Below are 57,313 nucleotides of genomic sequence, written 5' to 3'. Positions count from 1 at the left end.
GCAATGCGCTGCATGCCCTCGACGTACTGAGCCCTCCCTTTGGCGAAGCCAAGGGGAGGGTTGGGAGGGGTGCTTTTGACCTTCGCGCAGAATCCGCCGCGTTCGAAGCGCCAGCGCTACAGCGAAAAGCCCCCCTCCCCAGCCCTCCCCTGCACCTGCGGTGCAAGGGAGGGAGCAAAGCTGCATGCCCTCGACGTACTGAGCCCTCCCTTTGGCGAAGCCAAGGGGAGGGTTGGGAGGGGTGCTTTTGAACTCTGCGCAGAATCCGCCGCGTTCGAAGCGCCAGCGCTACAGCGAAAAGCACCCCTTCCCAACCCTCCCCTGCACCTGCGGTGCAAGGGAGGGAGCAGAACCGTGCTTCAGCCTGCGGCCACCGACGCCGGGCCCTTCAACTCGATGGTGTTTCCATCGGGGTCGCGGAAATACAGCGACAGTCCATCGCCTTCCGCGCCAAAATTGACCTCGGCTGCTGCCGATGGCGTTGCGCCATGCTGGGACAGATACGCAAGCAAGGCCGCTTCATCGAAGGGCTCGATGCGCAGGCATAGATGATCAACGTTGCGCGCTTCCAGCCCCGGCCCGGCACCACCGCGCGCGCCCAAGCTGCCATCAAGGCTGATCAGGTCGATCATCGACGCGCCCGCACGCAGATGCACCAGGCCAAGATGGTCGCGTCGCCGCACCACCTCGCAGCCCAGCACCGTTGAATAGAAAGCTACGCTGCGCTCCAGGTCACGGACCCGGAACACCACATGATCGATACGCTCAACCTCAAACGGTCTTTTCATCCTCACCTCGCAGCATCCATGGACACCATCCTGCCGTCCTCGGCGAGGACGGCAGGTGAAGCAAGGCGTAGACCGTCAGAACAGGCTCAGGCGTCCAGTTCCTGCCAGCGTGCGTAGGCAGCATCCAGCTCGGCCTGCACCTTGGTCAGCTTCTGCGTATGCGCAGTGACTTCGGCACTGGTACGCGTATAGAACGAGGGATCGTTCATTGCCGCGGTCAGGCCTTCCACGTCCAGCTCCAGCTGTTCGATCTTGGCCGGCAGCTGCTCCAGCTCGCGCGCGTCCTTGAAGCTGAGCTTGCGCTTGGGTGCGGCCTCGGCAACCGGAGCGGCCGGTGCGGCAGCAGGTGCCGCCGTCGCCGAAGCCTTGGCCACCGCCATTGCGGTCTGGGTCGGTGCCGGGCGCTGGCGCAGCGAGTCGCTGTAGCCGCCGATGTAATCGCCCACCTTGCCCTCGCCTTCCAGCACCAGCGTGGAGGTCACCACGTTGTCGAGGAAGTCACGGTCATGGCTGACCAACAACAAGGTGCCGGTGTAGTCGCCCAGCAGCTCTTCCAGCAGCTCCAGGGTTTCCACGTCCAGGTCGTTGGTCGGTTCATCCATCACCAGCAGGTTGGACGGCTGGGCGAACAGCTTGGCCAGCAGCAGGCGGTTGCGCTCACCACCGGACAGGCGGGTGATCGGCGCGCGCGCGCGTTCCGGGGTGAACAGGAAGTCCTGCAGGTAAGCGTGCACGTGCTTGCGCTTGCCATTGATGTCGATGAAGTCCGCGCCTTCGGCCACGTTCTCGATCGCACTCCAGTCTTCGCGCAGGGTGGCGCGGTACTGGTCGAAGTAGGCAATCTGCAGGTTGGTGCCCTGCCGCACTTCGCCGCTGTCCGGCTGCAGTTCGCCCAACAGCAGTTTGAGCAAGGTGGTCTTGCCGCTGCCGTTGGGGCCGATCAGGCCGATGCGGTCGCCGCGCAGAATGACGGTCTCGAAATCCTTGATCATCACCCGCTCGCCAAAGGCGAAGTTGATGTTCTTGATGTCGATGACCTTCTTGCCGGAGTTCTCCGCACCGGAGGCTTCCAGCTTGACGTTGCCGCTCAGCTCACGGCGCTGTACGCGCTCGTTGCGCATCGCCTTGAGGCGGCGCACGCGGCCTTCGTCGCGGGTACGGCGGGCCTTGATGCCCTGCCGGATCCACACTTCTTCCTGTGCCAGCAGCTTGTCGAAACGGGCGTTTTCCTGCGCCTGCGCGTTGAGGCGTTCTTCGCGGCGGCGCTCGTAGTTTTCCCAGTCGCCCGGCCAGCTGGTGACCTGGCCGCGATCGATTTCAACAATGCGGGTAGCCAGCGCACGCAGGAAACGGCGGTCATGGGTGACGAACACCACGCAGCCGTTCCAGCCCTTGAGGAAGGTTTCCAGCCAATCGATGGCTTCGATATCCAGGTGGTTGGTCGGCTCGTCGAGCAGCAGCACGTCCGGGCCGGCGACCAGCGCACGCGCCAGCAGCACGCGGCGCTTCATGCCGCCGGACAGGCGGCCGAATTCGGCATCGCCATCCAGGTCGAGCTTGGTCAGGGTTTCCTCGACGCGCTGGTCCAGGCCCCAGCCATCGGCGGCATCGATCTTGGCCTGCACATTGCCCATTGCCTCGCCATCGAAGACTTCGGCGTGGCTCAGGCGATGGAATTCGGCCAGCCAATGGCCGAGTTCGCCCAGGCCATCGGCGACCACGTCGAACACGCTGCCGGCAGCGCCATGCGGCACCTCCTGCTCGAGCCGGGTGACGCGCACGCCCTGCTGCACGCGCACCTCGCCGTCATCGGGCTTGAGCTCGCCGGCCATCAGCTTCATGAGAGTGGATTTGCCGGCGCCGTTGCGGCCGATCAGGGCGATACGCTCGCCAGTCTCGATCGACAGTTCGGCTTTTTCCAGCAACAACGGGCCGCCGACGCTGTAGTCGACGTTCTGCAAGGTAATCAAAGGCATGGGCGTATTGTACGGGCTATGACGGTGGCCGCGCTCAATCGTCGCTAAACACATCCGCCGGCAGCCCCAGCAGCTGGCGCAGACTGGCCGGAATCCGCTTGCCCGGATGGCGTACCACCCACAGCTGGCGCTGCAGCGGCGGCAATGGCGTTGCCAGCACGCGCAGCTTGCCCAGGGTCACCAGATCGGCCACCGCATGCCGCGACAGGCAGGCCAAGCCGAGCCCGGCGACCGCGCCCTGCTTGATCGCCTCGGTGCCGCCCAGCTGCAGCACCTCGGCAAACCCATGCAGATGCGGCAGCAGGGCCTGCTCGGCGGCTTCGCGGGTACCTGAGCCCGGCTCGCGCAACAGCCAGCGGGCCTGCCGCAGCATCGCAAGATCGGCGCCGTTGCTGAACTGTGATGCCAGCGGGTGGCGCTGGCCAAACACGATCACCAGTTCATCCTGCCGCCACTGCGCAACCTCCAGGCCCGGCTCGTGACTGGGCCCTTCGATCAGGCCCACATCCACCTCCAGCCGTTGCACCGCAGTGGTGACCTCGCGGGTGTTGCCGATGACCAGTTCGACCTGGGCGTGCGGATTCAGGTCCTGCAGGTCGGCAATCCGCGCTGGCATCAGGTAATTGCCGATGGTGGTACTGGCGCCCACCTGCCAGCGCACCGCCGCGCCGGTCTGGCTGTCGGCACGGAACCGGCGCTCAATGTCATTCACTCCCGCCAACAAGGCTCGGGCCTGCGGCAGCAGGGCACGGCCATGGCCGTTGAGTACCAGGCGGCGGCCGATACGGTCGAACAGCGCCAACCCCAGCAGGCTTTCCAGCTCGCCCAGCGCCGCACTCACCGCCGATTGCGACAAACCCAGCAGCTCGCCCGCTGCGGTGGTGGTCCCGGCCTCGGCGATCCCCGAGAAGATCTGCAGTTGGCGCAGCGAGAGATGCATGACCTATCCAATAAACTGGTTGATTCAACCAATATTATCCGTTTTACAGGTAATAACCGCGGGTGCAGCATGGGCTATCTTCTGATAACCCAACGTTATGAATACCTCGACTCAACGGCTGACGCCCATGCCTCTCGCCCGCCTCCCCGGCCTGCTGCTGACGGCCACCATCGCCGGCCTGGCAATCTGGCTGGGCACCCTGCCGTGGATGCAGGAGCACGGCATCAGCGCACTGACCCTGGCCATCGTCATCGGTATCGTGCTGGGCAATACCGTTTACCGCAGCATGGCCGCACATGCCGATGCCGGCGTCGGATTTTCCAAGGCCACGCTGCTGCGTGCGGGCATCATTCTCTATGGCCTGCGCCTGACCTTGCAGGATATCGGCCAGGTCGGCCTTGCCGGCGTGCTGATTGATGCCCTGGTGCTGTGCTCGACGTTTGGCCTGGCCTGGTGGCTGGGCACCCGGCTGCTGGGCATGGACCGCAACGCGGCGCTATTGATCGGCGCAGGCAGTTCGATCTGCGGCGCCGCTGCGGTGATGGCCGCCGAGCCGGTGATCAAGGGCCGCGCCGAGCAGGTTGCGGTCGCCGTGGCCACGGTGGTCGTATTCGGCACGGTTGCGATGTTCCTGTATCCCCTGCTTTACCAGTGGGGCGTGTCCGCCGGCTGGATGCCACTGGATGAGACGGCGTTCGGCGTTTTCACCGGCTCCACCGTGCATGAAGTCGCGCAGGTGGTGGCTGCCGGCCGTGCAGTCAGTGAACCTGCCGCCGATGCCGCCGTCATCACCAAGATGGTGCGGGTGATGATGCTGGCGCCGTTCCTGGTGGGTCTGTCAGCACTGCTGGCGCGCGGCCAGAACAGCGGCAGTGGCGAGCGTTCGAAGATCACTATTCCGTGGTTCGCGTTTGGCTTCATTGCCATGGTGGGTTTCAACTCGCTGCAGTTGCTGCCGGCTGAGATGGTGAAGGTGCTGGTGGACCTGGACACTGTGCTGCTGGCGATGGCGATGGCGGCGCTGGGCCTGACCACGCATGCCTCGGCGCTGCGGCAGGCCGGTGCCAAGCCGATGTTGTTGGCCTTGCTGTTGTTTGTCTGGCTGGTGGCTGGCGGCATGTTGATCAATCTGGGGGTGCGGGCTGTGCTGTAGTTGAGTGCAGCCGTGTAGGGCTGAGGCATTAGCGGGAGGGCCTCTGCCGAGCATGGCTCGGCACTACGCTTTCCGCGCGGAAGGGGCAGGTTGCTTCGATTTGTGGCGTTTTAGCCCCTCTCCCGTATGCGGGAGAGGGGTTGGGGTGAGGGCAGCTTTTCGCTGGTAAAGCCCCTGCCGAGCATGGCTCGGCACTACAGGGCCCTTGCCGAGCATGGCTCGGCACTACATTGCACAAAGCAAAAGGCCTTCCCGGTTAGGGGAAGGCCTTTGTTCTTTCAGTTCGCAGCCGAACAGCGCGGGATCAGGCTTCCGGGCGCATGTACGGGAACAGCAGCACGTCGCGGATCGAGGCGCGGCCGGTCAGCATCATCACCAGACGGTCGATGCCAATGCCCAGGCCGCCAGTCGGCGCCATGCCGTATTCCAGCGCGCGGATGTAGTCGGCGTCGTAATGCATGGCTTCGTCGTCGCCACCGTCCTTGGCCTCTACCTGGGCCTGGAAGCGTGCGGCCTGGTCTTCCGGGTCGTTCAACTCGGAGAAGCCGTTGGCCAGCTCCTTACCGTTGACGAACAGCTCGAAGCGATCGGTGTAACCAGCGTCGTTGTCGCTGGCGCGGGCCAGCGGCGAGACTTCGACCGGGTGATCGGTGATGAAGGTCGGCTGGATCAAGGTGTGCTCGACCGTGGCCTCGAAGATTTCCAGCAGCAGCTTGCCCCAGCCGTAACTCGGCTTGACGCGGATCTTCAGGCGCTCGCAATGGCGCAGCAGCGCATCACGATCGGTGCAGTCAGCCGCACTGATTTCCGGGTTGTGGTGACGCACGGCTTCGTCCATGCGCCAGCGACGGAATGCTGGAGCCAGGTCGATCTGCACGCCGTCCCATTCAACGACGGTAGTGCCCAGCACGTTCTGCGCGACATCGCGGATCACGCCTTCGGTCAGGTCCATCACTTCGTTGTACGTGGCGTAGGCCTCGTACAGCTCCATCATGGTGAATTCCGGGTTGTGGCGGGTGCTGACGCCTTCGTTGCGGAAGTTGCGGTTGATTTCGTAGACGCGCTCCAGGCCGCCAACCACCAGGCGCTTCAGGTAAAGCTCCGGTGCCACGCGCAGGTACAGCTGCATGTCCAGCGCGTTGTGGTGGGTGGTGAACGGCTTGGCCGTGGCGCCGCCGGGGATGTAATGCATCATCGGCGTTTCAACTTCGAGGAAGTCGCGGTTGTCCAGCCATGCACGCATCGCGCGGATGATCTTGGAGCGCTTGATGAAGACCTCGCGCGACTCCGGGGTGACAATCAGGTCGACGTAGCGCTGGCGGTAACGCTGCTCCACGTCAGCCAGACCATGCCACTTGTCCGGCAGCGGGCGCAGCGACTTGGTCAACAGGCGGATGCTGCTGGCCTTGACCGACAGTTCGCCGGTCTTGGTGCGGGTCAGGCCGCCTTCGACAGCGATGATGTCGCCCACGTCCCAGCCCTTGAACGCGGCATAGATGTCGCCCAGCGCGGTGGCCTGCAGGAACAGCTGGATGCGGCCGCTCTCGTCCTGGATCTGGGCGAAGCTGGCCTTGCCCATGATGCGCTTGGCCATCAGCCGGCCGGCCATCTTCACCGTGCGGCCGGTGGCTTCCAGCGCTTCGCTGGTCCAGGTCTCGGCATCGGCGTATTCGGCCTGCAGCTTGCCGGCGAAATCCTCGCGGCGGAAATCATTCGGGTAGGCAATACCCTGCCCGCGCAGCGCCGTGAGTTTCGCGCGGCGCTCGGCGATGAGGCTGTTCTCGTCGACGGGGAGCTGCTGCGTTTCAGGGGTCTGGTCGGTCATGGCTTTCATTCAATTTGGGGGAGATGACAAGGTGCGGCCGCAGTGGCCTGCAACCGCACCGTACAACAAGGGAATGGCCCGTGCAGGGCCATTCCGGATCAAGCGTCGATGCGCTTGGCGCCGGCCTGCAGGCCGGACTTGAGGCTGGCCTCGATGAACTCGTCGAGGTCGCCGTCCAGCACCTTCTGCGTGTCGGTCCGTTCAACGCCGGTGCGCAGGTCCTTGATACGGCTCTGGTCGAGCACGTAATTGCGGATCTGGCTGCCCCAGCCGATGTCGGACTTGGTCGCTTCCAGCGCGTCACGCTCGGTGTTGCGCTTCTGCACTTCCAGCTCATAGAGCTTGGCGGCCAGCATCTTCATCGCGGTGTCGCGGTTCTGGTGCTGGCTGCGGCCGATCTGGCAGGCAACCACGGTGTTGGTCGGGATGTGGGTGATACGCACCGCCGACTCGGTCTTGTTGACGTGCTGACCACCGGCACCGGAGGAACGGTACACGTCGGTGCGCAGGTCGGCCGGGTTGATGTCGATTTCGATGTTGTCATCGACTTCCGGCGACACGAATACCGAGGTGAAGCTGGTGTGGCGGCGGTTGTCCGAATCGAACGGCGACTTGCGCACCAGCCGGTGCACGCCGATTTCGGTCTTCAGCCAGCCATAGGCGAACTCGCCCTCGACACGGAAGGTGGCCGACTTGATGCCGGCAACGTCGCCGCCGGACACTTCCATCAGCTCGGTCTTCCAGCCACGCGCTTCACACCAGCGCAGGTACATGCGCAGCATGATTTCCGCCCAATCCTGGGCTTCGGTACCACCGGCACCGGCCTGGATGTCGACGAAGGCGTTGCAGCTGTCCATCTCGCCGGAGAACATGCGCTGGAACTCGAGCTTCTCGATGTGCGCCTGGAACTTGTCCAGGTCGGCCACCACCGCCAGCGCGGTGTCTTCGTCCTGCTCGCTTTCGGCAAGCTCAAGCAATTCGGTGGCTTCGGACAGGCCGTCCAGTACATCGGCAATGCCGGTGACGGTCTTGTCCAGCATCGAGCGTTCACGGCCCAGCGTCTGGGCGTACTCGGGCTTGTTCCAGATATCCGGGTTTTCGAGTTCGCGGGTTACTTCTTCCAGACGTTCTTTCTTGACGTCGTAGTCAAAGATACCCCCTGAGCGATACCACGCGATCAGTCAGATCGGTGATTCGCTGGCGGATGGGATTGAGTTCGATCATGGTCGGTCTAATAAGGCAGACAAGCCGCCAATTCTAGCATCCAGCTGGCCCGGCATCGCCCAGCCGGCAGCGGAATCTGTTCTCGCTGAATAGACACAACTTAACGTTAGAATCTCACCCTGACCCGCCAGGGCGGGAAAAGGAGACATTTCTCACTATGAAGGACCTAAGCTTGAACGCTAGCCACGCCCGCTTGTTTGCTGCTATCGCCATGACCTTGGCACTCACCGCCTGCCAGAAGCTGGGGGGCATTACGGCCGCCGGCGGCGACAAGGCCCAGAACCTGACGGTGGGTGAAACGGTCTCCGGTGAAATCACCTCGTCCAGCACCCTGAATTACAACGACGGCAGCCGTCACCAGGGTTACAAAGTAACCATGAAGAGCGGCGAAGCCGTCTCGCTGGAACTGGGCGGCTCGCTCAGCGGCCAGCTGGCGGTATTCGACGGCCAGAACATGATTGCCAATGCTTCCTCCAGCTCCTCGGGTGAAGGCGACTCCGCCGGCTCGGTCAATCTGGCCTTCCGCGCGCCCAAGGACGGCAGCTACCTGATCGCGGTCAACAGCGCCAGCGCCGATGCCTTCGGCCCGTTCAAGCTCAAGGCCGCCAAGGTGGTGCCGTACGACGGCAAGCCGCTGGGCGCCGACAGCGAGGCAACCGACTGGTTGATGGGTGACAAGCAGGAATACAAGCTCAAGATCGACAAGGCCGGGCTGTACGCCATCACCTTGGAATCCAGTGCATTCGACGCCTACCTGCACCTGAACGGCCGCAACGTCGAGCTGGAAGACGATGACAACGGCGGCAACCTCAATGCCCGCATCCGCACCTACCTGGAGCCGGGTGAGTACACCATCGCGGCCTCCTCGGTGAACGGCAATACCGGCTCGTTCAAGCTCAACGTCAAGTTGACCCCGACCGAAAACGGCCTGGTCACCCGCGACGGCACCGCCCTGACCATTGGCCAGACCGCGCAGTCGATGATGGATTCGCGCGGCCGCCGCACCTTCGTGCTCAACCTGGATGCACCCAAGCACATCCAGTTCGACGCCATCGCCGACGGCTTTGACTCGGTGCTGAAGATCACCGGCCCGGGCGTTGACGAAGAGAACGACGATGGCGGCAACGGCACCAATGCCCAGCTGACCCTGGACCTGCGCGCTGGCCGCTACATTGTTGCGGTCACCAGCCTGGGCAGCCAGCAGGGCGTGTTCGAGCTGGAAACCACCGACCTGGGTGGTGGCGATGTCGCCGCGCCGGCCAACAGCAACCGCAAGGATGCTGCCGAAGAAGCCGCCGCTGACGCTGCTGCTGCCGTCATCAACTAAGCCACACCGCCTATCGCGCCAGCCGGCGTGATGGGTCCACGGCCACGATGCCCGCCCCCGCAGGCGTCGTGGCCGCTTTTTACCCCTGCTTCCAACATCAAGGAGTTCAAGTGAAGCGATTTGCAGCCGGACTGCTGTCCCTTGCCATTGCCGCCGCCGTTCATGCCCCCGCGCATGCCGCCGGCCCTGCCCGCGCACTCGCCATCGATGGCGATGTCACTGGCGAAATCACCTCTTCCAGCCCGGTCAACTACAGCGACGGCACCCGCAGCCAGCTGTTCTCGTTGCAGCTTGGCGCCGGCCAGGCGGTCTCGCTGACCCTGGACGGCGCGCTCAATGGCGCGCTGGCCGTGTTCAACCGTGACGTGCTGGTATCGCGCACCGAAGGCAACCGCGAAGGCAGCACCACGCTGAGCATGCGCGCCGACAAGCCCGGCCAGTACCTGGTGGCCGTCAGCGGCGCCGACGCCCGCGCCTTCGGCCCGTTCCAGCTCTCGGTCGAACCCATCGTCGCCTATGACGGCAAGCCGCTGACCGCTGGCCGCCGCGTCACCGATTGGCTGCGCAACGGCGACAAGACCTTCGTCCTGCAGGTCGACAAGCCGGGCCTGTACACCATCAACCTGGAATCGACCGAGTTCGATGCCCGCCTGGAACTGAGCGGCAACGGCCTCAACCTGGAAGACGATGACGGCGGCAGCAACCTCAACTCGCGCCTGGTCGCCCCGCTGCAGCCGGGCCGCTACACGCTGACGGCCGGTGGCCTGGGCGAGGCCTCCGGGGCGTTCTACCTGGGCGTGGAACAGTCCGACTTCCCCGAAGGCCTGGTCTTCAACGACGGCACCACCCTGCCGCTGGAAGGCACGGTCAGCGGCTTCATCGGCGCCGACGATACCCGCAGCTTCGTGCTGAAGCTGCCGGAACGCCGCCGCGTGCAGTTCGATGCCAGTGGCAAGGACATGGACACCATGCTTACCGTGCAGGGCGGCGACATCACCCTGAGCGATGATGATGGCGGTGGTGGGGTCAACTCGCGCATCAGCCAGGTGCTGGATGCGGGCGAGTACAACGTATCGGTGCGTTCGGTGAACAGCCGTGGCGGCGTGTTCCAGCTGGTCACCGCCACCGCAGCCGCGCCTGATGGCCCGACCCGTCCCGAGCTCAAACTCGGCCGCGAAGTCAGCGGCCAGCTGCGCCCCGGCAACCGCGACCTGTACACCCTTGAGATTCCGCGCAAGGGCAAGTACGTGATCAGCATGACCGCCGGTTCGTCCAGCCTGGACGGCATGATCACGGTGATGCGCAACGGTGAAGAAGTCGCCCAGCAGGATGACAGCGACGACAGCCTGGATCCGAACCTGGAAATCGAGCTGGATGCCGGCCGCTACATCGTGCTCGCGCACAGCTTCGACTCCAACGCCAGCGGCAGCTACCGCCTGCTTGCCCGCCGCAAGTAAGCAGCCGTAACCAAAAGCCCGGTGCCAGAGATCTGGCATCGGGCTTTTTTTGTGGGAGCGGCGTCAGCCGCGAAGTCGGCGCAGTTCCAAATCATGTTGACTGTGCTTTGGCGGTATCTGTGGGCTTCGCGGCTGCCGCCGCTCCTACAAACAGACGGCAGACCGGTTCGCAATCCTCGCAGCGCTGTCCCAGACCCGATGCCAGATCCCTGGCATCGGGCTTTTTTTGTGGGAGCGGCGTCAGCCGCGAAGCTGACGTTGCCAATCCCTCGTGCTGATGCCTTGTTTGCTTCGCGGCTTACGCCGCTCCCACAAACAACAAACAGCGGATTGCTACAAACAGCCTCAGCGCACTTCGAACTCGCCTACCAACACGGTGTCGGTGGCATCGTGCAGGCGCATGGTTACCGCCTTGTCCTGCTGCTGCGGCGTGCCCCAATGGGTACTCAGGCGCAGCATCAACGTTGCCGGGCCGGTGACCAGCTGCTGACGGCTGCCGAAGTAATTGGCCTCCACCTTGTAGATGCCGGGCTTGGCATCGCGCAGCGAGAACTGCTCCGGGCCGTAGCCGCCGGTGAAATCCTGCGACATCTGCCCACCTTGATAAGTCAGGCGATTGGCGTAGTAGGCGCGCTCACCATCGGGATCGGTGACCCACAGGTCCATGTCGCTGTTGTCGACATCCCAGGCCAGCACCACCCGCAGATCCAGCGGCATCGCCTTGCGCAGGCGCGGATCAACCTGCTTCGCATCCAGCGCCGAGCCACCGCGCGCCAGCAGATTGGTCAGCTCGTCGAGCGCGATCAAGGCAACGCCATCGAAGCGCCCATCCCATTGCCGCTGCACCACCTGATAGAGCGGATCAATCGCCTGCTGCGGGCGCCCTGCCGCCTCCAGCGCCAAGCCAAGGTCGCGGAAGCTCTGCGGCTCGTCATCGGCCATCGCCAGTACCTGCTCGAACACCGGCACCGCCAGCCCCGGCTGATCGGCCTGCATCAGGCGATAACCGAGCACCCGCAACAGATGGCGGTTGTCCAGTTCCATTTCGGCCAGGTTGGACAGCACCCGCAGCGCCAGTTCGCGCTGGCCGGCAGCCAGCAGCATATCGGCCACATCCAGGAAGAACGCACTGCTGTCGGCATTGGCGTCACGTTCGTCCAGATACCAGGCGTACAACTCGCCGGCAGGTGCCTTGCGCAGGCGCTGGGCTATTGGCGAGTCCGGCTCCCATGCGGCCAGCTTGATCTGTACCGCACCGGAGTTGACCGGCTCGTCGACGCCCGCCGCCGCAACAGCGCTATCGGCGACCCTGAACTGATCGGAGACCGCTGCCTCAGCCACCATTGCAGCCGCCGGGGCGGGTGCCGGTGGTGGCGCCATCGCCATTACCGGCGACGGGGGCGGCGCACTTGCACGCCGCGCCGTCTGGTTCGTCGTCTTTGCAACTTTCAACGCCGAGTCCTTCGGCCAACGCTTCGACCACCAGCTCTGCCGCTGCTGCCACTGTTCGGCCACCTGATCCAGATGGGTCCGTCGCGCCTCATCGCGGTCGGCGACCTGACGGGCGAAACGACGGTCATATTCAGCACGCAACCCAGCCGGCGGCCGGATCGCGTAACGCAGGTAATCCTCGATCGTATCCAGCACAAGCAGCGAACTGCCTTCACTGACCATGCCGAACTGCTGCGACAGCAACTGCATGGCCTCGCGATTGCCGCGCGGGTCCGCCGCCAGCTGCTGCAAGCGCGCCTGCGCCCACAGCCCTGCGACCAAACCGCCATCGGTATTGGCGGGACCGACACTCAGCTCCTGCCATTGCCCGCCATTGACGCGTACCCGCAACGCCGCTGGCGCAGCGTCAGTCCGCGCAGACAACCACAGCCAGCCCTGTTCCAGACTGCGACGATCAACCACCACATCGTGCAGGCCCGGGGCGGGTGCAACGTCCACCGTCGGCGGCACGGCCAACAAGCGACGAGCCGCCGCGCCCACCTCATCGGATTCCAGCTGCACCAGCGCGCCGCCACTGGCCTCGCTCCAGCCACGCAGGCGTGCCGTGTCGGCACCGGCCACGGCGCTGCTGATGGCAAACAGGCGCTGATCTGCCGCCAATGCCGGCAGCGTTGCTGGCCCCCAATTGCTCAAGCCATCACTGAACAACAGGTACTCGCCAAGCTCCGCCCTGGGCATCCACGCCGCCAGCGCGCTGGCGCCATCGTTGGGTGCCTGTTCCAGCACACGCCGCAAGGCGCTCCAATCACCCTTGCGAATGCTGAAACGACGCTCCGCTTCCGCTTTGTCGCGCAGAACCGTCAGCACCACGCTGCCCTCGCCCATCGCTGCGAAATAACGGTCCAGCAGCGCGAACTCACGTGCACGGTTGCGCGTGCCCGCCGAGCCGGAGGCGTCCCACAGCAGGCCGATCCGTGACGGCAGGCGGCGCAGAGCAGGCGCTGCCACCGGCAGCTGCGCCAGCAGATAGTGTTGGCCGTCGTAACGGGCAGCCTGCAAAGACGACTGCAACCGGGCAGGCAGCTGCCATTGCAGCTGTGCCGGCAATTGCCGGCCACTACCCTGCCAATCCAGGCCACCGGCCATCAAGCGGAAAGGCGCCTGGCCCAGCTTGTCGGCACCGGCCGCACGCAGTCGCAGGCTTACCTCGCCTGCCGTAGATGCGAACTGCAAGGGCAGCCGCCACTGCCAGCCCTGGCCGGTAAGCGGCATCGCTTCACGGATGGTCAGCTGTACCCGCCGGCTGCCACCTGCCGGCAAGGGATAGATGCGCAGCCGGAATTGGTTGCCGGCGGTCTGTTCCAGCAGCGCCGGGTCCTGGCCCTGCCGGGTGATCGCCTCGAACACCTGCCGGCCGCGTTCCTTCGGCACCGGCACCGCGTCCCGCAGTTGCCCGTCGATATCCAGGGCGAAGCCGCTGATCTGTTGGCCATCGGCCAGCGGAAACTGCAGCTCCCCCTCCATCACCCGCCGGTTGGGATTGTGGAAAACCAGCTCTATCCGGGTCTGGGCAATACCCGCCTGTACCTCGCCATCGATGCTCGCCTGTCGCAGCTCGATTGGCTGCTCGGCCTCGGAGACCGCAATAAGTACCGGCGGCCGGAGGATCTGCCTGCCCTGCTGCGCAACCGCTGGCGCCATTGCGCCCAGCAACATGCCCACCATCCAACACCGCCGCCAGTCAACCAGGCTCATCGCAGTACTCCGTCCAAGGGTTGGGACATCAAACGCGCCACCAGCCAAAACTGGGTTGGCGGTACGGCCCAGCAGCCAACCCGCCCCTGTGGTGGCAGTCCGCCTGGCACAAGCCCCTTCCCCTTGCCCGGCGCATTGTGCCGGGTTTCGACGACGGACAACCCCAGCCGCGCCGGCGCCCGCTCAGGCCTGGAGCGAGAGCTCCCCGTCCTCGCTCAGGCGCGACTTGAGCAGCGGCAGATAGCGCCGACTGCAGGCAACCGTCTTGCCGTCGGCCATATGCAGCAAGGCCTCGCCACCCTCAAGCGGTTCGATCGATACCAGATGCGCGAGGTTGATCAGCCAACTGCGGTGGACACGGATGAAGCAGGTGGCATCCAGCTTCAGCTCCAGCGCGGCCATGGTGATGCGCAGCGGATAGTCGTGGCCGCGCAAATGCAGATTGACGTAGTTGCCGGCGGCCTGCGCCCATTCGATGTCTGCCGTTGCGATCAGGAAGTCGCGGCCCAGCTTGCGTACCAGCAACCGCTCTGGGTGCTCGATCGGCTCCACCGGCGGGCCGGCGTCAGGCGCGGCCAGCAATTGCGCTTCGCCCTGCAGGCGCCTGCGCAGGAAACGGTAGCCGTCGATGCAGAACAGGATCGCCGCGTAGGTCCGCACATCCTTGAGGTATTCGTACACCAGCTCATCAAGCCAGGAGCCGATGTGATAACGCTCCCCTACAGCGGCATAGGCAAGCATTCTCAGTGCAAACATGGCCAGCACATGCAGCAGCGAGATCGGCACACTGGCCAATAGATACCAGGGCAGGCGCCGCCGCCAGTTGTCCAGATGCAGGGGCCAGCGACGGCTGAACCAGACGATCGCCGGTACCAGCAACAACAACCACACCAGCCCGCTGGAGAACTCCCAGACCCACGGCTCCCACCATTGCATGGAGGCGGCACCGGAGCGGTTGGCATCCATCCATGTGGTGATCGCGTTGCCACTGCAGTTGATCAACACCAGCAGCAACCAGAACAGCAACTCCAGGCTCCGCCGCCAGGCAGCGGAGCGAATCAACAGCGTGGGCGATGTGGCTTGGCTCATCGGCGCATTCTAGACGGCCTCGCCGCTGCAGCCCTCGCTCGCCATCCCCTGATCGCCTCCATTCGTCCCTGGACACCCGCAGGCCGGCCCTTCCGCTCCACGCCAGCTGCCCATCCCGGCTTGAATGGCGGTCTTCTCCATGCCTTGGACACGTAATGCACAGGCGCCACGATCTGGATTGGCTGCGGGTAATCGCCTTTGGTCTGTTGGTGCTCTACCACGTGGGCATGTACTACGTGAGCTGGGACTGGCACGTCAAAAGCCCGGCAGCGAGCATCACCCTGGAACCACTGATGCTGCTGACCTCGCCGTGGCGGATGTCATTGCTGTTTCTGATTTCCGGCGTCGCCACCGCTTTCATGTTTGAACACCGGCCTGACGGCCTGCTGCGACGCCGTTCCCGGCAGCTGTTGCTGCCCCTGCTGTTCGGAATGGCGGTGATCGTGCCACCGCAGGCCTATTACCAGGTGGTCGAACAACTGCCCGGCGGTTACAACGAATCGTACTGGGCGTTTTACGGCAAGTACCTCAGCGGCTACCACGGCTTCTGCGACAGCGATGGTTGCCTGCGCCTGCCCACCTGGAACCATCTCTGGTTCCTGCCGTATCTCTGGGCCTATACCGTACTGGCGTGGCTGCTGTGGCGGCTGCTGCCGGCAACTGCCCTGCACCGCCTGCGGCAGTGGGCCAGCACGGCCCTGCACGGCCGGGGCGCACTGCTTGTGCCGGTGCTGGTTCTGGCGGCCGCGCGCCTGCTGCTGGTCAACCGCTTCGAGCAGACCCATGCCCTGGTCGACGACTGGTACAACCACGCCCAGTACGGCAGCGTCTTTCTGATCGGGTTCCTGGCCGCGTTCAGCACTGGATTCTGGGCATCGCTGCAGCGCCTGCGCTGGCTGTCACTGGCCTTGGCCGGGCTTGGTTACGCCGCACTGATCCATGTCTGGTACTTCTCCGGCTACAACGATGCGCAACCGCCGCCGCTGGAGTTGCGGCTGGCACTGCGCATTGTCTGGGCGGTGGACCAATGGTGCGCGATCGCAGCACTGTTGGGCTTTGCCTACCGTTGGCGCAGCGCCGACAGCCCGCTGCTGCGCTACCTCACCCTGGCGGTGTTCCCGCTCTACATCCTGCACCAGAGCGTGATCGTGGTGCTGGCACACAAGCTCAAGCCCTTGCAGCTCGAACCCGGCATCGAGGCGCTGATACTGATCACCGCGACGTTTGCCTTGTGTCTGGCTGCCTATGCATTGATACGGCGCTGCGCGCCATTGCGGCCGCTGTTCGGATTGCCAGCGGCGGCACAGCCCGCCCGCACGGCAGCACGCCCGGTCAGCGACTAGCGACTAGTGCTGGGGCTGGCCTTGCTGCAGATGTGAACCGCAACCGGAACTTCCGGCTGCGGCGTACTGGCCGCGCTCAGCCGGCTTCGGCTTGCTGCTGGGCTACCAGCGGCCGCTCTGGCGCCGGCTTGCTGGGGAAGGCATGGCGCAGGATGCGCCACATCACCTGGCCGAACTGGCGCGGCAGCGAACCGGTGTTGTAGTGCTGGCCGTAGCGCGCGCAGATACCCTTCACCTCCACCGCCATCGCCGCATAGCGGTTGGCCGGGATATCCGGATAGAAGTGGTGCTCGATCTGATGGCTGAGGTTGCCGGTCATCACGTCCATCCACTTGCCGCCGGTCAGGTTGGACGAGCCACGCAGCTGGCGCAGATACCAATGGCCACGGCCTTCGTTGCGAATGGATTCTTTGGGGAAAGTCTCGGCATCGGCGGTGAAGTGACCGCAGAAGATCACTACATACGTCCACACATTGCGGATGATGTTGGCTGCCACATTGCCCAGCAGCACCGGCAGGAAGAACGGGCCAGCCAATGCCGGGAACAGCACGTAGTCCTTGAGAATCTGCAGCATTGCCTTTCGGCCGACCGGCCGCGCCTGCTTCCACAGCTGCTTGAGGGTCATCTTGCCAACCAGCACGCGGCCGATGCGCAGATCCTGTATGGCGATGCCCCACTCGAACAGCAGCGCGAACACCACCGCGACGAAGGGCTGGGCAAGGAAGAACGGGTGCCAGCGCTGCTCCGGGAAGATCCGCAACAGGCCGTAGCCGATGTCGTCATCCAGGCCGCGCACATTGGTATAGGTGTGGTGGCGGAAGTTGTGGGTCTTGCGCCAATTTTCAGAGGTGCCGGCAATATCCCATTCGTAGGTCTTGCCCTGCAGCTGCGGGTCGCCCATCCAGTCGTACTGGCCATGGATGATGTTGTGCGCCAGTTCCATGTTCTCCAGGATCTTGGACAGGCCAAGCAACAGCACGCCGGCAATCCATGCCGGCACCAGCACGCTGTGCACGAACGCCCCCAAGAACAGCAGTGCCCGCCCGGCAACACCGGTCCAGCGCACCGCAGCGACAATCCGCCGGATGTAGCGGGCATCACTGGCGCCTAGCAAGGCCTGGTGCCTTGCGCGCACGCCATCGAGTTCATCGCCAAAGGCCTGCAGTTCGGCAGGCGACAGCACGCGGTTGTGCACGGAGGACATGACTTACAACTCCAGGGTCAGATCGGTACTGGCGCTGTTGACGCACAGTTTGAGCGGAACGGAAGGCTCGCTGTCGTAATCGCCGGTCAGCGTATGCCGGGTGATGCCCGAGGTTTTCCCGCAGACGCAGGTATTGCAGATGCCCATGCGGCAGCCACTGGCCGGCTGGATGCCAGCCGCTTCCAGCGCCGGCAACAAGGCCACACCGCGCGCTACGGTCAGCGTGCGGCCGCTCTTGAGCAGCTGCACCTGCACACTGCCCTGCTCCACCTCGGCCAGTTGCGGGCTGCTGAATGCCTCGCTGTCGAATTGCGCAACCTGGGCCTGCAGGCGCGTACGCGCAGCATCGACAAAGCCGCCCGGGCCGCAGGCCAGCACATGCGCGCCGGCCAGCTCGCCGATATCGGAAAGATCGTAGTTGTCTATCCGCGCAGCCGGCGCAACGGCATCAGCGGTCACTGCCAGATGCAGGCGGAACGCAGGATGCTGCGCAGCGATGGCAAGGAACTCGTCGACAAAGCACAGCTGCTCGCGCTGACGCGCCCAGTAGATCAGGTCGACCGGCGTGCTCATGCCCTGACTGGCAAGCTGGCGCAGCAAGGCGCGCATCGGGGTAATGCCACTGCCTGCCGCCAGCAGCACCAGCCTTGGGAGCGGGCCTACCGGCAGCTGCATTTCGCCAAAGGCTTGGCCCAGCGTGAAGATGTCACCGATGGCCGCATCGTCAGCCAGATGCTGACTGAGCTTGCCACCGGCAATGCGCTTGACGGTGATTGCAAGGCGCCCGTTCTCCAGCAGGGTCGGGCTGTAACTGCGGGTAGTCAGGCGGCCGTCCAGCTCTACGGCCAGATTGACGTGCTGCCCCGCCTGCAGCCCACGGAAATGCCGGTTGGGCTGCAACTCAAGGGTTACCGCATCGGCGCTGGCACTGTGCCGCGCCAGCAGGCGCGCCAACGGCCGCCGCAGCGTCCACAGCGGATGCACCCGGGTAGCCCAGAAATCAAAGAAACCTTCACTCAGCCACGGGATCGGTGGTGGCGCGGTATTGCGGTAGACGGCACTCATGGCTGCACTATACGGCCGAGCATACAGCTGTGTATACACTTGTATATTCGCTGTACAGGCTATGATTCACGGACCTGACCGGCCAGAGCCTCATGACAGCACGCGACCAGCCCCTGCCCGCACACGATGACCTGCACCCCGCGCGCAAGGCCTCCATCTCGCGTGACGACCTGCTGGCCGCTGCGTTGTCGTTGATCGGCCCGCACCGCAGCGTGTCCACGCTCAGCCTGCGCGAGGTGGCGCGCGAAGCCGGCATCGCGCCCAATTCGTTCTATCGCCAGTTCCGTGACATGGACGAACTGACGGTGGCGCTGATCGATCTGGCCGGCCGTTCATTGCGCACCATCATCGGCCAGGCACGGCTGCGCGCAGCCGACAGCAACCGTGGCGTGATCCGGCTGTCGGTGGAAACCTTCATGGAGCAACTGCGCGCCGATGACCGTCTGATGCATGTGCTGCTGCGCGAAGGCACGGCCGGCTCGGATGCGTTCAAGCAGGCGGTGGACCGCGAGCTGGGCTATTTCGAAGAAGAACTGAAAGCCGACCTGGTGCGCTTGGCCGCGCTGGATGGCGCAACCCTGCATGAGCCGGCACTGGCCGCCAAGGCGATTACCCGCCTGGTGTTCGCCATGGGCGGCAGCGCGATCGACCTGCCCGAAGAGCGCGACCCGGAGTTGATCGAGGAAATGTCGCAGATGATCCGCATGATCATCACCGGCGCACGCGCGCTGGCACGGCATCCGGTCAGGGACTGAAGCTGCAGGCTGTTGTAGGAGCGGCGTGAGCCGCGAAGCTGGTGATCCGACCGATCACTCGGTATTCCTGCAACTTCATTGGCATTAGCTTCGCGGCTTACGCCGCTCCCACAATGGCCTATCGGTGACGGTTCTGCCGAGCATGGATCGGCACTACCGTTGCAGGCATTGGCGGTAGCGCGTGTCCACGCGGTTGGCGAACCATTCGGTGGTCAGTTCTCGGGTGATCTTGGGGCTGTCCAGGCGGATACCCGGTATAACCGCGCGTGGCAGCGCCGTGCCTGCACGCGCATCAGCCAACGCAAACACCTGCGAATGCAGGGCGCTGTCACTGAACTCCAAACGGTCGGCCTGCGCAAGCGCGCGGCGGATCTGACGCTCATCCAAGCCCAACTGCGGCGCGAGACTGCGCACCGCGCGCTCGGTCTGGCTTGGCTTGTCGATTGGCGCATCCGGCACCAGTAGATCGCCATCCAATGCCAGCGGCGCCCCGGTCAAGCGGACAACCGCGGCCTGGAATGCGGCGTTGCGGCTGGCATAGCGGCCTGCGTTGTAATCGGCGAAACGATGCACCTTCTGCGTGTACGGCGTCTGGTATCCGAGCAGGTGAGCGGTTCCGAAATACACACCACCGCGACGGGTAAAAACTTCATCACGAATGCTGCGCGTCACCGGATACGGGTAGTCCTGCGCGTTGGCCTGCGCAAACGCGATGCCGACCTGCATCGCGCCGCCGGTCTGCACGGGATTCTTGCCGGCAAACAGGCGTTGCCCCATCGGTACGCGGCCGATGATTTCCTCGTAAAGTTCACTGAGGTCACGCTCACTGCGTACCCGCGCCAGCCGCTCCGCATAACTGCGGCCATCGCTGGCTTTCATTTTCAAACCTGTGTCCACCAGCAGTTTGGGCACATGCAACGCGGCAGCGCGGCGGTCTATCTCGCCCCTGGCAATACGCGGCAGATCCGGCACCTCCGGATTGGCACGGTAACCGGATTCCTGCTCGATCACCGCCAGCACCGCGCAGATGTTTTCCGGGTTGGCGGGCAGGTGCTGCGCAGCCAGCGCCGTCTGGATATCGGCCGCCCAGCCGGCGCGCTCACCCACCCGGGTCGGAATGCGGCGCTCGATATCTGCCCGCACCACATCCGCAGCAGGGCCGACAGGTGCAGTGGGCACGCTGGCGCAGCCGACCAACAGCGCGAAACCTGCGCCAGCCATCAACAGACGCTGCCACACCATCATTCCTGTACCACCCATGCCCGTACCCCGCACCGTCTCACCGATGCGCGACCCTAGCGCGTCCGCGCTTGCCACGAAAGCACGACCGCCGTTCAGCGTGGCACACTGCGCGCACGAACTACCGGAGCTGCAACGGAATGCCAACGCCCCGCCCTCGCCGCCATCGGCTGCTGAGCTGCATCGTCGCCTGCCTGTTGTTGACGGCCTGCGGCGAGAAAACCGAACAACAACAGCTGGACGCTCTGCGCGACAGCTTCACCTACAAGCGCTACCGGCAGGTCTCGCACAAGGGATTGCCCGCCGCCTATGCTACCTGGGCGCTGAGCAGCCAATTGACCAATGGGAAGCCGGTACCGCCACTCACGCAGGGCAACGAATGCCTGGCGCACGTCCTGCTCGGCTACAGCGCACTGACCGCGAACCGCGGCACCCTGGCCATCGCCGAGGCCGACATCGTTGATGCCCTGCCGGCCTGCCGCGACCTGGATCAGGTCAGTGCGGCACTGCGCTCGGTAGCATTCCAGCGCCTTGAGTGGCCGCAACTGGCGCGCGGACAAAGTGAACTGGCAACCTACGGCGGCCCGCGCAGCAGTGCCGTCAATGCCGAGCAGGCGCTGGTGCAAGCCCTCGTCATCCATGCCGTGCTCGGCTACGCCGCGCTGGCGGACAAGGACGCGGCGCGCGCCCAGGTACACGTGGAAGCCATCGCGCTGATTTTGGAACTGCCGTGGCTGATCGAGCTAAGCAACGCCGGACTGGCAATCCAGCAGGGCGATCTGCGGCAGGGCCTGGTGGCACTGAAGCGGCTGTCCAATGATCCGCACGTCCCGGCCGAGGTGCGCGACTATCTGCAGCAGGTGATCGGCGAGATCGAAGCCGAGACCGGCAGCGTCGACTCTTCCCTTTGGGCTGCCCGCGTGTTCGCGATGATCGTGTGGCGCGAAGCACGCCTGCATGGCCCGCAGAGCATGCGCAGTCTTATCGGTTTCGTCGACCAGCAGAACGGCAAGCTTGGGCAGATGACCGAAGAGGGCAAGGGCATGCTCGCCGGTTGGTGGGACAGCGCCCGCAACCTGCTGCGCAGTGAAAATCCACCCGCCAGGGATTGAACCCAGCCACCCTTGCTATTGCACCACTTTCGACTGGAGCCTCGGTAGTGGCCTGCATGTCCGGCGCAGCCTGAGTGCACACGGAGAAAATCCGCCGCCGGCAACGGCTTGAACAACGCCGGCCGCCTGTCATCCGACCGGCGGGCCGTTGTACCGCGCCGACTGCGTTCTCAACTGCCAGCCGGCCCACGCCCCGGGCTCGGCTTTGGGTTAGGCTGGCCGCCCAGCCCAAACCGGTTCAATACACTTGAAAACGGTCCACGCCACCCGCTATATCACCCCGCTGCGAGAAGGTGGTTCACTGCCAGCAGTGATCGAGGCCGATGACGATGGCATGTATGTCATCAAGTTCCGTGGCGCAGGCCAAGGCCCCAAGGCCTTGATCGCCGAGCTGGTGGTCGGCCGGCTTGCTCAGGTGCTTGGGTTGCCAATGCCGGACATCGCACTAGTCGAACTGGACCGTGAGTTCGCCCGCACCGAACCGGATCCCGAGATCCAGGATCTGATCCGCGCCAGCGAAGGCATCAACCTTGGCAGTGACTACCTGCCAGGCGCGCTCAATTACGACCCGGCCGCGATGCAGCCCGATGCCGAGCTGGCCTCGCGCATCGCCTGGTTTGATGCCTACACCAGCAATGTGGACCGCACCGCGCGCAACCCGAACCTGATGGTCTGGCACCGCAAGCTCTACCTGATCGACCACGGCGCCGCGCTGTATTTCCACCACGATTGGGAGAGCGCCGGCGAAGCCTGTGGCAAACCCTTTGTGCTGATCCGTGATCACGTGCTGCTGCCATTCGCCAGCCGCATCGCCGAGGCTGACGCAGCCCTGGCCCCCTTGCTGACCGATGCGGTCATCGACGGTATCGTCGCGCAGATCCCTGAAAGCTGGCTGCAGAGCGAGCCCAGCTTCAGCGATGTCGATGCCTATCGTTCGGCGTATGCCAGCTATCTGAAGCGCCGCCTGCAGTTGCGCGATTCCTTCGTACAGGAGGCGGTCCGTGCCCACGCTGCATACCTATGACTACGCTGTCATCCGCGTTGTACCGCGGGTGGAGCGCGAGGAATTCATCAACGTTGGCGTGATCGTCTCCTGCCCCAGCGCCGCTTACCTGCAGGCTGCCATCGAAATCGATGCCGCACGCCTGCAGGCGTTTGCACCGCAACTGGACCAGGCCGCCGTGCAGCCATGGCTGGATGCCATCGTCGCGATCTGCCAGGGAGAGCCCGGCGCAGGCCCCATCGCACAGCTGCCACCACGCGCACGCTTCCACTTCCTCACCGCCAAGCGCAGCTCGGTGGTGCAGACCTCGGTCACCCACGTAGGCCGCACCAGCAACCCGGCCGGCCTGGTCGAGCACCTGCTCGAGCGCATGGTGCGCACGCCGCGCTGAGCCGTCGCCAGCCAATAGACGTCCGTAGAGCGGAGCCATGCTCCGCTGCGGCCTTACCGGCAGTGCCGAGCCATGCTCGGCAGAGGCTTGACTGGCAATGCCCTTGCCGAGCATGGCTCGGCACTACAGGGATGCACACGACAGAATAAAGCCGGGCAACTCTCGGCTTTGTTCATCCTTTCGGTGCGAGATCTAACGTGCCGGACTGTCCCAATGCGTTGACAACTGACTGCGAACCGGTTGCCGCGCTGAGTTGCTCTCGGTGGGATCAAAACGCATGGCCTTCACTGCATTGAGTGCCCATTCGGAGCTGGCTCCAGTCGGTTTCGCCTCTATCACCTCGACATCCTTGGTTCGACCACGTTTGGTTACCGTGTAGGCAACGGTAACTTCCTCCGCAAACGCTACCTTGCCATGGTTTGCCGGCATCCGGGGATGGAACTCCCCTCCACCGGGAGTCCAGAGCTTCAGGGCTTCGGAGGGAGCGAGCTGCAACGGCTCAGCATTCCCTGCAATGACCGACGGACTGACAGTAACCGCGACAACAAGCAGCATCAAACCCGTCATCTTTGAGAGCATGATCATTCCCTGAATGAGCCTAAGGTTGTTGCACTCTAGTAGCGGGCGCAGGCTGCTGCAAGTTGCACCGCCATATGCAGGCAGCAGCTTTCGTGGACAGCCAGAGTGGCTGCAGTATCAGTCCAGATCGGCCAGCTCCTTCGCCGCATCACGCAAGGTGAACTTCTGCACCTTGCCGGTGGCCGTGCGCGGCAAGGGGCCGAATACGAAGCGCCGCGGTACCTTGAAGCCCGCCAGATGCTGGCGGCAATGGGCGAGCGCATCTTCGCTGGCCAGTTCCAGGGTTTCCTTCAACTCGATGAAGGCACAAGGCGTTTCGCCCCACTTCGGATCCGGCTTGGCCACTACCGCCGCCGCCAGCACGGCGGGATGGCGGCACAGCACATCTTCCAGCTCAAGCGAGGAGATGTTTTCGCCGCCGGAAATGATCACATCCTTGGAGCGATCACGGATCTTGACCGCACCATTGGCATAGACCACCGCCAGATCACCGGTATGGAACCAGCCACCCGCAAATGCCTCGGCCGTGGCACGCGGATTCTTCAGGTAACCCTGCATGGTGATGTTGCCGCGGAACATGATCTCGCCAACGCTCTCGCCGTCCCAAGGCACCGGTTGCAGAGTCTCGGGATCCAGCACCTGCATGTCCTCCTGCAGCAGACAGGCCACGCCTTGGCGGCTGTTGAGTTCGGCGCGCTCGGCAATAGGCAGCTGCGCCCAATCGGGCTGCGGCTGGCAGATCGAGGCCGGGCCATACACTTCGGTCAGCCCATAGACGTGGGTGATTTCCACGCCCATACGCTCCATTTCTTCGAGCACCGCGGCCGGTGGCGCGGCACCGGCGACCTGGCCCTTGACGCCGACCAAGCCCTGCTTGCTGTCCTCTGGCGCGGCAGCAAGTGCCGCATGAATCACCGGCGCACCACAGTAATGGCTGACCGCGTGCTCACGCATCAACTCCAGCACCTGCTTGCGATCGAAGCGGCGCAGGCAGACTTGGGTGCCGGCTACTGCCGCCATCGTCCACGGGAAACACCAGCCGTTGCAGTGAAACATCGGCAGCGTCCACAGATACACGGGGTGTTGTGGCATGCCCCAGTCGATGATGTTGGCCACCGCATTCAAGTAGGCGCCGCGATGGTGATAAACCACGCCCTTCGGATCACCGGTGGTGCCCGAGGTGTAGTTCAGGGTGATCGCATCCCATTCGTCGGCCGGCAATTCGAATGCGAACTCCGGGTCGCCGGATGCAAGCAAGGCCTCGTACTCGATCTGGCCGAGAAACGCGCCTTCCTCGATCTCCACATCATCGACATCGATGACCTGTGGCGGGTGCGCGCACAGCGCCAGCGCCCGCTCCATCAAAGGCGCGAATTCCCGGTCACTGAATACGATTCTGGCTTCGCCGTGATCGAGCATGAAAGCCAGGGTCTGTGCATCCAACCGCGTGTTGAGCGTATTCAACACCGCGCCAAGCATCGCCGGGCCGTAGTGCAGCTCGATCATCGCCGGGGTATTTGGCAGCAGCGCCGCAACGGTATCGCCCTTGCCAATGCCCATGCGCTTTAACGCCGATGCCAACCGGCGGCAACGCTGGTAAACCTGCGCCCAATCCAGACGGCGTTCACCGTGGATGACAGCCAGCCGTTGCGGATGCACGGTGGCTGCTTTGCGCAGAAAACTCAGTGGCGACAATGCGGTGTAGTTGGCCTGGTTGCGACCAAGATCCTGGTACATCTGGGGCCTCTCCCTCTCCAAGGATGTTACCGGTAGAGAGTCGGTCAGCCGGGAGGGAATGTCGCTGCGACATTAGTCGCAGGGGCTTTATTTGGATTGGGTTGCTTGGGTTCGCTTGTTTGGGATCGCTAGTCAGGAGCTTCCCCTCACCCCAACCCCTCTCCTGCACGCGGGAGAGGGGCTCAGTCCGCTTCGTCGGGCGGTGTAACTAGCCCCTCTCCCGGAAGCGGGAGATGGGTTCGGATCGCTTCGTCTCGCGGTGCACTAGCCCCTCTCCCGCGTGCGGGAGAGGGGTTGGGGTGAGGGCAGGCTTTCAGCGCATGAACTCAAAACCCCAGACAAAAAAAGCGCCGGCATGCCGGCGCTTTTCCATAACTGAAACCCTGAGGAAATCAGGCCTCCGGAACTGCCGGGGTCTGCACTTCCACAGCAGCGGCGCCATCGCCCTCCAGTACCTCATCCTCCGCCTCAAGCGATGCATCCAGGCGTTCAACCGCCTGCAGCTTCTCGCCCTTGGACAGACGGATCAGGGTAACGCCCTGGGTGTTGCGGCCGACGCGGGAGATTTCCGAACCGCGCGTGCGCACCAGGGTGCCGCCGTCGGAGATCAACAACACCTCATCGCCAGTACCCAGCAATACCGCGCTGACCAGCTTGCCGTTGCGTTCGCTGGTCTGGATGCCGATCACGCCCTGCGTGCCACGCCCCTTGCGCGGATAGTCCGCCAGCGGTGTGCGCTTGCCGTAGCCGTTCTCGGTCGCGGTGAGGATGTACTGCACGCCAGCATCGTCGGCAACATCGATGATCTCGCCGCTGTCCGCTGCCACTTCCTCAACAACAGTGTTCTCGTCTTCGTTCTCGTCTTCGACGCCACCGGCACTTTCGGCAACGATCAGGCTGACAACCTGCTCACCCTTGGGCATCTTGATGCCGCGCACACCGGTAGCAGTACGGCCCATCGAGCGGACCTTGTCTTCACCGAAACGCACGGTCTTGCCGTTGGAGGCGAACAGCACGATGTCACGCTCACCATCGGTCAGGCCAACGCCGACCAGCGCGTCGCCGTCATCCAGGTTGATGGCGATCTTGCCGCGTGCCAGACGGAACGCGAACTCGCTGAGCGGGGTCTTCTTGACCGTGCCGTTGCGGGTGGCGAAGAACACGAAGTGGTTTTCGTCGTATTCGCGCACCGGCAGCACGGCCTGCACACGCTCGCCGTTTTCCAGCGCGATCCAGTTGATGATCGGCCGGCCGCGGGCATTGGACCCGGCTTCCGGCAGCTGATGCACCGGCAGCCAGAACACCTTGCCCGAGCTGGTGAAGGTCAACAACGTGTCATGCGTATTGACCAGCCACAACTGCTCGATGAAATCCTCGTCCTTGGTCGCAGCGGCACTGCGGCCACGGCCACCACGACGCTGTGCGCGGTAGGCACTGACCGGCTGGCGCTTGACGTAACCGGCGCGCGACAGCGTCACCACCACGTCTTCCGGCGCGATCAGGTCGAGGATGTCCAGATCTTCTTCGCTGTGGCGGATTTCAGTACGACGTGCATCGCCGAACTCGGCACGCACGCTTTCCAGTTCCTCGCGAATGACCTGCAGCAGCACATCCGGGTTTTCCAGAATGCGGATCAGGCCTGCGATGACTTCCAGCAGCTGCTTGTACTCTTCGGTCAGCCTGTCCTGCTCCAGCCCGGTCAGGCGGTGCAGGCGCATTTCCAGAATCTGCGTGGCCTGCACTTCGCTGAGCTGGTAATGGCCGTCGACCAGGCCAATAGCCTTGGGCAGGTCTTCCGGGCGCGACGCCTCGGCACCGGCGGCACCCAGCAGCGCACCCACCAGACCCGGCTCCCATACCTTGGAGAGCATGCGCTCCTTGGCTTCAGCCGGGTTGGCCGAGGTCTTGATCAACTCGATCATTTCATCGATGTTGGCCAAGGCAACCGTCAGGCCTTCCAACACGTGCGCACGCGCACGCGCCTTGCGCAGTTCAAAGATGGTGCGACGGGTGACAACCTCACGGCGGTGGCGGATGAACGCCTCCAGCATTTCCTTGAGGTTCAACAGCTTCGGCCGGCCATCGACCAGCGCCACCATGTTGATGCCGAACACCGACTCCATCTGGGTCTGCTGGTACAGGTTGTTGAGCACAACCTCGGCCGACTCGCCACGCTTGATTTCGATGTAGATGCGCATGCCGTCCTTGTCGGACTCATCGCGCAGCTCGCTGATGCCTTCGAGCTTCTTTTCCTTGACCAGCTCGGCGATCTTTTCGATCAACCGCGCCTTGTTCACCTGGTACGGAATCTCGGTGACGATGATCGATTCACGACCATTGTCAGCCACTTCGATATCAGCCTTGGCACGGATGCGCACACGGCCACGACCGGTGCGGTAGCCGGCGATGATGCCGGCGGTGCCATTGATGATGCCGGCGGTGGGGAAATCCGGGCCCGGGATGTACTCCATCAAGCCGTCGACGTCGATCGACGGATCGTCGATCAGCGCGATGCAGGCATTGATGGATTCAGTGAGATTGTGCGGCGGAATATTGGTCGCCATGCCCACCGCGATACCGGCCGAACCATTGACCAGCAGGTTCGGGAACCGGGTCGGCATGACCGTCGGCTCCAGTTCCTTTTCGTCGTAGTTGGGCTGGAAATCGACAGTTTCCTTGTCGATATCGGCCATCAGTTCATGCGTGAGGCGCGACATGCGTGCCTCGGTGTAACGCATTGCTGCTGCCGAGTCGCCGTCGACCGAACCGAAGTTACCTTGGCCGTCCACCAGCATGTAGCGCAGCGAGAATGGCTGCGCCAAACGCACCAGCGCGTCGTAGACCGACTGATCGCCGTGCGGGTGGTATTTACCGATCACGTCACCGACGATACGCGCCGACTTGAAGTACGCCTTGTTGCTGTGAGCGCCCAGCTCATTCATCGCAAACAGGACGCGGCGATGTACTGGCTTGAGGCCATCGCGAGCATCGGGGAGTGCGCGGCCAACGATCACGCTCATGGCGTAATCGAGATAGCTCTTGCGCATCTCGTCTTCCAGGTTGACCTGGATGATTTCCTTGGCGTTTTCTGCCATTCGGGTTCCGTTGTCAGGTAGCGATCCTGTCCGACGACAGCACCTTGACGGGCCACCTTGCCGGAAACTCGGATCAACCTGCGGAGTTTATCACAAAGGGCGGTTTTTCGCCGCCAATTAAGGGCGTTTTACCGGAAGAAATCAGGAACTTAGGGTTGGCCGACAGGTAGAGCCGGGCCGTGCTCGGCTGGGGCATTCCCGGGAAGGCCTCTGCCGAGCATGGTTCGGCACTACGCTGCACCTGTAGAGCAGAGCCATGCTGCGCTGGGTCTGGCCAATGCGGCTTGTGGGAGCGGCGTCAGCCGCGAAGCCACCTGGCCATCAGATCCCGGCAACACAGGTTTCAAGCACCACCAGCTTCGCGGCTTACGCCGCTCCTACACGCAGCCGCGGCGGGTCGATGCGGGGCTGGGAAGCCCTTGCCGAGCATGGCTCGGCACTACCTGCTGCGCTGGCTGATTTGGCGGGTAAGCCGCTGCCGAGGATGGCTCGGCATTACCTCAGTCCGCGAAGGCGGCGGCCATGGTTGCCAGGTCCGGCTTCAGGATCACGCCGCGCTCGGTGACGATGGCGTCGATCAGCTCGCCCGGGGTCACGTCGAACACCGGGTTCCAGGCGGCAATGCCCTCGGCGACGGTGCGCGCGCCGCCAACGCCGAACAGTTCGCCCGGGTCACGCTGCTCGATCTCGATCTCGTCGCCATGCGCCGTGCCCATATCCACGGTCGAGGACGGCGCCACCACCATGAACTTGACGCCATGATGGCGGGCGGCGATAGCCAGCTGGTAGGTGCCAATCTTGTTGGCGGTATCACCATTGGCGCAAATGCGATCAGCACCGACGATCACCCACTGCACCGCGCCGGTCTTCATCAGGTGTGCGGCTGCAGAATCGGCGATCAAGGTCGCGTCGATGCCGTCCTGCTGCAGCTCCCAAACGGTAAGGCGGGCGCCCTGCAACCAGGGCCGGGTCTCGCCGGCAAACACGCGGCCGATCCGTTCCTGCGCGACGCCAGCGCGTATCACGCCCAAAGCGGTGCCGAAGCCTGCGGTGGCCAACGAGCCGGTATTGCAATGGGTCATTACGCCACTGCCCGGCGCGATCAAGGCCGCACCCAAGGCACCCATATGGCGATTGGCAGCCAGGTCCTCATCGGAGATTGCCTGCGCTTCCAGCCCTGCCACCTGCTTCCAGTCCGCACCGGCCACCGCCAAGGCACGGCGCATGCGCGCCAGCGCCCAAGCCAGGTTGACCGCGGTAGGACGCGAGGCGTTGAGCCGCTCCAGCGCCGGCGCCAGCAGCTGCAATGCGGCAGCACCGTCGGCGGCCTGCAGCTCGCGCGCAGCCAGCACCACGCCCCACGCGGCCGCGATACCGATGGCCGGCGCACCGCGCACGGTCAAGGCATGGATGGCTTCTGCGACCGCGTCGCTGTCGTGGCACAGCACGTGCTCGACGATAAACGGCAGCTTGCGCTGATCCAGCAGCTCCAAGGCATCGCCGGTCCAGCGGATCGGACGGATATGGTCGTAACGGGCGTAGTCAATGGCAGGGGTATCGTTCATGCGCCCATTGTAATCGGCAGCGCAAAGCGCGGATCAAGCCACCCGTATCAATCGGCGGAAAATTCGCCGCGGCAGCCCTTGTCCACCCAGATGCCATTGCGGTCCCAGCCCCAGCTGTCGCCCTCGCGGCAAGCGGCGCTGGACAACTGTTCGACCAGGGTGACCCGACGCGTGACGCTGACACCACATTCGCGGCGCAGCTCGCCCTTGGACTCGCAGATCACCTTGCGCGGTATGTCGACAAAGCCCGAGCCATCCTCGGCACCGACTTCGAACTGCCCCTGGCAGCCCCGGCTGACCCAGATTTCCCTGTTGCTATAGCCCCAGCTGCGTCCTTCCCTGCACGGCAGCACCGACTGCTGCCGCAACAGCCGCACCGGCGCGCCACGCAGCACAACCGGGCAGACCTCCATCCGCCCCCTGGACTCACAGCGCACCACCCGCCGGGTGGTACGGGTAACCGGCCGCGGACGGGCGAACTCGGCCCGGCAGCCCTGGCTCACCCACACCGCGCCCTCTTCCGTGCCCCAACTGGTCTCACGAATGCAGTCGCGCTTGGAAAGTTGCCTGACCAGCTGAACTCCGCCGCTGGTATCGATGGGACAAAACGCCCGCTGCTGGTCTTCCGATTCGCAACGCACAACCTGCCTGTCCGCCGCTTTGTTCGCAGACTCCTGGGCCGACAGCAACGCCGGCGCCAGCAACAGCAGCAAGCCGCAAACCCGCTTCATCAGACACACCCCACTTGGGTCATGATGGCTTCCGGTAGTGAACACACTGCCTGATCCGCTGTTAGCAACGCATCATCATCGTCAAGCCGATCCTACAGGTCCATGAGCAAAGATGGGCCCGGCTCAAGCGTTGGCGAAATCAAATGCCAATACGTCGGCGATGCGCGTGGTACCCGCCAGCGCCATCAGCAGGCGGTCCACGCCTACCGCGACGCCGGCACAGGCAGGCAGCGATGGCAGGGCCGCCAGCAAGGCCTCATCCAACGGCGGCTGTTCAGCCCCGCGCGCGGCGCGCACAGCCAGATCGCGCTCGAAGCGTTGCCGCTGCTCCTGTGCGTCGTTCAGCTCATGATAGCCATTGGCCAGCTCAACCGCGCCGAGGTAAAGCTCAAAGCGTTCAGCCACCGGCGGCGTGCCGGGACGAATTTTTGCCAGCGCCGCCTGGCTGGCCGGCCAGTCGTGGATCACGGTGATGGTGCCCGCATCGAACTGGGCTTGGATGCGGTGGGTCATCAGCAGATCCAACCAGTCATCGCGGGTCAAACCGTCCGCCGCAATTTCCACCTCACCCAGCCCCGCACGCAACTCCGCCTCATCGGCCTCGAACGGATCCAGCGCCACCGCCTCGATGAACAGATCGCGATAGCTGACGATGCGTACCGCTGCCGGGGGGCGCTCAACCAGCGCCAGCGCCGCCTGCACCAGGGCAATGGTCTCGTCGATCAAACGATGATGATCCCAACCCACCCGGTACCACTCCAGCATCGTGAATTCTGGATTGTGGCGGCCGCCGGCCTCACCGTTGCGGAACACCCGGCCAAGTTCGTAGCAATCGCCTACGCCGGCCGCCAACAGGCGCTTGAGCGGATATTCCGGCGAGGTGCGCAGCCAGCGTTGTGCCGGGCCGGCATCGACATGACCGCTGAAGCGGGTATGGAAGCCTTCAATGTTCGGCTCGGTATTGCCGGCCGCCGACATGATCGGCGTTTCAACTTCCAATACATCGCGCTCGGCGAAAAACTGCCGGATCAGGGCATTCAAACGTGCGCGCTGACGCAGGGCTGCGATCACGAGTGCAGGCGCCCGGCGGTCCCGTTCAATGACAGGGTCAGGATGTCGCGCTCATCGTCGCGATAGCCCGCTCCCAGGTACAGGGCCTTGGCTTTGGCATTATGGTGATTCACTTCCAGACGGATCACCGCCGCGCCCTGCCCCGCTGCCCAGTCGCGGGCCAGCGCCAAGGCCTGCCGGCCCCAACCGCGACCGCGCGCAGCCGGCCCCAGATACAACTCATCCAACAACACAAACCGACCACCCTGCTCGACGCTGAAGCACCAGCCCAAGGTGATGTAGCCCACAACCTGCTCATCGGCCAGCAGCAACAACGCGGCGCCGCAACTCGGCTCATCCAGCAAGGTATGCAGCCCCGGCTCAACCCGTTCGGCGATGTAGGGGATCTGATCTTCCACGTAGAAATCGCGCACCATCGCGATCAACTGAGGGAAGTCTGCCGATTGCGCAACGCGCACCTGTATTTCACTCATTCCTGTTCTCCATTGTCGGCGAGGAAGGCAAGCAGACGCGCTTCGTCCCAGACCTCCACACCGAGCTCGTTTGCCTTGTCCAACTTGGAACCGGCTTCAGTGCCGGCCACCACGAAACTGGTCTTCTTCGACACGCTGCCTGAAACCTTGGCGCCCAATGCCTCCAGCCTGGCCTTGGCCTCGTCGCGGCTCATCTGCGCCAGGGTGCCGGTCAACACCACGGTCTTGCCATCAAGCACACCGGTGGCCTGTTGCTGCTGCAACGGCGTGATCTCAAGCAGGCGCTCCAGTGCAGCACCGGCTTCGCTGAACAACTGCGCGTTGGCATCGACGTTCAACCATGCCACCAGAGCATTGGCCGTTTCTGCCGGCAGGCCGGCGGTCATGAAGTTGTGCGCTTCCTCGTCCAGGATCGCTGCGGTAGAGCGGAACGCTTCAGCCAGCTGACGCGCGCGCACCGGCGTGACCTTGGGGATTTCCAGATCGGCCAGCAGCGTTGCCAGATTCAGATCCGTGCGCAGCTTGGCATTGGGCGCATGCGTATCGCTGATCTGCACACCGCGAGCGAGCAGTGCGTCGATGGCCTGCTGATTGCCCGGCTGGGCCATGAAGTGGCCTATCGAACGAGCCACTTCGCCGCCGATGTCCGGCACGCGCTTGAACAGCGGCCAGGGCAGATGGCGGATCAAGTCGAGGTCACCAAACCAGGACGACAATGCCTTGGCGGTGCTTTCGCCCACATGCTCGATGCCCAGCGCGAACAGTAGCCGCTCCAGCGTGGTGTTGCGGCTGGCAGCAATCGCCGCGATCAGGTTGTCGGCCCACTTGGTGGCGATTTTCCTGGTGTTCCACTGGAAACTTGCCGGCACCGACAAGGCCTGTGCCCGCCACGCCGCGTCATCCGCATCCAGCTTGAGGATGCGGTTCAGCGTGTCGCCACTGCCTTCCGGTTGCAGATGCAGGCCGAGCTGCGAGGCCAAGCCTTCCGGCGAATCGGAATCCAAAGCAAGCTTCAACACCAGCAATTGATCGCGGTTGAGTGCATACAGATCGGCGACGCCGCGCACGATGCCCGCATCCACCAGCACTTCGATGTACTTGTCGCCCAGCCCGTCGATATCCATCGCCTTGCGCGAAGCGAAGTGGGCAATGGCTTCCTTGCGCTGCGCCGGGCAGCTCAGTTCGCCGGAGCAGCGCCAGGCCGCCTCGCCTTCCTCGCGCACGATCTCCGAACCACACACCGGGCAGGTGCGCGGCATCTGCCACGGCGTCGTCCCTTCAGGGCGACGCTCAACGATGACGCTGACCACTTCCGGGATCACATCGCCGGCACGGCGCACGATCACCGCATCGCCCACGCGTACGTCCAGGCGCGCGATCTGATCGGCGTTGTGCAAGGTGGCATTGGTGACCACCACGCCGGCCACATGCACCGGCTTCAGCCGAGCAACCGGGGTGGCCGCGCCGGTGCGGCCGATCTGGATCTCGATGGCTTCGACCGTGGTGGTTTGCTCCTGCGCCGGGAATTTATGCGCGATCGCCCAGCGCGGGGCGCGCGCGACGAAGCCCATTTCCTGCTGGCCTTCGCGGTCGTCGAGTTTGTAGACCACGCCGTCGATGTCGTAGGCCAGGCTGTCGCGGCGTTCGCCGATATCGCGGTAATACGCCAGCAGACCTTCAGCGCCCTGTACCACCTTGCACAGGTCGCTGACCGGAAAGCCCCATTGCGCCAGCTGTGCAAGCGTAGCCGAATGGGTCTCGGGCAGCTCGCCACCGGCGACCTCACCCAGGCCGTAGGCATAGAAACTCAGGGGCCGCTGCGCACTGATCTTCGGATCGAGCTGGCGCAGAGAACCGGCCGCGCCATTGCGCGGATTGGCCAGCACCTTGCCGCCATGCAGGCGTGCCTGCTCGTTGTAACGTTCGAAATCCGCGCGCGGCATGTAAACCTCGCCACGCACTTCCAGCACGTCCGGCCAGCCCTTGCCCTGCAGCTGCTGCGGGATGACCTTGATCTGGCGCAGGTTGGCACTGACGTCTTCGCCGGTGGCACCATCGCCACGGGTTGCGCCCTGCACGAACACGCCATGCTCATAGCGCAGATTGATGGCCAGGCCATCGAGCTTGGGTTCGGCGGAGAAGAACAGTTCGCGGCGACGCAGGCGCTCATCGATGCGACGCACGAAGTCATGCACCTCGGCATCGCTGAAGGCATTGCCCAGCGACAGCATCGGCACCGCATGCACTACTTCGGGAAAACGCGAGGACGGCTTGCCGCCAACCTGATGACTGGGCGAGTCGGCGCTGTCCAGTTCCGGATGCGCCGCTTCCAACGCTTCCAGCTCACGCATCAACCGGTCGTACTCGGCGTCCGGGATGATCTGTTCGTCGTGCTCGTGATAGGCGCGCGAGGCGGCGGCAAGCTGGCGGCGGAGTTCGCTGATGCGCTGGGTGACGGCGGTGTTCTGGTTCATGCGGTGATTTTACCTGCGCGCGGTGTTGGCGCGGTAAAAGAGGCATTGCCAACGCGTCCATGTTTGCTGCGAACAGCACCCCTCCCCGGCCCTCCCCTTGCCTACGGCAAAGGGAGGGGGCAAAGCTCAGCCCCCTCCCTTGCGCGCAGCGTAGGGGAGGGTTGGGGAGGGGTAGCTTTTAGAGCCCTACCAGCGCGGCGACTTGGTCAGCGGCGGCGCTTGGTGCTGGCGGTCATAGGCACGCAGATCGTCGCGGATATGTGCGATGCGCTGGCGACCCAGGGCGTTGCGGCTGTCATCCAGCACCACGCCATCCAGCAGTTCGCCCATGCGCTGCACGGTCGGCAGCATCTTTTCCCAGGCATCGAGCGCGGTCATCGGCGCCGGCAGGGTCAGGAAGAAGGCGATGGCCGGGGTTTCCATGTCGCGGATATTGGCCATATCAAAACTGCCCGGCTTCATGATGCTGGCCATCGAGAAGATCGGGCCGCGCTCCGAATGCCCTTCCACCAGCCGGTGGAACACATTCATGTAGCCGAACACCAGGCCGGTCTTCTCCGCTGCCACCACGATGTCCTCGCCACGCAGCACCTGCCCGGAACGGGCGGCCACATACAGCGAGACGATCTTGTCGAAATCCTGGCTTGGCCGCTTGCCCAGTTCGCTGAGATTGCCGGCGTCGACGTCCGGCAGACCCAGCTCAGGTTGCGTCCCCTCTTCGCCCTGCGCCGTGCCCTCATCAACTTCAGCAACACCCTCGCCGCTGCCCAGCACCGGCTCACGGCGCGACCGCTCGGCGTCGGCAGGTTCCTTGCGCTTGCCTTGCGCCAGCCGCTTGGGCCGGCTGAAAAAGAAGATGGCTGCTACCAGCAAGACGCCGGCCAGCAGAATTCCGATACGCAACAGTGCCGTGTCAGACATGCGTTGCAGTCTCCGGGTTAATCGTTCAGGTGGCTAAAGGATGGCACGTCAGGCGGCGCCCGCCAATCGGGCAGCCTCTTCAAGATCAACACTGACCAGGCGACTGACGCCCGGCTCACGCATGGTGACGCCCGACAACTGGTGCGCTGCCTCCATCGTCGCCTTGTTGTGGCTGACGAACAGGAACTGCACTTTCTCACTCATTTCCTTGACCATATTGGCCAGGCGGCCGACGTTGGCCTCGTCCAGCGGTGCGTCCACCTCGTCCAACAGGCAGAACGGGGCCGGGTTGAGCTGGAAGATGGCGAACACCAGCGCCACCGCGGTCATCGCCTTCTCACCGCCGGACAGCAGCGAGATATTGGACACGCGCTTGCCCGGCGGCCGCGCCATGATGGTCACGCCGGTGTCGAGCAGGTCTTCGCCGGTCAGTTCCAGATAGGCGTGGCCACCACCGAACAGGCGCGGATACAAGGCCTGTACACCGGCATTGACCCGGTCGAAGGTGTCCTTGAAACGGCCACGGGTTTCGCGGTCGATCTTGCGGATGGCGTCTTCCAGGGTTTCCAACGCGGTGTTGAGATCGGTGTTCTGCGCTTCCAGATACTCCGAGCGCTGCGAAGCCTCGCCGTATTCGTGGATCGCCGCCAGGTTGACCGGCTCCAGCCGGCGCATGCGACCGTCGATCTGATGCACCGCCGATTCCCAATCCGACAGGCGGGCGTCCTCGGGCAAGCTGTTGATGACGTCCTGCAGCACGAAGCCGGCTTTTTCCACCGCAGCGGACAACTGATCGGCGCTGAGCACCAGCGCCTGCTGGTCCAGCTTGCGCTGGGAAATGCGTTCGCGCTGCGCCAAGGCCTGTTCGTCGCGCTGATGGCGGGTCTGCTCCAGGCCACGCAGCTCGTGATCAATGCCATCCAACAGCGTGCGCGCTTCGGCCAGCACGCGATCCACGCGTACGCGCTCGGCCAATGCGTTCTGATGCTCCGCTTCCAGCGTATGTACCGGTGTATCGCCCTCGTCCAGCTGCGAGTGCAACTCGCCCAGCCGTGAATCGAGCTGGCCGCGCTGGCTGCCCATACGCTCCAGCGCGTGGCTCAGCGAGCTGATCTGGGTACGCTGCGATTCCAGCGTCAAGGCCAGCGCATGCATGCTGTCGCGCACATTGCGCGCGGCATCGCGGGCCTGATCGCGGGCCTCGCTCATCTGCATGCGTTCACTTTCCAGCGCATGCCGGGCCGATTCCAGATCGCCCATGCTGGAAACCGCTTCATCCAGCCGCATACGCGCCTCGGTGGACTGCTCGCGGCTGACTTCCAGCGTCTCCAGCAACTGCGCCAGTTCGGTTTCGATACGCTCGATGCGCGTGCGCGTGGATTCCAACTTGCCTTGCTGGCTCTGCAACTGCCCAGCCAACTCGGACGCACCACGATGCGCCTGATACAGCGACCGCTGCACCTCTTCGCGCTGCTGCTCGCCCGCCAACAGCTGCTCGCGCAACGCAGCCAGCTGCGTCTCCAGCGTGCTTTCGCGCTCCTGCAAGGTCTCGATCTGCTCACGCAGGGTGACGATCTCGCGCTCGCGCAGCAGCGCGCCCTGCTCGGCCGCACCGGAGCGCGAAAAGCGCACCCAGCCCTGCCCCAGGCGTTCACCGCTGCGGGTGATCACCGAGTCACCGTCGCCAAGCGTGCGCTGCAGCTGCTGCGCCTGGAGCAGATCCTCGGCGCCATGCAGATGCGCCAGCAGGCGGCGGATGGCCAACGGCCCCTGCACTTTCGCCGCCAGCGAGGTCGGCGCGAACTCCGCCTTGCCCTCGGCATCGGCGACCAGTGCGATACGCCCTTCACCCAACTCGCCAAGTGCATCGACCAGGGCTTCGGGTGCATCCACCAGTACACCTTCGATCAACTGCCCCAGTGCGCTTTCAACCGCGTTTTCCCAACCGCGTTCAACGCTGATGCGCTCGCCCACACGCGCCGCCGAATCCAGCCCGCGCGCCTTCAACCATGCGGCGGCAGCGCCTTGCTCCTGGCCAAGCGCCGCCTGCTGCAGCGTCTCCAGCGAGGACAACCGGCCACGCGCGGACTGCGCCTGCTTGCGCACCTCGGCAAGCTCGGTCTGCCCGGCGCGCTGCTGTTCCTGCAATGCAGCCACCGATTGCTTGCGCACTTCGACCTGGGCGTTCAAGGTCTCCAGCGCGGTCTTCTGGGTTTCGTGCTCCAGCTGCAACTGCTCGAAGGCCTCGGCAAGCGCGTCCAGGTCCAGCCCTGCGCGCTCGGCCTGCAGGGCTTCGCGGCGGCGATCAGCCTCCAGGATCTGCTTGTCCAGGTAATCCACGCGGGTGCGTTCAACCTCGCCCGAGCGCGTTGCCTCGGAAGTGTTGCGGTTGTGCGCTTCCCAACGCTGCTGCCAGTCGGCCAGCTTGGCCTCGGCCTCGCGCAGCGCTTCCTGGCGGATTTCATTGTCTTCCTGCAGCTGCTCCAACTGCGGTTCGGCGTTTTCGACCGACTCGCGCAGCACGATCAACTTCGCTTCGTCACCGCTGATGTGCTGGCCAAGTTCGGACAGCGCCTGCCGGGTTTCATCGCGCGCCTTGTGCAGGCGCTGCGCCAGTTCCCGCTGGTGGTGGATCTGCTGCTCAAGCCGGGCCAGGGTGCTGCCAACCTGGTAGACGTCGGCCTGCGCCTTGTTCAAATTCTCGGCCGCTTCTTCGCGACGCACGCGGCCGGTTTCAATGCGGGTTTCGGCATCACGCTGCTCGGCGATCAGCTGCTGCAACTTGGTTTCTTCGCGTGCCAGCGCTTCGCGCAGGCCGCTCAGGCGCCCGTCCAGGCCGCGGTATTCCAGCGCCTTCCACTCCGCGTCCTTGACCCGCCGTTCTTCCTGCAACGCTTGGTACTGCTCGGCCTGCCGCGCCTGCCGCTTGAGGTGTTCAAGCTGCTTGCCGATCTCCTCGCGCAGGTCGTTGAGCCGGTCCAGGTTTTCACGCGTGTGGCGGATGCGGGTTTCGGTTTCCTTGCGGCGCTCCTTGTACTTGGAGATGCCGGCGGCTTCTTCCAGGTACACACGCAGGTCTTCCGGGCGCGCCTCGATGATCTGGCTGATCATGCCCTGCTCGATGATCGAGTAGCTGCGCGGGCCAAGCCCGGTGCCGAGGAACAGATCGGTGATATCGCGGCGGCGGCACTTGGTGCCGTTCAAGTAATAGTTGCTGCTGCCGTCACGACTGACCGTGCGCTTGACCGAAATCTCGTTGAACGAGGCGTACTCGCCGGAGATGGTGTGATCGGCATTGTCGAAGATCAGCTCAACCGTGGCCTGCGATACCGGCTTGCGGCCGGCAGAGCCGGAGAAGATCACGTCGGTCAGCGAATCGCCACGCAGGCGGCTGGCCGAGCTTTCGCCCATGACCCAGCGCACCGCATCGATGATGTTGGACTTGCCACAGCCATTCGGACCGACGACGCCGGTCATATTGGTCGGCAGGTGCAACGTCGTAGGATCGACGAACGACTTGAAACCGGAGAGCTTGATCGTGGATAGACGCATGGAATCTGACTGTTGGCGGATACCGGCAGCTGCTGCCGACACCCGGAATGAGGTTCCGGAGGTTCTGTTCCCGAGCTCAAGTCATTGATATCCCGAAGAATTCAAAAGACAAAGCGCGGCACTGGCACCCGAGTATAGCGACACCCATGGCCGCCAGCGGTCACCAGCGGCCGGCCAAAAGAAACGGGCGCCTTGCGGCGCCCGTTCTTTACAGCCAGTCCGGCAGAATCAAGCGTCGGATTCGACGATGACCTTGACGGTGGCTTCCACGTCGGCGTGCAGCTTGACGATGACGTCGAACTCGCCAACGTTGCGGAAAGCGCCTTCGCCCAGGATCACTTCGCTCTTGTTCAGCTCCAGGCCGGCAGCGGTGAAGGCTTCAGCGATATCGCGCGGGCCAACCGAACCGTACAGCTTGCCTTCGGTCGAAGCGTGCGCAGCGATGGTGACGCTGGCGCCTTCGAACTTGGCAGCGCGGGCTTCAGCACCGTTGTGCGAGGCCTGGGCCTTGGCTTCGTACTCAGCACGCTTGGCTTCGAACTCGGCGATGTTGGTCGCGGTGGCCGGAACGGCCTTGCCCTGCGGCACGAGGAAGTTACGGCCGTAGCCCGGCTTCACATCAACCAGGTCGCCCAGGCCGCCGAGGTTGGTCACTTTCTGGATAAGAATCAGCTTCATGGTGTAGCTCCGTTATTCGTTAGCGGCGCCAATGGCACCGCAACGCTTGCTGTCCGAATAGGACGGGTTTGAGGCAGGAAACGAGTGAAGAGAAGTGAGAAACGAGGAAAGGCTAAGCGCCCTTCTCTCAGTTCTCACTTCTCGCGGCGCATGCGCCACCACTCACTTCCGCACTCAGACGTCGTGGTTGTCCGTGTACGGGATCAGGGCCAGGAAACGGGCGCGCTTGACGGCCGTTGCCAGCTGGCGCTGGTACTTGGACTTGGTGCCGGTGACGCGGCTCGGAACGATCTTGCCGTTCTCGGTCAGGTACTGGCGCAGGGTGTTGAGATCCTTGTAATCGATCTCTTTCACGCCTTCAGCGGTGAACTTGCAGAACTTACGACGGCGGAAGAACTTGGACATGAAAGTGCTCCTTATTCAGCAGAAGCGGCGTCTTCGCCGGCTTCGTCATTGGTGGAAGTGGCACCTTCTTCGTCGTCACGACGACGGCGCTCGCCACGCTCGGGCTTGTCACCCTTCTCGTCCTTGCTCTTCATGATCAGCGACTGCTCGGTGTCAGCCTCGTCACGCTTGATGACCAGGTTGCGCAGCACGGCGTCGTTGAAACGGAAGCTCTCGGTCAGTTCGTTCAGAACTGCCTGGTCGGCTTCGATGTTCAGCAGAACATAGTGGGCCTTGACCAGGTTCTGGATCGGGTAAGCCAGCTGACGACGGCCCCAATCTTCCAGACGGTGGATGGTGCCGTTGCCGGCTTCGACCAGCGCCTTGTAGCGCTCGATCATGGCGGGGACCTGTTCGCTCTGATCCGGGTGGACCAGGAACACGACTTCGTAATGACGACTCATGTTTTTATACCTTTCGGATATAGCCCTGACGGGCTGGACAGCCCCCCGCAGTGAACGCAGTGGGGCAAGGGCTCCTGCACGAAGCGCGCAGGAAGCCGGGCATTATCCACCGCAAAAGGGCCAGAAGCAAGCCAGACCCCCCTGCGTGCAACACAGCATCCGCAACTGGCCCGGCCTTCACACGGGGAATTGCTGCGACGCAACAGTACACTATGTAACCGCTTCCACGCCCCGCCGCCCGGACCCGACGTGAATTCAACCGCTTCATTGGCAGCCCTGCTGTCGCCACGCCAACGCACCTTGATCCTGCTCGCCCTCTCACTGGGTGGCTTCGCCATCGGCACCAGCGAGTTCGCCAGCATGGGCCTGATGCTGGAAATCAGCCGTGGCCTGGCCATCACCGAAGCCCAGGTCGGCCACCTGATCAGCGCCTACGCCATCGGCGTGGTGGTGGGCGCCCCCTTGCTGGCCTTTGCCGGCTCCAGCCTGCAGCGACGCACCCTGTTGTTATGGCTGATGGGCTTCTATGCCATCGGCAACCTGGCCAGCGCACTGGCGCCCGGCTACCACAGCATGCTGCTGGCCCGCTTCGTCGCCGGCCTGCCCCATGGCGCCTACTTTGGCGTGGCAATGCTGGTTGCCGCCTCGATCAGCCCGCCGGAACAGCGCGGCGCTGCGGTTTCCAAGGTATTGCTTGGCCTGTCGATCGCAATCCTGCTGGGCAACCCGCTGACCACCTGGCTGGGCCAGCAGTTCAACTGGCGCAGCGCCTTTGTGCTGGTGAGCCTGCTGGCACTGGCAACGGTGACGATGGTCGCGCGGCAGCTGCCAGCGGACCCGGACGAGGTCCGCACCTCGCCAATGCGCGAACTGCGCGCCTTCAACACCACCCAGGTCTGGCTGGCACTGGCGATCGGCGCGATCGGCTTTGCCGGCATGTTCTGCGTGTTCACCTATTTGGCCCCCACCCTGGTCAACGTTACCGGCATCAATGAGCGCTGGATGCCGGTGGCCGTTGGCCTGTTCGGCGTGGGCGCGATCATCGGCAACATCGCTGGCGGCAAGCTGGTGGACCGATTGCAGTTCCGCGCCGCCGGCGTATTGCTGGCATGGTCCATCGTGGTGCTGTTGCTGTTCCCGCTGGCCGCACACTCGGTCTGGACGGTGGTACCGGCGATCATTGCCGTTGGCACCATGGGCGCACTGGCCGTCGCCCTGCAGACCCGGCTGATGGATGCCGCCGGCGAGGCACAGACCCTGGCCGCCGCCTCCAACCACGCTGCCTTCAACACCGCCAATGCACTGGGCCCGTGGCTGGGCGGCATGGCGATTGGCGCCGGCTTTGGCCACGCTTCTACCGGTTATGTAGGCGCGGCGACCGCAGCCGTAGGCTTGTTGTTGTGGGGTATCGCGGTGATGTTGCAGCGCCGCCAGCACGCAGCCGGGCAATTGGCCGCCGACTGACCGGTAGTGCCGAGCCATGCTCGGCAGAGGCCTCATGCACAATCCCGCACATCGCCGGGAACGCTCCAGCCGAGCCCGCCAACTGACCGGTAGTGCCGAGCCATGCTCGGCAGAAGCCTTATGCACTACCTCGGACATCGCAGGTAACGCCGCAGCCGAGCATGGCTCGGCTCTACAGGGGCACTCGCCCCCGTGCTTCGCGGCTTACGCCGCTCCTACAGGCCCGCCGGCTTGCCTCAGCGGTGCATATCGTCGGTGGTGAAGCTCTCGCCGCAGCCGCATTCGGCCGCTGCGTTGGGATTTTTGAACGTAAAGGTCTCGCTCAGCCCCTGCTTGCCGTAGTCGATCTCGGTGCCATCCACCAGCGGCAGGCTTTGGGAATCCACGTAGATGCGTACGCCGTCCTGCTCGAACACGGTATCGCCCTCACGCTGATCCTTGGCCAGGTCGGTGATGTGGCCCCAGCCCGAGCAGCCGGTACGGGTCACGCCAAAACGCAGGCCCAACGCGCCCGGGGTGCTGCTGACAAAGCGCTGCACGCGGGAATGGGCGATGGGGGTCAGATGAACAGCCATGGTGGGGCGACTCCAGCAGAATTACGGTCCAATTATAGATGTGGGCGACCCGCCGGACTGCAAGCGTAGATAAATGCTCGCCTGCCCGGGCGTTGAGCCGCTAAAATCTCGCATTCACAGATCGAGTCGATCAACAGAGGATTCAAGTCATGACGGTGGTCAGCGTTGCACACGCCCTTGCCGGGAAGTTCCCGGAAGGCGGAGAAGTCACAGTCCGCGGGTGGGTCCGCACGGTGCGCGGCTCGGCTGGACTGGCCTTCGTCAATGTCAGCGATGGCTCGTGCTTTGCCCCGATCCAGGTCGTGGCCACCGACAAGCTGTCCAATTTCGACGAGGTCAAGAACCTGACCCCGAGCTGCTCGGTGATTGCCACCGGCACCCTGGTCAAGTCGCAGGGCAAGGGCCAGAGCTTCGAGATCCAGGCTGAGAAGCTCGAGGTGGTGGGCTGGGTCGAAGACCCGCTGACCTACCCGATCCAGCCCAAGCCGATGTCGCCGGAGTTCCTGCGCGAAGTGGCGCACCTGCGCCCGCGCACCAACCTGTTCGGCGCGGTTACCCGTATCCGCGATTGCCTGTCCAAGGCCGTGCACCGTTATTTCCACGAGAACGGTTTCTATTGGATCAGCACCCCGATCGTCACCACCTCCGATGCCGAAGGCGCCGGCCAGATGTTCCGCGTCTCGACGCTGGACATGGCCAATCTGCCGCGCACCGGCAATGGCGAGATCGATTTCAGCCGCGACTTCTTCGGCAAGGAAACCTTCCTGACCGTGTCCGGCCAGCTCAATGTCGAGGCCTACTGCCTGGCGCTGAGCAAGGTCTACACCTTTGGCCCGACCTTCCGCGCCGAGAACAGCCACACCACCCGCCACCTGGCCGAGTTCTGGATGGTGGAGCCGGAAATCGCCTTCGCCGACCTGGCCGAAGACGCACGCATAGCCGAGGAATTCCTGAAGTACCTGTTCCGTGCCGTGCTCGATGAGCGCGCCGACGACATGGCCTTCATCGCCGAGCGCGTGCAGAAAGACGCCATCACCCGTCTGGAATCCTTCGTCAACGCTCCGTTCGAGCGCATCGAGTACAGCGATGCGATCACCCTGCTGCAGAAATCCGGCAAGAAGTTCGACTACCCGGTCGAATGGGGCCTGGACCTGCAGACCGAGCACGAGCGCTGGTTGACCGAGGAACACGTCGGCCGCCCGGTGGTGGTGACCAACTACCCCGAGCACATCAAGGCCTTCTACATGCGCCTGAACGACGACGGCAAGACCGTTGCGGCGATGGACGTGCTGGCCCCGGGCATCGGCGAGATCATTGGCGGCAGCCAGCGCGAAGAGCGCCTGGATGTGCTGGACGCGCGCATGGCCCAGTTCGGCTTGGATCGGGAACACTACCAGTGGTACCGCGACTTCCGTCGCTACGGTTCGGTGCCGCATGCCGGTTTCGGCCTGGGCTTCGAGCGCCTGGTGGTCTATGTCTGCGGCCTGTCCAACATCCGCGACGCCATTCCGTACCCCCGTGCACCGGGTTCGGCGGAATTCTAAGCAACGGAAGAGAGGAGCAAGAAGTGAGGAACGAGAAAACAACAAAGTCGCACCGCGTGAGCGGCAAACGCTGTCCCTCGCTTCTCACTTCCATTGATTCACTTCTGCAACCATGACGCTCTTCTTCGCATTGTGTTTCGTAGGGGTGGCCATCGCCGGCCTCAGTGCCTTCCTGATTTTCTGGCCGTTGACGCTGGTACATATCCGCGACCGGCACCCGGCGCTGGCAGCCGAGTTCGGCGCCGGCGCCTTTCTCAAACCGGAAAGCCTGCGCTGGTTGTTGGGGCGCGGTTTTAGTGGCATCGCCGACCGCTCGCTGTCCGGCCTGGCCACGCCTGCACGCATCGCCTTGCTGGTGACGTTCGGCGGGCTGGGCATGGCACTGCTGTTGTGGCTTTTTTCGCAGGTAATGAAATGACTGATTTCGACAACATCCCCGACCAGTGGTGGCTGGCACAACTGGGCGGCACCTTGATCTGGGCGCGCCTGCGGGTCCGCGCAGGCGGCACCGCCGAAGTGCTGGACAGCGACGGCAACACGCTGAGCTATGACAGCGAAGACACCGCCCGCGCGCAGCTGTTCGACGCCGAGTTCGTCGCCTTTGACGGCCTGGACGAAGAAGACGCCCTGCACCGCGGCTTCTCGCTGCACGAAATAACGCCGCCGCAAGGCGACGATGAGGCGCTGCGCGAGCGCATGGTGCAGTTGCTCGGCACCAGGGTCTAACAGCTTCGTGTTCGCCCAGCGCGTCTTCGTGGAGAACGACCTGCTCTGGCTGGATCGCCTGCTGGCACGCGATCCGTTCGTGACCCTGTTGACCACCGGCAGCGATGGCCTGCCCGAACTGACCCGGCTGCCGGTGCTGTACCGGCGCCAAGGCGACCAGGTCGAACTGGTCGGCCATTGGGCTCGGGCCAATCCGCAGTCGCAGCATCGCGGCCGCGCCAAAGTACTGATTGACGGGCCACAGGGCTACGTGTCGGCAAGCTGGTATCCGGACAAGGAAAGCGCCGCGCGCGTCCCCACCTGGAATTACGCCGCCGCCGAGCTGGTCGGCGAACTGCAGGTGTTCGATGATGCGCCGGCATTGGCGCAGCTGCTGTCGGATACCAGCGCTCACTTCGAAGCCAGCGTTGGCCAGGAGTGGGTTTTTGACGCAAGCCTGGACGATCACGGCCCCTCACTGCGCGCCATCGTAGGCTTCCGCCTGCAGGTGCAGCAGATCCAGATCAAACTGAAACTGAGCCAGAACCACCCGCAGGCGAATCAGCTGGCGGTGATCGGAGCCTTGCAGGCCCTGGACACGCCCGACGCCCTTGAACTGGCGCAGTGGATGCAGCTGTATCGCAATGAGCACGGCGACCAGCACGATGACTGAGCCGCGCCCCGTTTCCCGCGACGTTGCCATGCACGCGCTTGGCAACGCCCTCACCCTCCAGATCGCAAGGGAAGCTTCACCATGAAAGACATCCACAACCTGCTGCAGAAGAACCGCGAGTGGGCGGACCGGATCGAAAAGGAAGATCCGGAATTCTTCCACCAGCTGGCCAAGCAGCAGAACCCGGAGTACCTGTGGATCGGCTGTTCCGATTCCCGTGTACCCGCCAACCAGATCATCGGCATGGCACCGGGCGAAATCTTCGTCCATCGCAACATCGCCAACGTGGTGGTGCACACCGACCTGAACTGCCTGAGCGTCATCCAGTACGCGGTGGACCAGCTCAAGATCAAGCACATCCTGATCGTCGGCCACTACGGCTGCGGCGGCGTGCATGCGGCACTGAACCACGTGCGCGTAGGCCTGGCCGACAACTGGCTGCGCCATGTCGGAGACGTGGCACAGAAGCACGACGACATCCTCTCGCAGATCGACGACCCCGACCTGCGCCACGCGCGCCTGTGCGAATTGAACGTGATCGAGCAGGTGGTCAACGCCTGCCGCTCGACCATCGTCCAGGACGCCTGGGCCCGCGGCCAGAAGCTGATGGTGCACGGCTGGGTCTACAGCCTGCGCGACGGCCGCGTCAGCGAGATGGGTATTGATGTGGGCGCACCGGAAGAGCTGCAGCCTGCGTATGAGAAGGCGTTGTCCTTTGTGCCGCGGAAGGGCAAAAGGCACTGAGCTTGAAAGCCCCTGCCGAAGCCAGCTTCCCCAATCCCGGCCGAAGCTAGGCTTCCTCCCCTCTCCCGCTTGCTGGAGAGGGGCTGGGGGTGAGGGCCTACCGCCCCAGCCAAGTCAAAACCCTGCCCTCATCCGCCCTTCGGGCACCTTCTCCCGCCAGCGGGAGAAGGGACAAGGCAAAAGCTGAAGCTAAGGCAAAAGCCCAAGCAAAAGCCCAAGCCCGAGCCCGAGCCCGAGCCCGAGCAAAAGCCGAAGCCAAAGCCAAAGCCAAGCAAGAGCAGACGCAACCTCAAGCGCAACAGCAACTACAACAACAACTGCAAGCGCAACAGCCACACCCCACCCAACACCCAGCAACACCCCAGCCCCGTTACCCAACAGGCCCCACATGCTCCCTCTACCCCTGAACCTGCTCGGCTGGATCGAAGAACACCGCCATCTCCTGAAGCCGCCGGTCGGCAACAAGATGATCGAGAACGGCGACTTCATCGTGATGGTGGTTGCTGGCCCCAACAGCCGCAACGACTATCACTGGGACGAAGGCCCGGAATGGTTCTACCAGCTCGAAGGCGAAATGGTGCTGCGCGTGCAGGAAGATGGGGCCGTGCGTGACATTCCAATCCGGGCCGGGGAGATCTTCCTGCTGCCGCCGCGGGTGCCGCATTCGCCGCAGCGCATGCCCGGCTCGATCGGCCTGGTCGTCGAGCGCAAGCGCCTGGACCATGAGCTCGATGGCTTCATGTGGTTCTGCCAGCAGTGCAACCACAAAATCTACGAAGAGTTCTTCCACCTGAAGAACATCGAAACCGACCTACCCAAGGTGTTCGACCGTTTCCATACCTCGCTGGCACACCGTACCTGCCAACATTGCGGTGCTGTACACCCGCTGCCCCAACCGGCAACGCCGGAGGTCTGAGCGGCCGGGCGCGGTTACACTGCGGGTACATCCTCGACGTGTCCGCACCGATGAACGAAACGCTGTCACCTGCCCATGCCACCGCGCTTGATGCCGCCGATCCAATACGCCATCTGCGCAGCCAGTTCCTGATCCCTCAGCATCAGGGTAGCGATCAGACTTACTTCGTTGGCAACTCGCTGGGCCTGCAGCCACGCGGTGCGCAGGCCATGGTGCAGGAAGTGATGGATCAATGGGCGCGCATCGCGGTGGAAGGCCACTTCACTGGCCCGACGCAGTGGTTGAGCTATCACCGCCTGGTCCGCGATTCGCTGGCCGGCGTGGTCGGTGCGCTGCCGCACGAAGTGGTCGCCATGAACACACTGAGCGTGAACCTGCACCTGATGATGGTCAGCTTCTATCGCCCGACCAGCGAACGCCCGGCGATCCTGATGGAAGCCGGCGCCTTCCCCACCGATCGCCATGCGGTGGAAGCGCAGATCCGCTTCCACGGCTTCAACCCGGCCACCGACCTGATCGAAGTGCAGCCGGACGAAGCCAACGGCACCATTTCGATGCAGGCCATCGAACGCGCCATCAGCGAGCACGGCAAGCGCGTGGCCCTGGTACTGTGGCCGGGCGTGCAGTACCGCAGCGGCCAGGTATTCGACCTGGACGCCATCACCCGCCTGGCCCGCGCACAGGGCGCCAACGTAGGTTTCGATCTCGCCCACTCGGTCGGCAACGTGCCGTTGAACCTGCATGACATCGCCCCGGATTTCGCGGTGTGGTGCCACTACAAATACCTCAATGCCGGTCCCGGTGCGGTCGCCGGCGCCTTCGTGCACGAGCGCCATTCCCGCGACAGCACGCTGCCGCGCTTTGCCGGCTGGTGGGGCCATGAGCAGGCTACCCGCTTCCAGATGGCCCCGGAGTTCGTGCCGGAACTGGGCGCCGAAGGCTGGCAGCTGAGCAATCCGCCGGTGCTCGGGCTGGCTCCGTTGCGTGCATCACTGGCGCTGTACGACGAAGCCGGCATGGACGCGCTGCGCACGAAGTCATTGAAGATCACCGGCTATCTGGAAACCATGGTGCGTGCGCGCCTGGATCATGTGCTGCAGATCATCACCCCGTCCGATCCCGAACGCCGTGGCTGCCAGCTTTCGCTGCGCGTGGCCGGTGGTCGCGCGCAGGGCCGTTCGCTGTTCGAGTACCTGCAATCGGTGGGCGTGCTCGGCGACTGGCGCGAGCCCGACGTGATCCGCATCTCGCCCACGCCGATGTACAACCGCTACAGCGATGTCTACCGCTTCGTCGATGAAGTGGAAACCTGGGCTGGCGTCTGACCAACGGAATCCTGTGACTTGAATACCCCCACCCCACGCAGCCTCACCCTGATCGGCGCCGGCCTGGCCGGCTCCCTGCTCGCCATCCTGCTGTCACGGCAGGGCTGGAAGATCACCGTTTACGAACGCCGCGGCGATCCGCGCATTGCCGATTACGAGTCCGGCCGCTCGATCAATCTGGCATTGGCCGAACGCGGCCGCAACGCCCTGCGCCAGGCCGGTGTCGAAGACGAGGTGATGGCCAAGGCCGTCATGATGCGCGGACGCATGGTGCATCCACGCGAAGGGGCGCCTGATCTACAGCGCTATGGCCGCGATGACAGTGAAGTGATCTGGTCGGTGCACCGCAAGGATCTCAACACCACGCTGCTGCAATTGGCCGAGCAGGCGGGTGCGAAGATCCATTTCCATCGCCGCCTCCACACCGTGGACTTCGATGCCGGCTACGCCCGTTTCATCGACGACCGCGATGACCAGCCACACGATATCCATTTCAACACGCCGCTGATCGGTGCCGATGGTGCCGGCTCGGCGCTGCGTGCAGCAATGAGCCGCAAGCGCCCGCTCGGCGAGCGCACGGAGTTCCTCGACCATTCCTACAAGGAACTCGAGATTCCGCCAGCTGCCGACGGCAGCTTCCAGATCGAAGCAAATGCGCTGCACATCTGGCCGCGTGGCAATTACATGTGCATCGCCCTGCCCAATGACGAAGGCACGTTCACCGTGACTTTGTTCCTGCCGAATGAAGGTGAGCCCAGCTTCGCCACGGTACGCAACGGCGCCGAAGCGGAAGCATTGTTCCGGCGCGACTTCGCCGATACCTTGCCGCTGATTCCCGACCTGCGCGCGGATTGGGACCAGCACCCGCCCGGCTTGCTGGGCACGCTGTACCTGGACCGCTGGCACCAGTGCGGCAAGGCCGTCCTGATCGGCGACGCCGCACACGCGATGGTGCCCTTCCACGGCCAGGGCATGAACTGCGCCTTCGAGGACTGCGTGGTACTGGCCCGCTGCCTGGCCGACAACGCCACCACCGAACAGGCCTTTGCCGCGTTTGAAGCCGAACGCAAACCCAATGCCGCGGCCATCCAGCAGATGGCCTTGGACAACTACCTGGAGATGCGCGACCGCGTCGCCGACCCGGCCTATCTGTTGCAGCGCGAGCTGGAACAGGAGCTGCAGGCGCGCTGGCCGACCCGCTTCGTGCCGCATTACACGATGGTGACCTTCCTGCACACGCCCTATGCAGTAGCGCTGCACCGCACCCGCCTGCAGCAGACCATCCTGGCCAACGCCACCGCCGGCCTTGATTCGCTGGATGGCATCGATTGGGCGGCACTGGAACAGATCGTCCATGCACAGCTGCCGGTACTGGAAGGAGCCCACTGATGGCCGAGAGTTTTCTGTTCTACGACCTGGAAACCTTTGGCCAGGATCCACGCCGCACCCGCATTGCCCAGTTCGCCGCCGTGCGTACCGACGCCGAGCTGAAGGTCATCGAGGAACCGGTCAGTTTCTACGTCAAACCCGCTGACGACCTACTGCCCTCGCCCATCGCGACGCTGATCACCGGCATCACCCCGCAGCACGCCTTGGCCGAGGGCGTCAGTGAGGCCGAGGCCTTTGCCCGCATCAACGAGATGATGAGCAAGCCCAAGACCTGCACGCTGGGCTACAACACGCTGCGCTTCGACGATGAGTTCGTGCGCTACGGCCTGTTCCGCAATTTCCACGATCCGTACGAACGCGAGTGGCGCAGCGGCAACTCGCGCTGGGATCTGCTCGACATGCTGCGCCTGGTGCACGCCCTGCGCCCGGACGGCATCAACTGGCCCAAGCGCGAAGATGGCGCCACCTCGTTCAAGCTTGAACACCTGGCGCTGGCCAACGACGTGCGCGAAGGTGATGCGCACGAGGCCTTGTCAGACGTCTACGCCACCATCGGCATGGCGCGGCGCTTCCGTCAGGCGCAACCGCGCATGTGGGAATACGCGCTGCGCCTGCGCGACAAACGCTACGTCAGCAGCCTGCTCGACGTGGTGGCGATGACACCGGTGCTGCACATTTCGATGCGCTACCCGGCCAGCCGCCTGTGCGCCGCACCGGTATTGCCGCTGGCGCGCCACCCGCACATCAACAACCGGGTCATCGTGTTTGATCTTGAGGGCGACATCGAGCCCTTGCTTGAGTTGTCGGTCGAAGAGATCACCGCGCGCCTGTATACCCGCGCCGCCGATCTGCCCGAAGGCCAGCAGCGGATTCCGTTGAAAGAAGTGCATCTCAACAAGGTGCCGGCGCTGGTCGCATGGAACCACCTGCGCGATGCCGATTTCGAACGCCTGCAGATCGACCCTGCAGCCATTGAAGCCAAGGCCGAGAAACTGCGCGAACTCGGCCCGCAACTGGCCGAGAAGGCGCGCCAGGTGTTCGCCCGCGAGCGCGTCAACGATGGCCCCATCGATGCCGATGCCTCGCTCTACGACGGCTTCCTCGCCGAGGGCGACAAGGGCCTGCTCAGCAAGGTGCGCACCGCGCCGCCGGAGGCACTGGCAGAACTGGAAGGGCGCTTCCGCGATCCGCGCCTGCCCGAACTGCTGTTCCGCTACCGTGCCCGCAACTACCCGCAGACGCTGGACGCGACCGCACGCTCACGCTGGGATGCGTATCGTCAGCAGCGTTTCAGCACACCTGGCCTGGCCGAACAGACCTTACCGGAACATGTCGCGCAGATCGCCGCGCTGCGCGAGGAACACAAGGACAACCCGGCATCCCTGGCCCTGCTCGATGCCCTGGACCAGTGGCACCACACCCTGCAGGACACACCATGACCCAGTATTTCAGCGACGCCAGCTTCAAGTTCCTGCGCGGGCTGGCCCGCCACAACGACAAGACCTGGTTTGCCGAGCACAAGCAGCAGTACGAAGACCACGTGCGGCAACCGTTCCTGCGCCTGATCACCGACCTGCAGCCGGACCTGAGCCAGGTCAGCACGCATTTCCAGGCCGACCCGCGCACCGTTGGCGGCTCGCTGTTCCGCATCTACCGCGACTCGCGCTTTTCCCACGACAAAGCCCCGTACAAGACCTGGCAAGGCGCGCGGCTGTTCCACGAACGCCGCAAGCAGGTGCCGGCGCCGTCGTATTACATCCATCTGGCGCCGGGCGAGAGCTTTGTCGGCGCCGGCATCTGGCACCCGGAGCCGGACGTGCAGCGTCGCCTGCGCCAGTTCATCCTCGACAACCCCGGCAGCTGGAAGGCCGCCGCGCATGCGCCGGCCACGCGCAAGCGCTACGAGTTCGAGAGCAGCGAGAAGCTGGTGCGGCCGCCGCGCGGTTTCCCCGCCGATTTCGAGTTCATCGACGACCTCAAGCACCGCAACTGGGTGCTGTGGCGCTCGCTCGATGACGAGATGATGACCGGCCCGCGCCTGCGCCAGACCCTGGCCAAGGACCTGGCCGCACTCGGCCCGTTCGTCGACTACCTGTGCGCTGCGCTGGATCTGGAATTCTGATTAGCATCGGCTTCACGCAAACCAACAAGGTTTGCGGCACGCTTGGCGGCAACCTCCGACAGGACGCCGCCATGACCAGCATCCACCTTCAAGTCTGGATCGATGCCCCGCTGGCAACCGTCCATGCCGGGTTGGCCAATGCCGAAGGACTGGGGCAATGGTGGATACCGCACCAGCAGTCGGTCATCGATGGCGACATGGTGCTCAGCCACAACCCCGGCTCCGGCCATGGCGTGGTGGCCATGAAGATCCTCGAGAGCAGCCCCAGCGGCTGCGTGCGCTGGGAAGTCATCAGCAGGCACCCACCGCAGAGCCCGGCCTCGGCCTGGACCGGCACCGAGATCCGCTTCGACCTGTCGCGCCGGGCAAGCCCCGGCAGCTGGCGCGGCCTGCCACATGAAGGCGAGCCGATGACCGTGCTGGAGTTTCATCATCTGGGCTGGGATGGCGACAGTGAGTACCTGGGTTTCTGCAGCCAGGCCTGGGCCGAGACCCTGGTCATGCTGCGCCGCTGGGCTGAAGCACGCAGCTCCGCGCACCCCTGATATCAAGGACAGCAACGCAATGAAGAAATGGATACTCGCCGCCGTCATCACCGTCGCGGTATTGCTGGCCGCCTATGTGGTCGGCGGCCCGTACCTGGCCATCCGTGGCATCAGCCAGGCCATTGAACAGCGCGACACCGGCAAGCTGGCGCGCCATGTCGACTTCGCCGCCGTACGCGTCAACATGAAGGCCCAGCTCAACGACTACGTTGTGCGCAAGGCCGGCGCGGACATGCAGTCCAGCCTGTTCGGCCAGGTAGCGCTGGGCGTGGCCGGCAACCTGGCCGGTGCTGGCGTCGACACCTTTGTCACCCCGTTGGGCATCGCTGCCATCCTGCAGGGCGACAGCCTGTGGAAGCGCGCCATCGGTGACACCGTCGGTGGCGATACCTGGGCGCCACCCTCGCCGGCCAAGCCGTTGGCCAATACCACCGGCCACTACGAATCGCTGTCGCGCTTCACCGCCACCACCCATCTGGAAGACGGCCGCGAAGTGGTATTCGTACTGAGCCGCCAAGGGCTGCGCTGGCGGCTGACCAACATCCTGCTGCCACTGGGACAGGCGCCGGGTTGACCGGCGCCTGCCGGATCAGGCAATCAGCCGTTCCGGTGCTTCGACCTCGCTGTCAGCTAGGAAGGCCTCAAGCGAATCATCCATCGCCTGCATCCACGGCGTGTGATGCAACGGCGCCAAGGTGCCGGTCAACACCGAACGGTAGCTGTAATTGCGATAGCCGAGGATGTCGTCCTTCTTGTCGTGCTTCCACTGCTTGAACAGCGTGGCCACAGCCTCGACGTTGAAGTCCGGATAGTCGGTGGCGTCGAGCAGGTCGCGCACGTATTCGGTCTGGAAATCGATGTCCTGTTCGGCCGAGGTCGTTGCTTCCTCGCGTGCCAGCCAGGCTTCGCTGTCAGCCCGCATCGCATCGCCTGAAGGCAGGGCGATCTTGCCAAGAATCACATCACGCGCGTACCAGGCCTGCGCATCGAACATGTTGAAGGTGTAGTACTGGTCCTGCATGCCCAGGTAGATCAGCTTCGGGTTGTCGATCCAGAACACACCCTTGTACAGATCGCCGGGGTACAGGCGGTTGCGGGTGCGCAGCGTCAATGCATCCGGCAGGAACGGGAAGTGATGCTGGTAGCCGGTGCACAGCACGATCGCATCCACCTGCTTTGAACTGCCATCGATGAAGTGCGCGGTGGTGCCTTCCACACGCTGCAGCAGGGGCTTTTCCTCGAATGCTGCGGGCCAGTCATAGCCGGTGGGTGCGCTGCGGTAGCTGAAGGTTACCGACCTGGCGCCGTACTTGTAGCACTGCGTGCCGATATCCTCGGCCGAGTAGCTGGCACCGACCAGCAGCAGGTCCTTGTCGGCGAACTCGCAGGCATCGCGGAAATCATGCGCATGCAGCACACGGCCCGGGAAACGATCCACGCCTTCGAAGAAGGGCGCGTTCGGCGTAGAAAAATGGCCGGTGGCGACAATCACCCGATCAAACTCTTCGCTGACCAGCTCGTCCTTTTTAAGGTCACGTACGGTGACGGTGAAACGCTGGGTTTCTTCCGAATAGTCGACCCATTGCACTGCCATGTTGAAGCGGATCTGGTCGCGCACACCGCTCTTTTCGATGCGGCCCATGATGTAGTCGCGCAACACGGCACGCGGCGGATAGGAGGCGATCGGGCGGCCAAAATGCTCTTCAAAACTATAGTCGGCAAACTCCAGCGCTTCCTTCGGTCCGTTCGACCAGAGGTAGCGGTACATGCTGCCATGCACCGGTTCGCCGTAAGCATCCAGCCCGGTACGCCATGTGTAGTTCCACATCCCGCCGAGATCGGATTGCTTTTCGAAGCAGACGATCTCTGGCACTTCAGCTCCACCACGGCGGGCGGACTCAAAGGCACGAAGTTGCGCCAGGCCACTGGGGCCGGCTCCAAGAATGGCGATACGCATGGTCATACGGGTTGTTTCTCCTGTGTAGCTGCCAACGCGCGGACGCGACGGCACTGCGCAAGGGCGCGTGATGCACCGTGCAGGAGAGACAATGCGTCCAGTCCCGCGCGGCGCGCGAAACACCCGGCCGCCACGCAGGGCAGCGTTGAAGGGAATGGCAGGTACGTGACGCTACCGGTCGGGGACGGGCCCCGCCCCTGGATCACCGGGTGGGTGCAGTGCGGGAGGGATCTGCTGCATTCGTGCAGATCAGGGCGCGGCAGGATTGCCGCTGGTTCAGGTAGGAACCCGCGAAAGCGTCTTCATCCTAGCATGCGCTGGATGCATGGCTGCAAGCCTGCTGGCTTTTGTAGGAGCGGCGTCAGCCGCGAAGCTGGCGAAAGGACCAGATACATGTTGTCTGCAATTGCAGACAACGCCCGCCGGAAATATCGGTGGTTTCGCGGCTGACGCCGCTCCTACAAAAGGCAGGTTGGATCAATCCGGATTCGCCACACCATGCGGCACATGCCCGGCAGCTACGTGCTGACGCGCGCTGTCGATGTTGTGCTGTGAGTCGTCAAAGAAAATATCGGCACCGAAGGCTTCCAGGAACGGGCCTTTGTGGCGGCCGCCGAGGAACAAGGCTTCGTCAAGACGCACGCCCCACTCGCGCAGCGTGCGGATCACGCGCTCATGCGCGGGCGCCGAACGTGCCGTCACCAGCGCGGTGCGGATCGGTGCGGCTTCGCCGGCCGGGAACGCTGCCTGCAAGGCATGCAGTGCTGACAGGAAGTTGCGGAATGGACCACCGCTGAGTGGCTCATGCGCGCGCTCACGCTCATGCCGACCAAAAGCCTCGACGCCCTGCTCGCGCGAGATACGCTCGCTTTCGTCCCCGAAAATCACCGCATCACCGTCGAAGGCAATGCGCAGCTGGGTTTTTGAACGACCGGTGTCGGTGGCGGCTGCCGATGCCGCAGCAACTTCCTGCGCGCTCTGCGGCAGGATGGTGGCGGCAGCGATGCCGTTTACCAGGGCGCGCCGCACCGAATCAGGATTGGCCGACAGGAACAGGTCCGTGCCAAACGGTTTGACGTATGGCCAGGTCGGCTCGCCGGCGGTGAAGGTAGCGCGCACGATATCCAACTTGTAATGCTGGATGGAATTGAAGATACGCAGGCCGGTGTCGGCCGAGTTGCGCGACAACAGGATCACTTCCACACGCGGGGTTTCCACCGGCGCCCCATCATTGAGCGCCAGCAGCTTGCGCACTACCGGAAAGGCGACACCGGGCTTGAGCACATCGTCTTCGTGCGCCCGCTGGTAGGCGGCATAAGCCTCCAGACCTTCGCGTTCGAACAAGGCATGGCCTTCTTCAAGATCGAACAATGCGCGCGAAGTAACCGCGACGGTGAGAAGCCGGGGAGTGTTGTCACCCATGGACGATGAACCCAATGCGATCAAGGAACGGGGCCCAGTCTACCTGCAAGCGCCGCCACCGCACCCAAACGGCGCATTGCCGAGCGCACCGGCCTGCCCTCACACCATGAACTGCTCACTGAGGATGCGCTCTTCGAGGTTGTGTTCGGGGTCGAACAGCAGGGTCACCTGACGCTCCCGCGACTCGCGGATGGTCACTTCCACCACGTCGCGGGTTTCGTGTGAATCGGCGGTGACACTGACCGGGCGCTTGTAGGGATCGAGCACGCGGAAGCGCACTTCGGTCTCAGCCTTGAGGATGGCCCCCCGCCAGCGGCGCGGACGGTAAGGCGCCAAGGGCGTCAGGGCGATGGTATTGGAGCCCAGCGGCAGGATCGGGCCGTGCGCAGAGTAGTTGTACGCCGTGCTGCCGGCAGGAGTGGACACCAGCACGCCGTCGCAGATCAGCTCTTCCACGCGCTGCTGGCCATTGAGATCGATGCCGATATGCGCAGCCTGGCGGGTCTGCCGCAGCATCGACACATCGTTGTAGGCCAGCGAGCCGGTGGTGGTACCCGACTCGGTCAGCGCGATCATTTCCAGCGGGCGCAGGTGCGCCGGTTCGGCCAGAGCCAGGCGTTGGATCAGGTCGTCTTCGCGATGATGGTTCATCAGGAAGCCGACGGTGCCCAGTTTCATGCCGAATACCGGCTTGCCTTTGCTGCCATGGCGATGCAGGGTCTGCAGCATGAAGCCATCACCACCCAGAGGGCAGATCACGTCGGCCTCGTCTGGGTCATGGTCGCCATAACGGGCAGCCAAGGCGACACGGGCCTGCTGGGCGGACTCGACGGCACTGGCAAGGAATGCGATTCGGGGGGACACGGTAGCGTCTTCGGTTCGGCCTGGAGGGCGAGGATAACCTGCTGGTGGTAAAGCGACAGCCCCCTCTTCTCTCAACCCCTCTTCCGAAAAGGGAGAGGGGCTTGTAGTGCCGAGCCATGCTCGGCAGAAGCGTTTGCGGTAAAGCCTCAAAAGCTCCCCTCACCCCAACCCCTCTCCCGCAAGCGGGAGAGGGGCTTGTAGTGCCGAGCCATGCTCGGCAGAAGCTTTCCCGGCAGTGCCTAAAAG

Annotated in this window: 48 protein-coding genes; 21 read left to right on the top strand and 27 right to left on the bottom strand. The window is 64.0% G+C overall.

The genetic code is table 11. The features are described 5' to 3' along the window. Positions 1–359 precede the first annotated feature (359 nt). The 3 genes from ACVOKO_RS12795 to ACVOKO_RS12785 all read right to left on the bottom strand — a co-directional run bounded on the left by ACVOKO_RS12795 (position 360) and on the right by ACVOKO_RS12785 (position 3,704). Positions 360–788, bottom strand: coding sequence for a VOC family protein (locus tag ACVOKO_RS12795; protein ID WP_346499291.1), 429 nt, complete (start codon positions 786–788; stop codon positions 360–362). Positions 789–874: 86 nt separating this feature from the next. Continuing rightward, positions 875–2,764 (bottom strand): ATP-binding cassette domain-containing protein, encoded by a 1,890-nt coding sequence (locus ACVOKO_RS12790; RefSeq protein ID WP_346499290.1) that lies wholly within the window; start codon positions 2,762–2,764, stop codon positions 875–877. Positions 2,765–2,798: 34 nt separating this feature from the next. Further along, positions 2,799–3,704, bottom strand: coding sequence for a LysR family transcriptional regulator (locus ACVOKO_RS12785; RefSeq protein WP_346499289.1), 906 nt, complete (start codon positions 3,702–3,704; stop codon positions 2,799–2,801). Positions 3,705–3,831: 127 nt separating this feature from the next. Here ACVOKO_RS12785 and ACVOKO_RS12780 point away from each other — a divergent pair, with 127 nt between their 5' ends. After that, entirely contained in the window at positions 3,832–4,857 is a 1,026-nt protein-coding gene (locus tag ACVOKO_RS12780; RefSeq protein WP_346499288.1) for a YeiH family protein, read from the top strand. A gap of 304 nt (positions 4,858–5,161) precedes the next feature. Here ACVOKO_RS12780 and lysS read toward each other — a convergent pair whose 3' ends face one another. Together lysS and prfB are read right to left on the bottom strand one after the other, a co-directional pair. Further along, entirely contained in the window at positions 5,162–6,682 is a 1,521-nt protein-coding gene (gene lysS, locus ACVOKO_RS12775) for a lysine--tRNA ligase (RefSeq protein WP_346499287.1), read from the bottom strand. A gap of 98 nt (positions 6,683–6,780) precedes the next feature. Beyond that, a protein-coding gene (prfB, locus tag ACVOKO_RS12770; RefSeq protein ID WP_346499286.1) for a peptide chain release factor 2 occupies positions 6,781–7,906 on the bottom strand; the annotation gives its coding sequence in 2 pieces (ribosomal slippage) (positions 6,781–7,830 and positions 7,832–7,906; 1,125 coding nt in all). Positions 7,907–8,078: 172 nt separating this feature from the next. On the opposite strand from prfB, the gene ACVOKO_RS12765 reads away from it, so the two are divergent. After that, a complete protein-coding gene (locus ACVOKO_RS12765) occupies positions 8,079–9,233 on the top strand; it encodes an ABC transporter substrate-binding protein (protein ID WP_346499285.1) in 1,155 nt (384 codons plus the stop codon). A 110-nt stretch (positions 9,234–9,343) separates the two neighbouring features. Next, entirely contained in the window at positions 9,344–10,690 is a 1,347-nt protein-coding gene (locus ACVOKO_RS12760) for an ABC transporter substrate-binding protein (RefSeq protein WP_346499284.1), read from the top strand. Positions 10,691–11,035: 345 nt separating this feature from the next. Here the strand turns inward: ACVOKO_RS12760 and ACVOKO_RS12755 are convergent, their stop codons facing one another. Both ACVOKO_RS12755 and ACVOKO_RS12750 read right to left on the bottom strand, forming a co-directional pair. Continuing rightward, positions 11,036–13,897, bottom strand: a complete 2,862-nt coding sequence (locus ACVOKO_RS12755) for a VIT domain-containing protein (protein ID WP_430980772.1) — start codon at positions 13,895–13,897, stop codon at positions 11,036–11,038. Positions 13,898–14,080: 183 nt separating this feature from the next. Further along, on the bottom strand, positions 14,081–14,986 hold the full coding sequence (locus ACVOKO_RS12750; protein ID WP_346499283.1) for a LytTR family DNA-binding domain-containing protein: 906 nt from the start codon (positions 14,984–14,986) through the stop codon (positions 14,081–14,083). A 155-nt stretch (positions 14,987–15,141) separates the two neighbouring features. Here ACVOKO_RS12750 and ACVOKO_RS12745 point away from each other — a divergent pair, with 155 nt between their 5' ends. Next, the gene (locus ACVOKO_RS12745; RefSeq protein WP_346499282.1) at positions 15,142–16,329 is read left to right on the top strand and encodes an acyltransferase family protein; all 1,188 of its coding nucleotides are present in this window, start codon (positions 15,142–15,144) and stop codon (positions 16,327–16,329) included. Positions 16,330–16,405: 76 nt separating this feature from the next. Here ACVOKO_RS12745 and ACVOKO_RS12740 read toward each other — a convergent pair whose 3' ends face one another. Further along, entirely contained in the window at positions 16,406–17,533 is a 1,128-nt protein-coding gene (locus tag ACVOKO_RS12740) for a fatty acid desaturase family protein (RefSeq protein WP_346499281.1), read from the bottom strand. A gap of 3 nt (positions 17,534–17,536) precedes the next feature. Continuing rightward, positions 17,537–18,598: a ferredoxin reductase gene (locus tag ACVOKO_RS12735; RefSeq protein WP_346499280.1), complete on the bottom strand. Its 1,062-nt coding sequence runs from the start codon at positions 18,596–18,598 to the stop codon at positions 17,537–17,539. A 92-nt stretch (positions 18,599–18,690) separates the two neighbouring features. Here ACVOKO_RS12735 and fabR point away from each other — a divergent pair, with 92 nt between their 5' ends. Continuing rightward, a complete protein-coding gene (gene fabR, locus ACVOKO_RS12730; RefSeq protein WP_346499279.1) occupies positions 18,691–19,353 on the top strand; it encodes an HTH-type transcriptional repressor FabR in 663 nt (220 codons plus the stop codon). A 153-nt stretch (positions 19,354–19,506) separates the two neighbouring features. Here fabR and ACVOKO_RS12725 read toward each other — a convergent pair whose 3' ends face one another. Continuing rightward, entirely contained in the window at positions 19,507–20,613 is a 1,107-nt protein-coding gene (locus ACVOKO_RS12725; RefSeq protein WP_346499278.1) for a DUF1615 domain-containing protein, read from the bottom strand. 119 nt (positions 20,614–20,732) lie between these two features. Between ACVOKO_RS12725 and ACVOKO_RS12720 the strand changes: the two genes are divergently transcribed. From ACVOKO_RS12720 to ACVOKO_RS12710, 3 genes are all read left to right on the top strand, one after another. Then, positions 20,733–21,704 carry a hypothetical protein gene (locus tag ACVOKO_RS12720; protein ID WP_346499277.1) on the top strand — a complete coding sequence of 324 codons (972 nt, stop codon included), beginning with the start codon at positions 20,733–20,735 and terminating at the stop codon, positions 21,702–21,704. A gap of 247 nt (positions 21,705–21,951) precedes the next feature. Continuing rightward, positions 21,952–22,728 (top strand): HipA family kinase, encoded by a 777-nt coding sequence (locus tag ACVOKO_RS12715; protein ID WP_346499276.1) that lies wholly within the window; start codon positions 21,952–21,954, stop codon positions 22,726–22,728. Then, entirely contained in the window at positions 22,706–23,098 is a 393-nt protein-coding gene (locus ACVOKO_RS12710; protein WP_346499275.1) for a DUF3037 domain-containing protein, read from the top strand. The genes ACVOKO_RS12715 and ACVOKO_RS12710 overlap by 23 nt, the downstream gene beginning before the upstream one ends. A 192-nt stretch (positions 23,099–23,290) precedes the next feature. Here the strand turns inward: ACVOKO_RS12710 and ACVOKO_RS12705 are convergent, their stop codons facing one another. The 13 genes from ACVOKO_RS12705 to rpsF form a co-directional block, all read right to left on the bottom strand. Beyond that, complete coding sequence (locus tag ACVOKO_RS12705) at positions 23,291–23,683, bottom strand: energy transducer TonB (RefSeq protein WP_346499274.1); 393 nt, start codon at positions 23,681–23,683, stop codon at positions 23,291–23,293. A gap of 111 nt (positions 23,684–23,794) precedes the next feature. Beyond that, positions 23,795–25,414: an acyl-CoA synthetase gene (locus ACVOKO_RS12700; RefSeq protein ID WP_346499273.1), complete on the bottom strand. Its 1,620-nt coding sequence runs from the start codon at positions 25,412–25,414 to the stop codon at positions 23,795–23,797. A gap of 392 nt (positions 25,415–25,806) precedes the next feature. Then, complete coding sequence (gene gyrA / locus ACVOKO_RS12695) at positions 25,807–28,509, bottom strand: DNA gyrase subunit A (protein ID WP_346499272.1); 2,703 nt, start codon at positions 28,507–28,509, stop codon at positions 25,807–25,809. A gap of 500 nt (positions 28,510–29,009) precedes the next feature. Further along, positions 29,010–30,074, bottom strand: a complete 1,065-nt coding sequence (mtnA, locus tag ACVOKO_RS12690) for an S-methyl-5-thioribose-1-phosphate isomerase (protein WP_346499271.1) — start codon at positions 30,072–30,074, stop codon at positions 29,010–29,012. Between the two features lie 47 nt (positions 30,075–30,121). Further along, positions 30,122–30,805 (bottom strand): DUF3011 domain-containing protein, encoded by a 684-nt coding sequence (locus tag ACVOKO_RS12685; RefSeq protein WP_346499269.1) that lies wholly within the window; start codon positions 30,803–30,805, stop codon positions 30,122–30,124. Between the two features lie 123 nt (positions 30,806–30,928). Next, on the bottom strand, positions 30,929–31,876 hold the full coding sequence (gene epmA, locus ACVOKO_RS12680; protein ID WP_346499267.1) for an EF-P lysine aminoacylase EpmA: 948 nt from the start codon (positions 31,874–31,876) through the stop codon (positions 30,929–30,931). Beyond that, a complete protein-coding gene (locus tag ACVOKO_RS12675) occupies positions 31,873–32,349 on the bottom strand; it encodes a GNAT family N-acetyltransferase (RefSeq protein ID WP_346499266.1) in 477 nt (158 codons plus the stop codon). The genes epmA and ACVOKO_RS12675 overlap by 4 nt, the downstream gene beginning before the upstream one ends. Continuing rightward, entirely contained in the window at positions 32,346–34,823 is a 2,478-nt protein-coding gene (ligA, locus tag ACVOKO_RS12670; protein ID WP_346499265.1) for an NAD-dependent DNA ligase LigA, read from the bottom strand. The genes ACVOKO_RS12675 and ligA overlap by 4 nt, the downstream gene beginning before the upstream one ends. 186 nt (positions 34,824–35,009) lie before the next feature. Further along, positions 35,010–35,744, bottom strand: a complete 735-nt coding sequence (zipA, locus tag ACVOKO_RS12665; protein WP_346499264.1) for a cell division protein ZipA — start codon at positions 35,742–35,744, stop codon at positions 35,010–35,012. 48 nt (positions 35,745–35,792) lie between these two features. Further along, complete coding sequence (gene smc, locus ACVOKO_RS12660; protein WP_346499263.1) at positions 35,793–39,296, bottom strand: chromosome segregation protein SMC; 3,504 nt, start codon at positions 39,294–39,296, stop codon at positions 35,793–35,795. A gap of 228 nt (positions 39,297–39,524) precedes the next feature. Beyond that, entirely contained in the window at positions 39,525–39,974 is a 450-nt protein-coding gene (gene rplI, locus ACVOKO_RS12655; protein ID WP_346499262.1) for a 50S ribosomal protein L9, read from the bottom strand. Between the two features lie 174 nt (positions 39,975–40,148). Further along, positions 40,149–40,379 (bottom strand): 30S ribosomal protein S18, encoded by a 231-nt coding sequence (gene rpsR, locus ACVOKO_RS12650; protein ID WP_002804494.1) that lies wholly within the window; start codon positions 40,377–40,379, stop codon positions 40,149–40,151. 11 nt (positions 40,380–40,390) lie between these two features. Continuing rightward, entirely contained in the window at positions 40,391–40,822 is a 432-nt protein-coding gene (gene rpsF / locus ACVOKO_RS12645; protein WP_346499261.1) for a 30S ribosomal protein S6, read from the bottom strand. A gap of 249 nt (positions 40,823–41,071) precedes the next feature. On the opposite strand from rpsF, the gene ACVOKO_RS12640 reads away from it, so the two are divergent. Further along, complete coding sequence (locus ACVOKO_RS12640) at positions 41,072–42,286, top strand: MFS transporter (RefSeq protein WP_346499260.1); 1,215 nt, start codon at positions 41,072–41,074, stop codon at positions 42,284–42,286. Positions 42,287–42,522: 236 nt separating this feature from the next. Here the strand turns inward: ACVOKO_RS12640 and ACVOKO_RS12635 are convergent, their stop codons facing one another. Then, the gene (locus ACVOKO_RS12635; protein ID WP_346499259.1) at positions 42,523–42,861 is read right to left on the bottom strand and encodes a HesB/IscA family protein; all 339 of its coding nucleotides are present in this window, start codon (positions 42,859–42,861) and stop codon (positions 42,523–42,525) included. 149 nt (positions 42,862–43,010) lie between these two features. Between ACVOKO_RS12635 and asnS the strand changes: the two genes are divergently transcribed. The 12 genes from asnS (at position 43,011) to ACVOKO_RS12575 (ending at position 53,398) form a co-directional block, all read left to right on the top strand. After that, positions 43,011–44,405: an asparagine--tRNA ligase gene (asnS, locus tag ACVOKO_RS12630; RefSeq protein WP_346499258.1), complete on the top strand. Its 1,395-nt coding sequence runs from the start codon at positions 43,011–43,013 to the stop codon at positions 44,403–44,405. A 112-nt stretch (positions 44,406–44,517) separates the two neighbouring features. After that, the gene (locus ACVOKO_RS12625; RefSeq protein WP_346499257.1) at positions 44,518–44,823 is read left to right on the top strand and encodes a hypothetical protein; all 306 of its coding nucleotides are present in this window, start codon (positions 44,518–44,520) and stop codon (positions 44,821–44,823) included. After that, positions 44,820–45,131, top strand: coding sequence for a hypothetical protein (locus ACVOKO_RS12620; protein WP_346499256.1), 312 nt, complete (start codon positions 44,820–44,822; stop codon positions 45,129–45,131). Before ACVOKO_RS12625 ends, ACVOKO_RS12620 begins: the two co-directional genes overlap by 4 nt. A 7-nt stretch (positions 45,132–45,138) precedes the next feature. Continuing rightward, on the top strand, positions 45,139–45,783 hold the full coding sequence (locus tag ACVOKO_RS12615; protein ID WP_346499255.1) for an FMN-binding negative transcriptional regulator: 645 nt from the start codon (positions 45,139–45,141) through the stop codon (positions 45,781–45,783). Positions 45,784–45,864: 81 nt separating this feature from the next. Then, positions 45,865–46,527 (top strand): carbonate dehydratase, encoded by a 663-nt coding sequence (gene can / locus ACVOKO_RS12610; RefSeq protein WP_346499254.1) that lies wholly within the window; start codon positions 45,865–45,867, stop codon positions 46,525–46,527. Positions 46,528–46,915: 388 nt separating this feature from the next. Continuing rightward, positions 46,916–47,443 (top strand): 3-hydroxyanthranilate 3,4-dioxygenase, encoded by a 528-nt coding sequence (locus tag ACVOKO_RS12605; protein ID WP_346499253.1) that lies wholly within the window; start codon positions 46,916–46,918, stop codon positions 47,441–47,443. Between the two features lie 50 nt (positions 47,444–47,493). Continuing rightward, positions 47,494–48,768 (top strand): kynureninase, encoded by a 1,275-nt coding sequence (gene kynU, locus ACVOKO_RS12600; protein ID WP_346499252.1) that lies wholly within the window; start codon positions 47,494–47,496, stop codon positions 48,766–48,768. A gap of 18 nt (positions 48,769–48,786) precedes the next feature. Continuing rightward, a complete protein-coding gene (locus ACVOKO_RS12595; RefSeq protein WP_346499251.1) occupies positions 48,787–50,157 on the top strand; it encodes an FAD-dependent oxidoreductase in 1,371 nt (456 codons plus the stop codon). Continuing rightward, positions 50,157–51,596 carry an exodeoxyribonuclease I gene (sbcB, locus tag ACVOKO_RS12590; RefSeq protein WP_346499250.1) on the top strand — a complete coding sequence of 480 codons (1,440 nt, stop codon included), beginning with the start codon at positions 50,157–50,159 and terminating at the stop codon, positions 51,594–51,596. The genes ACVOKO_RS12595 and sbcB overlap by 1 nt, the downstream gene beginning before the upstream one ends. Beyond that, positions 51,593–52,279 (top strand): DUF2461 domain-containing protein, encoded by a 687-nt coding sequence (locus ACVOKO_RS12585; protein WP_346499249.1) that lies wholly within the window; start codon positions 51,593–51,595, stop codon positions 52,277–52,279. The genes sbcB and ACVOKO_RS12585 overlap by 4 nt, the downstream gene beginning before the upstream one ends. A 71-nt stretch (positions 52,280–52,350) precedes the next feature. After that, positions 52,351–52,824: an SRPBCC family protein gene (locus ACVOKO_RS12580; protein WP_346499247.1), complete on the top strand. Its 474-nt coding sequence runs from the start codon at positions 52,351–52,353 to the stop codon at positions 52,822–52,824. A 19-nt stretch (positions 52,825–52,843) separates the two neighbouring features. Continuing rightward, on the top strand, positions 52,844–53,398 hold the full coding sequence (locus ACVOKO_RS12575; protein WP_346499246.1) for a DUF2939 domain-containing protein: 555 nt from the start codon (positions 52,844–52,846) through the stop codon (positions 53,396–53,398). Between the two features lie 15 nt (positions 53,399–53,413). Here ACVOKO_RS12575 and ACVOKO_RS12570 read toward each other — a convergent pair whose 3' ends face one another. The 3 genes from ACVOKO_RS12570 to ACVOKO_RS12560 form a co-directional block, all read right to left on the bottom strand. Next, the gene (locus ACVOKO_RS12570; protein ID WP_346499245.1) at positions 53,414–54,787 is read right to left on the bottom strand and encodes an NAD(P)-binding domain-containing protein; all 1,374 of its coding nucleotides are present in this window, start codon (positions 54,785–54,787) and stop codon (positions 53,414–53,416) included. 471 nt (positions 54,788–55,258) lie between these two features. Beyond that, positions 55,259–56,203, bottom strand: a complete 945-nt coding sequence (locus tag ACVOKO_RS12565) for a 5'-nucleotidase (RefSeq protein WP_062166142.1) — start codon at positions 56,201–56,203, stop codon at positions 55,259–55,261. Between the two features lie 99 nt (positions 56,204–56,302). Continuing rightward, positions 56,303–57,067, bottom strand: a complete 765-nt coding sequence (locus ACVOKO_RS12560; protein ID WP_346499244.1) for an NAD kinase — start codon at positions 57,065–57,067, stop codon at positions 56,303–56,305. Positions 57,068–57,313: the final 246 nt, after the last annotated feature.

Source organism: Stenotrophomonas sp. STEN240 (genome assembly GCF_056756175.1).
The sequence above is the reverse complement of the archived record's forward strand: the minus strand, read 5'-3'. Positions and strand labels throughout refer to the sequence as shown.

Coding starts and splice junctions, on each gene's coding strand:
- ACVOKO_RS12795 (WP_346499291.1), bottom strand. CDS start 788: ATGAAAAGACCGTTTGAGGTTGAGCGTATCGATCATGTGGTGTTCCGG.
- ACVOKO_RS12790 (WP_346499290.1), bottom strand. CDS start 2,764: ATGCCTTTGATTACCTTGCAGAACGTCGACTACAGCGTCGGCGGCCCG.
- ACVOKO_RS12785 (WP_346499289.1), bottom strand. CDS start 3,704: ATGCATCTCTCGCTGCGCCAACTGCAGATCTTCTCGGGGATCGCCGAG.
- ACVOKO_RS12780 (WP_346499288.1), top strand. CDS start 3,832: ATGCCTCTCGCCCGCCTCCCCGGCCTGCTGCTGACGGCCACCATCGCC.
- lysS (WP_346499287.1), bottom strand. CDS start 6,682: ATGACCGACCAGACCCCTGAAACGCAGCAGCTCCCCGTCGACGAGAAC.
- ACVOKO_RS12755 (WP_430980772.1), bottom strand. CDS start 13,897: ATGAGCCTGGTTGACTGGCGGCGGTGTTGGATGGTGGGCATGTTGCTG.
- ACVOKO_RS12750 (WP_346499283.1), bottom strand. CDS start 14,986: ATGAGCCAAGCCACATCGCCCACGCTGTTGATTCGCTCCGCTGCCTGG.
- ACVOKO_RS12745 (WP_346499282.1), top strand. CDS start 15,142: ATGCACAGGCGCCACGATCTGGATTGGCTGCGGGTAATCGCCTTTGGT.
- ACVOKO_RS12740 (WP_346499281.1), bottom strand. CDS start 17,533: ATGTCCTCCGTGCACAACCGCGTGCTGTCGCCTGCCGAACTGCAGGCC.
- ACVOKO_RS12735 (WP_346499280.1), bottom strand. CDS start 18,598: ATGAGTGCCGTCTACCGCAATACCGCGCCACCACCGATCCCGTGGCTG.
- fabR (WP_346499279.1), top strand. CDS start 18,691: ATGACAGCACGCGACCAGCCCCTGCCCGCACACGATGACCTGCACCCC.
- ACVOKO_RS12725 (WP_346499278.1), bottom strand. CDS start 20,613: ATGGGTGGTACAGGAATGATGGTGTGGCAGCGTCTGTTGATGGCTGGC.
- ACVOKO_RS12720 (WP_346499277.1), top strand. CDS start 20,733: ATGCCAACGCCCCGCCCTCGCCGCCATCGGCTGCTGAGCTGCATCGTC.
- ACVOKO_RS12705 (WP_346499274.1), bottom strand. CDS start 23,683: ATGATCATGCTCTCAAAGATGACGGGTTTGATGCTGCTTGTTGTCGCG.
- ACVOKO_RS12700 (WP_346499273.1), bottom strand. CDS start 25,414: ATGTACCAGGATCTTGGTCGCAACCAGGCCAACTACACCGCATTGTCG.
- gyrA (WP_346499272.1), bottom strand. CDS start 28,509: ATGGCAGAAAACGCCAAGGAAATCATCCAGGTCAACCTGGAAGACGAG.
- mtnA (WP_346499271.1), bottom strand. CDS start 30,074: ATGAACGATACCCCTGCCATTGACTACGCCCGTTACGACCATATCCGT.
- ACVOKO_RS12685 (WP_346499269.1), bottom strand. CDS start 30,805: ATGAAGCGGGTTTGCGGCTTGCTGCTGTTGCTGGCGCCGGCGTTGCTG.
- ACVOKO_RS12675 (WP_346499266.1), bottom strand. CDS start 32,349: ATGAGTGAAATACAGGTGCGCGTTGCGCAATCGGCAGACTTCCCTCAG.
- ligA (WP_346499265.1), bottom strand. CDS start 34,823: ATGAACCAGAACACCGCCGTCACCCAGCGCATCAGCGAACTCCGCCGC.
- zipA (WP_346499264.1), bottom strand. CDS start 35,744: ATGTCTGACACGGCACTGTTGCGTATCGGAATTCTGCTGGCCGGCGTC.
- smc (WP_346499263.1), bottom strand. CDS start 39,296: ATGCGTCTATCCACGATCAAGCTCTCCGGTTTCAAGTCGTTCGTCGAT.
- rplI (WP_346499262.1), bottom strand. CDS start 39,974: ATGAAGCTGATTCTTATCCAGAAAGTGACCAACCTCGGCGGCCTGGGC.
- rpsR (WP_002804494.1), bottom strand. CDS start 40,379: ATGTCCAAGTTCTTCCGCCGTCGTAAGTTCTGCAAGTTCACCGCTGAA.
- rpsF (WP_346499261.1), bottom strand. CDS start 40,822: ATGAGTCGTCATTACGAAGTCGTGTTCCTGGTCCACCCGGATCAGAGC.
- ACVOKO_RS12635 (WP_346499259.1), bottom strand. CDS start 42,861: ATGGCTGTTCATCTGACCCCCATCGCCCATTCCCGCGTGCAGCGCTTT.
- asnS (WP_346499258.1), top strand. CDS start 43,011: ATGACGGTGGTCAGCGTTGCACACGCCCTTGCCGGGAAGTTCCCGGAA.
- ACVOKO_RS12625 (WP_346499257.1), top strand. CDS start 44,518: ATGACGCTCTTCTTCGCATTGTGTTTCGTAGGGGTGGCCATCGCCGGC.
- ACVOKO_RS12620 (WP_346499256.1), top strand. CDS start 44,820: ATGACTGATTTCGACAACATCCCCGACCAGTGGTGGCTGGCACAACTG.
- can (WP_346499254.1), top strand. CDS start 45,865: ATGAAAGACATCCACAACCTGCTGCAGAAGAACCGCGAGTGGGCGGAC.
- ACVOKO_RS12605 (WP_346499253.1), top strand. CDS start 46,916: ATGCTCCCTCTACCCCTGAACCTGCTCGGCTGGATCGAAGAACACCGC.
- kynU (WP_346499252.1), top strand. CDS start 47,494: ATGAACGAAACGCTGTCACCTGCCCATGCCACCGCGCTTGATGCCGCC.
- sbcB (WP_346499250.1), top strand. CDS start 50,157: ATGGCCGAGAGTTTTCTGTTCTACGACCTGGAAACCTTTGGCCAGGAT.
- ACVOKO_RS12585 (WP_346499249.1), top strand. CDS start 51,593: ATGACCCAGTATTTCAGCGACGCCAGCTTCAAGTTCCTGCGCGGGCTG.
- ACVOKO_RS12580 (WP_346499247.1), top strand. CDS start 52,351: ATGACCAGCATCCACCTTCAAGTCTGGATCGATGCCCCGCTGGCAACC.
- ACVOKO_RS12575 (WP_346499246.1), top strand. CDS start 52,844: ATGAAGAAATGGATACTCGCCGCCGTCATCACCGTCGCGGTATTGCTG.
- ACVOKO_RS12570 (WP_346499245.1), bottom strand. CDS start 54,787: ATGACCATGCGTATCGCCATTCTTGGAGCCGGCCCCAGTGGCCTGGCG.
- ACVOKO_RS12565 (WP_062166142.1), bottom strand. CDS start 56,203: ATGGGTGACAACACTCCCCGGCTTCTCACCGTCGCGGTTACTTCGCGC.